The organism is uncultured Parolsenella sp. (assembly GCF_958346945.1).
GTDB lineage: Bacteria > Actinomycetota > Coriobacteriia > Coriobacteriales > Atopobiaceae > Parolsenella.
The window spans coordinates 1-57,164 of record NZ_CATVTL010000003.1 but is presented as its reverse complement, the minus strand read 5'-3'; the positions used below and the strand labels follow the sequence as shown (position 1 = coordinate 57,164).

Sequence of the window (57,164 nt, the reverse complement as noted above, 5' to 3'; positions counted from 1 at the left end):
CCGATGGCACCACCTTCGAGGTGCCCGCCGAGCAGCTGACGCCCGGCCACGCCGTTCACCCGGCCGACCCCGCCGCCGCGCTCGAGAAGCTCGAGGGCCGTCACTTCTACTACGAGTACCTCGAGCCCACCGATAAGCTCGGTGCCGACGTGCCCAACCCCAAGAGCCACATCTGCTATGGCTTTGCCACGCACCTGGTGGTCCTCGACGACGAGGGCAAGGTCTCCGAGGTCTACGCCGCCCACGACTCGGGCCGCGTCATCAACCCGATTGCCATCCAGGGCCAGATCGAGGGCGGCGTGCTTATGGGCATGGGCTACGCGCTCACCGAGCAGTGGCCGCTCAAGGACTGCGTGCCGCAGGTAAAGTACGGCACCCTCGGCCTTCTGCGCTCGACCGACATCCCGCAGATCCACGCGATCTACGTCGAGAAGGACGAGCAGTTGCCGGTGGCTTACGGCGGCAAGGGCATCGGCGAGATCGCCACGATTCCCGCCGCGCCCGCTGTGCAGAACGCCTACCACACGTTCGACGGCAAGCTGCGCCCCGACCTGCCCATGGCAGACACGTACTACAGCCACAGGCTCGGCCGCGACTAGCGGCCCCGTGCCCTAGACTGCTTCCCCGCCCGGGCGATCTCGCGTCGTCCGGGCTTTTTTGTTGCCGGGCCTGGATGGATCGAGATTCGCTCCCGGCCATCTCGGCAAGCTTATATATGTCAGATAGCCTAAGGTCCTTCGCGGCATTTCTCGGCCATGCAGGGGGCGTCCGGAGCCTAACAGATTGGCATGTAACAATACTTAATTATTGTCCGAGAGTAATTTAACCGTTTTGAAAGTGCGCGAGCTAGACGTTATTTCCAAAAATGATAGCGATAATTAGTCAACCGTCTGCCGGGCAAAACTGGCCGGTTAAGCGGCGAAAACTTAAAGAATGTAAGCCTACCTGCATTTTAGTAGTAACTTTTTCTCACCAGATAGTTAACCGCATCGACATGAGCTGCGGGTTACTCTGTTGCCAATCTATGGCGCCAGGAGGCTACTCGGGGCGCACGGGGGAGACCCCAGTCCGTAGGTTTTTGTCTGATCACGTCTGCAGAGGCAAGCCATCAAGCCCGCTTGCAGGCGTGTGAGTAGGGGAGGTCGCCGCACAGGCGGCGTAGGCGGGGAACATCGAAAGGTGGTATCTATGGCCGAATTGCTGAGGATGGAAAACGTCAGCAAGCGCTTTGGCTCGTTTTACGCCAACAAGAACGTGAACCTCGAAATCGAGCAGGGTGAGGTCCACACGCTCTTGGGCGAGAACGGCGCTGGCAAGTCCACGCTCATGAACGTCCTCATTGGCCTGTACACGCCAACAGAGGGCAAGATCTACATGCGAGGCCAGGAGGTGAACATCTCCAGCCCCGGCATCGCCGTCGAGCACGGCATCGGCATGGTCCACCAGCACTTCATGCTCATCGAAGACATGACAGGTCTCGAGAACATCATCTTGGGCGACAAGCGTCACAACAGCCCGCTGCTCCAGATCGCCGAGGACCGCAAGACGGTCGAGGAGCTCATGGACCGCTACGGCATGGAGATTGACCTCGACGAGAAGGTCGGCGACATGTCGATTGGCATGCAGCAGCGTGTCGAGATCATGAAGGTGCTGTTCCGCGGCGCCGACCTCGTCATTCTCGACGAGCCCACTGCAGTGCTGACCGACCTCGAGGTCGAGGGCCTGTTCGACATCATGCACTCGCTCACCTCCGAGGGTAAGTCCATCATCTTCATCTCTCACAAGATGCGCGAGGTCATGCGCATCTCCGACCGCGTCACGGTCCTGCGCCGCGGCGAGATGATCGAGACCCTGCGTGTGGCAGACACCACCGAGCAGGAGCTTGCCGACCTCATGATTGGCCAGAAGTTCCAGGAGAACACCTACAAGAAGGTCGAGGACGCGTCCGAGACGGCCTTCGAGCTCAAGGGCGTCTCCTATCACCCCGAGGTTAAGCACGGCGGCCTCAAGGACGTCTCGCTCGCCATCCACAAGGGCGAGGTCCTGGGCGTGGCAGGCATCGACGGCAACGGCCAGTCTGAGCTTGCGGCCCTCGTCACGGGCATGCTCAAGCCTGAGGGCGGTGAGGTCATCGGCCCCGACGGCGCCAAGATTGCCGTCTTCAGCCCGGCGGCCTTCATCGACACGGGCCTGGGCAACATCCCCGAGGACCGCAACAAGATGGGCCTCGTCGGCGACATGACCATCGCCGAGAACCTCGTGCTCAAGCAGACCACCTCCGACCGATTCTCCATCGGTCACGGCGCCTGGCTCAAGATGGACGCCATCGAGAAGTATGCCAACGAGCTCAAGGACGAGAACGACATCCGCTGCACCTCCGTGCATCAGACGGCCCGTTCCCTCTCTGGCGGCAACCAGCAGAAGGTCATTCTGGCCCGCGAGCTCGACTCGCACCCCAAGCTGCTCGTGGCCGTCTATCCCACCCGTGGTCTCGACATCGGCGCCACCGAGTTCATCCACAACCAGATCATCGCCCAGCGCGATGCGGGTTGCGCGGTGCTGCTCATCTCGGCCGACTTCGACGAGGTGCTGAAGCTCTCCGACAGGATCACCGTTCTGTTCGAGGGCCAGATCATGGGAACCTATTCCGGCGCGAACCCTCCCATCAAGGAGATTTCGCTCGCCATGGCAGGAAAGTAGGAGGGGAGGAACAGTGGCAGACAACACTAAGCAGGTCTCCGAGGGCAACAAGGAGTCTAAGGCCAAGGGGTGCGGAGGCATGTACTCCGAGCAGCAGCGCGAGAAGAGGCTCGCGGTCCTGACCCCGATCATCTCGGTGATTCTCGCGCTCCTCGTGGGCGCCATCATCATCGCGTGCCTGGGCAAGAACCCCATCCAGGGCTACGGCGCGATGCTCCAGGGTTCGCTGGGCGACGCCGGCAAGATTGGCAAGACGCTCGAGCGCGCGTGCCCGCTCATCTTCACCGGCCTCGCCGCCGTCTTCGCCTATAAGTGTGGCGTGTTCAACCTGGGCGGCGAGGGCCAGTTCATCATGGGCGGCTGCGCCACCGCGACCGTCGTGCTGGGCCTCAACCTCACCGGTCCCATGGGCCTTCTGCTCGGCATCATCGCCGGTATCGTCGTGGGCGGCATCTGGGCGCTCATCCCCGGCATCATGAAGATCACGCGTGGCCTCAACGAGCTGATCACCACGATCATGCTCAACTACGTCGCCATGTACTTCATGGAGTACATCTTCAAGAACGTCTTCTCCGACCAGGGCCTGCCCAAGACGCTCGCCATGCCCAAGTCGACGCACCTCATCGACGTCGGCAGCGCCCACGTGGGCGTCATCATCGCCATTCTGCTCGGCATCTTCCTGTGGTACGTGATCTTCCGCACGTCCTTCGGCTTCAAGATCCGCGCCGTGGGTATGAGCCCGACCGCCTCCAAGGTCAACGGCTTCCCCGTGCGCGCCCTCGTGCTGCTCGCCTTCGTCATCTCCGGTGCCATTGCCGGCATGGGCGGTGCCGTCGAGCTGCTCGGCAAGACCCCGTTCCGCCTGGCCGACGGCTTTGGCTCCGGCTTTGGCTTCGACGGCGTCGCCATTGCACTGATCGCCCAGCTCAACCCGATTGCGGCCATCGTCGTGGCCCTGCTGTTCGGCATCCTGTCTACCGGCGGCACGATGATGCAGTCCGTCATCGGCGTCCCGACGGCCATCGTCGACATCGTCCGCGGTCTCATCATCATCTTCGCCATCGCCGGCATGGCCATGGTGAAGCTGCCCAAGGTCAAGACGTTCCTCTCCAACCTGGGCTCCAAGAACAAGAAAGCTGAGGTGAACGCGTAATGGACTTCATGGTTGCGCTTCCTACCATCGTCAAGGCAATGGCGATGGGCGCCGTGCCCATCCTGTTCGCCGCGCTCGGCGAGGTCTTCTCCGAGCGAGCCGGTCTGGTCAACATCGGCCTCGAGGGCATCATGGCCGTGGGCGCGTTCGTCGCCTTCGCCGTGGGCAAGGTTACCGGCAACCTCTGGCTCGGCCTGCTCGTTGGCATGCTCGCCGGCGTCGTGGTCAACCTGATCTATGCCTTCTGCACGATCACGCTCTGCTCCGACCAGACGGTCACGAGCATGGCCATCAACATCCTGGCGCCGGCCGTTGCCCTCTTTGGCTACAACCTCTTCGTGGGCGCCAACTCGGCCAACGCCACCGGCTCCCAGATGGCGAGCCTGGCCATCCCGGGCCTGTCCGACATCCCGGTGGTCGGCAACGGCCTCTTTAACCAGACGGCCCTCGCGTACCTCGCGTTCCTGCTCGTCCCGGTTGTCTCGTTCTTCTTCAAGCGCTGCCGCTCCGGCCTCTCGTTCCGCTCCGTGGGCGAGAACCCCCAGGCCGCCGAGACCCTCGGCATCAACGTCGTGCGCGTCAAGTACATCGCCTGCATCCTCTGCGGTGCGCTGGCCGCCGCCGGCGGCGCCTTCCTGACGCTGTGCTACACCCCGATCTACACCGATGGCATCGTGATGGGCCGTGGCTTCATCGCCCTGGCAACCGTCATCTTCGGCCGCTGGAGCGCCGTGGGCGTCATGCTCGCCAGCCTGCTCTTTGGCTTCTTTGATGGCCTCAACGTTGCCCTGCAGGCCCAGTTCCAGGCCGCGCCGGTCATGTTCTTCAAGATGATCCCGTACATCTTCACGATCATCGCCCTGCTGTTCTTTGGCTCCAAGCACGCTGGCCCCAAGGCTAACGGCCAGCCGTACTTCCGCGAGTCTCGCTAGTCTTATTCAGGCGTTCGCTGGCGGCCCAAAACGGACCGCCAGCGTAACGTGTGGACGAAATGGGTTCCAGCTGCCCTTCAGCTGGGTATAAGAGTAGGTATGGTGTTTGTAAGGCAAGAGGGGGCGCAACCCCTGAGCGCCCCCGCACAGAGTGGGAAGGGTTGATTGTAATGAGCAATACCAAGTCCCGTTTCATGCTGAACAGGCGTCAGGCTCTTGGTCTGGGTGCTGCCTCTGCCATGACCGTTGCCCTCGCCGGCTGCGGTGGCTCGGGCTCCTCTGACTCCGCGTCTACCTCAGACTCCGGCGAGAAGAAGAGCAGCTACAAGGTCGCCATGATTATGAGCGGCACCATCACCGACGGTGGCTGGGACCAGGGCCACTACGAGTCCCTGAAGCGCGCCATCGAGGGCCACTCCAAGTGGGAGATGCTCGAGCCCAAGGAGAACACGGCCGACGCCGACGCCGCCACCGCCGCGCAGTCCTACATCGACCAGGACGTCGACCTCATCGTCGGCAACGGCAACCAGTTCGCCTCCGACTGGGCCGAGGTCATCGCTGACGCCGCCGACGCTCACCCCGGCGTCAACTTCCTCATCACCAACACGGACCCCGAGGCCGAGATGGGCGACTACGAGAACCTCGCCCACGTCCAGACGGTGCTTCCTGACTTCAAGCAGACCGGCGCCCTCGCCGGTGTCGTCGCCGGTCTCATGACCCAGACGAAGAGCATCGGCTTCATCGGTGGCATGAAGCTCCCGTCCACCACCACCAAGTATTCCGCGTTCCTCGCTGCCGCCCAGAAGATTGACTCCTCGATCACGGGCCAGTACAACTTCGAGGCCGGCTTCACCGACGCTTCCCTCGGCACCAAGCTCGCCGAGCAGTGGATCAACGCCAACAACGTCGACGTCATGTGGGGCGACGCCTCCGCGGTCGACAATGGCGTGCGCCAGGCCCTGCAGAACGCCGGTGCCGACACGCACTTCGACATCGCCCAGCCCATCGACACCGTGGGCGATGACCAGCCCACCGTCATCACCTCCACGATCACCGACTGGATGATTGGCGAGGCCATGGACCTCATCGAGGCCGGTAACTTCGGTGGCGGCAAGGCCATCACGGGCAACATGGACAACGGCGGTGTTTCCCTCGGCAAGTTCTCCGACAAGGTCTCGCAGGACGTCCAGGACAAGATCGCCGAGTACTCCGACCAGATCAAGGCCGGTACGTTCATCTCCGATGACGACGTCGAGGCCATCGAGAAGGGGCTCTAGTCCCTCCAAGCTCTAGCGAGCCGGCCTCACGCATCTGGGTCGGCCAACGCGCATAACCGGTGCGGGTATCAGGGAGCCGAGATGTCTCTGGACGTCTCGGCTCTTTTGTTCAGTAGGTAGTTCGAAATTTTATGTAAGGCACTAGAGAAGGGGAATGCTATGTCCAAGAATTACACCAGGCGTGACGCCATCAAGCTCGGCGCCGGCTCCCTGAGCGCTGCCGCCGCGCTGTCGCTCGTGGGCTGCGGTGGCGGCTCCGGCGACTCCGCGTCTTCCGACTCCTCGGCCGAGGCCAAGGACAGCTACAAGGTCGCCATCGTCATCTCCGGCCCCGCCCTCGACGGCGGCTGGGGCCAGGGCCACTACGAGTCCCTGCAGAAGGCCTGCGAGGAGAATTCCAAGTGGGAGATGCTCGAGCCCAAGGAGAACACCGCCGCAGCAGACGCCGCCACGGCCGCCCAGTCCTACGTTGACCAGGACGTCGACCTCATCATCGCCGCTGGCAACGAGTTCTGCTCCGACTGGGCCGAGGTCGTCGCCGAGGCAGCCGACGCTCACCCCAACGTGCACTTCCTCATGACCAACACCGATCCCACGACCGACCTCGCCGACTACGAGACGCTCGACAACCTCGAGACGGTCCAGGTCAACCTCAAGCAGTCCGGTTCCCTCGCTGGCGTCGTCGCCGGTCTCATGACCTCCTCCAACTGCATCGGCTTCGTTGGCGGCATGCGCATCCCGACGACCCTCTCCAAGTACTCCTCCTACCTCGCGGCCGCCCAGAAGGTCAACCCGTCCGTCAAGGGCGTCTACAACTTCGAGGCCGGCTTCACCGACGCCTCCGCCGGCGTGAAGCTCACCGAGTCCTGGATTGGCACCGACAACGTCGACGTCATGTGGTGTGACGCTTCCGCCGTCGACGGCGGCGTGCGCCAGGCCCTCGAGACCGCTGGTGCCGACACGCACTTCAACATCGCCCAGCCGATCGACCTCGTGGGCGACGACCACCCCTGCGTCGTCACCTCCACCGTCACCAACTGGATGATGGGCGAGGCCATGAAGGCCATCGAGGACGGCACCTTCGGCGGCGGCAAGGTCATTGAGGCCAACATCGACAACGGCGGCGTCTATCTCGGCTCCTACTCCGACAAGGTCTCGGCTGACGTCCAGTCGAAGATCGAGGAGTACACTGAGCAGATTAAGGCCGACACCCTGATCTCTGACGACGAGGTCGAGGCCATCCGCAACGGCCTGTAAGGTCATACGCGCAAGGCCATAGCTTGCCTAGTCTGGGGGCGTTCCGCACGTGCGGCGCGCCCCTTCTCTTTGTCGAGCGGCCGCCCTGCCTCAGGGCGTTCCTTGCACTCTTGATTGCGGTTGCGTTGCATTCGCGTAACAATAACGGCAGGTCAGAGCCGTTGTTCTTAAATTAGTACAATCCGTCTGCCCCCAGAAATGCCCCACTCGCCGCGTGGGTGCCTAACTATTTGAATTGCGTAATAAACTTTTGTTTGCACGTAAGCATTCGTATGAGAGTGAGGCGTCATGGAACAGCTCAAGGAGGTCGGAAGGCCGATCGTCCGCGTCGACGCGTTTGACAAGGTGACGGGTCGTGCCAAGTTCACCGACGACCTGTGCCCCAAGCCGTGCCTCGAGGCAAAGATTCTCCACGCGACCATCGGCAACGGCCGCGTCATCTCCATCGACACATCCGAGGCCGAGAAGGTCCCCGGCGTGGTCGGAGTCTTCACCTGCTTCGATGTGCCCGACATCGCCTATCCCGTGGGCGGCCACCCCTGGTATGCCGACCGCGACGCCTCGCACCGAGACATCGCCGATCGCAAGCTGCTCGATGACCGCGTGCGCATCTACGGCGACAACATCGCCGTCGTGGTGGGCGAGGACACTGTCGTGTGCGACCGCGCCCTCAAGCTCATCAAGGTCGAGTACGAGGAGTGGCCGGTTATCTACGACCCCGCCGAGTCGCTGGCCGCCGGTGCCCAGGAGGGCGGCGCCGAGCACCCCGTGCAGACGCGCAAGCCCGACAACCTCGTGGGCCACTCGTTGGCCGTCACCCCCGACGACAAGCTCGCCGAGATGGGCTACAAGACGGTCGATGACGCCATCATGGACCCCAAGTACCACCACGTGAAGCTCCACATCGAGAGCCGTGAGCAGTCGCAGGTCCACATCGAGAGCTGCATCTCGTACTGCTACATGGAGAACAACAAGATCGTCTGCGTCTCCTCGACCCAGATTCCCCACGTTGTGCGCCGCGTCATCGGCCAGGCGCTGGGCATCCCCTGGGGCGACGTCCGCGTCATCAAGCCCTACATCGGCGGTGGCTTTGGCACCAAGCAGGACGTCCACTACGAGCCCCTCAACGCCTGGGTCTGCAAGATGGTGGGCGGCCGCTGCGTGCGCATGGAGATCAGCCGCGAGGAGCTGTTCTGGGACACCTCGGGCCGTCAGCCCAAGAGCTTCGACGTCGAGGCCTCGTGGGACGACGACATGAACCTCCACGCCCGCAAGATCACCGCGCTCTCCAACACGGGCGGCTACGGCCACCATGGCCACGCCCTCGTGCTGAACTCTGTGAACTCCTTCCGCTGGCTCTACCACACCCAGGAGAAGGCCGTGCGCTGCGAGGCATCGACCGTCTACACCAACGGCCCGCACACGGGCGCCATGCGCGCCTACGGCGTGCCCGAGGGCAACTGGGCTGCCGAGTGCCTCATGGGCGACATCGCCTATGACATGGGCTGGGACGGCGTCGAGTTCCGCCTCAAGAACGTCTACACCGACAAGTTCGTCGACGAGTTCACGCCCAACGGCGTCATCGCCGCGCACACCTGCGCCATTCCCGAGTGCGTCGAGAAGGGCAAGGCCTACATCGAGTGGGACAAGAAGAAGAAGGAATACGCCAACGAGACGGGTCCCATCCGCCACGGCGTGGGCGTCGCGTTCTTCGTCTACAAGACCGCCGTTGCCCCCTTCGCCCTCGAGACGGCCACCGCTGCCGTGACGCTCAACCAGGACGGCTCTATCCAGCTCCAGATGGGTGCCACCGAGATCGGCCAGGGCGCCGACACGGTCTTCTCGCAGATGGCCGCCGAGGCCATTGGCGTGCGCACCGAGGACGTTCACATCGTCTCGTTCCAGGACACCGACGTCACCCCGTATGACCCGGGCGCGTACGCTTCGCGCCAGACCTACGTCTCGGGCACGGCCGTCCGCAAGGCCGGCGAGAGCCTGCGCAAGAAGATTCTCGACTACGCGAGGTTCACCTATCCCAGGGCCCAGGGCCAGCTCACCATCGACCAGGGCGTCATCTACGACTCCGTGGGCAACAAGGTCTGCGACCTCGCCACGCTGGGCATCGAGTCCTACTACAACATGGACCAGGCGCAGCAGCTCCACGCCCACGAGACCGTCAACGTTCACACCAACGCCATCGCCGGCGGCTGCACCTTCGCCGACGTCACGGTCGACATGCCGCTGGGCAAGGTCACGGTCAACAAGATCATCAACGTCCAGGACTCCGGCCGCCTCATCAACCCCAAGCTCGTGGAGCAGCAGATTCACGGCGGCATGGCCCAGGGCATCGGCTATGGCCTGTTCGAGGAGCTGCAGGTCAACGAGAAGACCGGCCGCGTCCTCAACCCGACGCTGCTCGATTACAAGATCCCGACGATGATGGACGTGCCCGACCTCAAGGCCGACTTCGTCGAGGCGCCTGATCCCACTGGCCCCTACGGCAACAAGGCCGTGGGCGAGACCCCGGTCATCTCGCCGGCGGCCGCCATCCGTGACGCCATCCTCGACGCCACGGGCTGCAAGTTTTACGTCGAGCCCATGACGCCCCAGCGTCTGTTCGAGGGCTTCAAGGAAGCGGGGCTGATCTAGATGTACGACATCGAATCGCTGTACGAGGCCACGAGCGTGGCCGACGCCTGCCAGGCGCTCGCCGCCGACCCCGAGGCCGAGGTCATCGCCGGCGGCACCGACGTGCTGGTCAAGCTGCGCGAGGGCAAGGGCACGCCCGCCCACCTCGTCTCGATCCACGAGCTGCACGACGAGCTCGACGGCGTGCAACTTGCCGGCGACGGTACCGTCGAGATCGGCCCCATCACCTGGTTCCACCACGTGACGACGAGCCCCGTCATCCAGGCCACCGTGCCCACGTTGGGCGACGCCTGCGACACCCCCGGCGGCCCGCAGCTGCGCGTCTCGGGTACCATCGGCGGCAACGTCTGCACGGCTGCCACCTCGGGTGACTCCGCCTCGACGCTGTTCGCCTACGGCGCGCTGCTCGACGTCGAGAGCGTGCGCGGCAAGCGCACCATCCCCATCGAGGAGTGGTACGCGGGTCCGGGCCGCTCCCACAAGGAGCGCGACGAGGTCCTCACCAAGATTCGCATCCCCAAGAGCCACTACGAGGGCTTCACGGGCTACTACTTCAAGTACGGCAAGCGTCGCGCCCTCGAGATCACCACGATGGGCTGTTGCTGCTTGGTCAAGCTTGCCGACGACAAGCGCACGATCGACGACATCCGCCTCGCGTTTGGCGTCGCCGGCCCCACGCCCATGAGGGCGCTTGCCGCCGAGGACTCGGTGCGCGGCACCGACGTGGTCGAGGCTGCCGAGCGCATCGGCGAGCTCGCCGCCGCCTGCACCAACCCGCGCGACTCCTGGCGTGCCTCCAAGGAGTTCCGCCTGCAGCTCATCAAGGAAATGTCGAAGCGCTCCCTCATCTATGCGGCGCGCAGGGGAGGGGCTGATATCTAATGGACATGAAGATCCTCAAGTGCACGGTCAACGGCAAACCCGTCCAGGTGGGCTACGACCCGCGCGAGTCGCTGCTCGACACGCTGCGCAACCGCCTGGGCCTCACGAGCGTCAAGCGCGGCTGCGAGGTGGGCGAGTGCGGTGCCTGCACCGTCCTCATCGACGGTGTTGCCACCGACACGTGCCTCTACCTCACCGACTGGGCGCAGGGCAAGGAGATCATCACGGTCGAGGGCCTGCAGGAGCCGGACGGCACGCTCAACCCCGTTCAGCAGGCGTTCGTTGACCAGTTTGCCGTCCAGTGCGGCTTCTGCATCCCGGGCATCATCATGAGCGCCATGGAGATGATCAACACGGGCAAGACCTACACCCGTGACGAGATTCGCAAGAACCTCTCCGGCCACCTCTGCCGCTGCACGGGTTACCAGAACGTCATCGACGGCGTCGAGAAGGCCATCGAGATCGTTCACGGCGAGTGCGGAGCTACCGAGGACGTCCAGGAGTAACAACTACCCTGACCTCGGCTTTATTGGAAAAGGAACGACCCCGGACGCGATGAGTCCGGGGTCGTTCTTGTTAGTGAGGCCACCATGTTGCGCCATGCGGGCCGCAAGCCGTCCGTGACGCTCTCGGCGGCATTTCCTTGTGGCCGTAAGGCTTGCGCTAGGCCCACTTCACGACGATCGTGTTGTTGTCGATCTTGCCGTTGCCCTTGTCGAGGCCGTTGCCCACCTCGACCTCGTAGCCAAGACGCTGCAGGTCGTTCACGAACTTGGCGAGCTGGGCACTGTAGGTGTTGAGAAGGCGCGCAGTCTGGATGGGGGAGATGAGCTCCTGGTCGCGGCCGTAGATGATGTCGCAGATGGCGTCGGCGACATTGGTGTTGCTGTTGGCCACGAGGTCGTTGTAGAAGGAGTTGCCCTCGCCCTCGCGGTCCTCGTCGCTCGGGGCAAACTTCACGGAGAGCTTCGTGTGGCCAAACTTGGCATACATGCGGATGCGGGTATCCGTGCGGTGGACGGCATTGCGAATGGCCCAGTTCATCGCGTTGTTGGAGAGGGTGTCGGCCGCGGCTGTTTCGCGCGTGGGGTCGGCGGCCTGGGAAATCTCTCGGGCCTCCTCGGCCTTGATCATATCGAGCATGGTCGTACCTTTCTTGTCGAGATGTCTGAGTTAAGTATACGTTGCAGCCTTGAAGCTTTTGGTTGAGACGAGTTCGCCCTGCGCTTCTTTTGCCACGAGGTGCATTCAGCCTGTCCCTGGGTTTATCGTATCGATGGCAAACTCGACCGTTCGCCCACGAATATCGACCGCTTACGCCTCGAAAGCGGGTTCCAAACTATTTGTAAGCGCATCTGAATATTCTTTTGGTTGATTCTTTCCGCTCACCAGGGCGAAGGAGGCGGGGCCGCTCGGGGCACAAGGCGGCGCCGCATACACGCGCGCATCAGAGCGCATCTTGAGAGGAATAGCTCATGGAAAACCCCCAGCAGGCCGAGTCGGGTCTCGACAAGTCGCTGTTCAAGCGCGACGGCTTCCCGCCCCTGGGATCGCTCATCCCAACGTCTCTGCAGCACGTCCTGGCTTCGTTTGCCGGTGTCATCACGCCGGCCATGATGATTGCCACCACCTGCGGATTCACGCCCGAGCAGGAGACGGCGATCATTCAGGTTGCCCTCATCCTCTCGGCCATCGACACGCTGCTGCAGCAGTTCCCGCTGTTCGGGCGCATCGGTTCCGGCCTGCCCATCCTCACGGGCGCCTCGTTTGCCTTCCTACCCGCGCTTCAGGCCGTGGGCGGCGAGTTTGGCTTCTCGGTCATCCTGGGCGCCGAGATGATTGGCGGCATCGTCGCGATCATCTTCAGCATCTTCTATGACAAGATCCGCTGGATCTTCCCGCCGCTCGTCACCGGTACCGTCATCTTCACCATTGGCGTGAGCCTGTATCCCACCGCCATTCGCTACATCGCGGGCGGCGCGGGCTCCGAGAACTTTGGCAGCGCCATGAACTGGATCGTGGGTCTTGTGACCTTTGCCATCACCTTTGGCCTCACGAACTTCACGAAGGGCATCACCAAGATCGGCTCGATCTTCTTTGCCATGATCATCGGCTGCCTCGTGTCGATTCCCTTTGGCATGATCGACCCCTCGGGCCTCGCCGACGCGGCGTGGTTCTCGCTGCCCAAGTTCATGCCATACGAGCTGTCGTTCGACCCGGCGGTCTGCATCACCATCGCCATCATCTACGTCATGGTGAACATCCAGCTCATCGGCGACCTCTCCGCGGCCACGGCGGGCTCGATGGACCGCATGCCCAAGGGCAAGGAAATCGGTGGCGGCATCGCGGCGCAGGGTCTCGTCTCGATCATCTCGTCGCTCTTTGGCGGCGTTCCCACCTCGGCCTTTGGCCAGAACGTGGGCATCATCGTGAGCACCAAGGTCATCAACCGCTGGGTCTTTGGCGGCGCTGCCTTCGTGTTCCTCGCGTCCGGCCTGTGCCCCAAGCTCTCGGCCCTGCTGCTCATGATCCCACAGCCGGTCATCGGCGGCGCCACGATCAGCGTCTTTGGCACGATCACCCTGAACGGTATCCGAATCCTCGTTAAGGACGGCCTTACGCCGCGCACCTGCACCATCTTTGGCGTCTCGGTGGCCTTTGGCCTGGGCATCGCGCAGGTCTCTGGTTCGCTCACCGGCACGGGCATGCCTGGCTGGATCAACACCATCTTTGGCACCTCGGCCATCACGCCGTGCGCCATCATGGCCATTATCCTCAACCTCCTCATGCCGCCCGAGCCGGTGGAGGAGGAGTCCAAGCTCCGCGTCGAGGACGACGACCACGAGTCCGAGGGTGAGCGCGCCTAGCCTCTTTGCGCGCCGCCCGCGTGCTCGCACGTGACAAGCGCCGCGTTGCGCGCGGACTCGCCTAACAATTTGTTTGGACACGATCGGAAGTGCTTCTTCCCCGAGTGACTTCCGTATGTGTTCGAGGGCCATCTGCCTTGCGGCGGGTGGCCCTCTTCTCGTGTGCGAGTCAGTCCGTCTCGTGCAATGTGTTGGAGCTGTGACGGAGCGCGCTCGGGTCGCGTCCGTTGAAGTTTTCGAGCATCAACGAAGCACCCGATGTTATGTCATTTCCGCGGGTGGGAGGGGCAGACCCCGAAGCACCTCCGGAGGCCGCAACATAACGCTTGCGGCGATTTTCGCAACGCTCGCCAATCGGCACAAAACCAGCCTTGAATCTCAAGGGAAGTGTGGTTTCATATGGAGTAACAAACTATTTGTTTGGTAATCAAACAAATAGTTGAATGAACACAATCAAGGAGGTACCCGATCGTGAGCGAGAAGATTCAGTGGTCTATCAACCACATGCCCAAGAGTGATGATGCCCACCTCGGCATCATGTCGCTCGACCACGTCGCCAAGGCGCGTGCGTTCCACAAGAGCTTCCCGCAGTACTCGGTGACCCCGCTCGCGCGCCTCGACGGCCAGGCTGCTCGCCTGGGCCTGGGCAATCTCTGCGTCAAGGACGAGAGCTACCGCTTCGGCCTCAACGCCTTCAAGGTGCTTGGCGGCTCCTTCGCCATGGCCAACTACATTGCCGACGAGACGGGTAAGGACGTTGCCGAGTGCACGTATGACTACCTGACCTCCGACGAGCTGGCCGAGGACTTTGGCCAGGCCACGTTCTTCACTGCCACCGACGGCAACCACGGCCGCGGCGTCGCCTGGGCTGCCAACAAGCTCGGCCAGAAGGCCGTCGTGCACATGCCCAAGGGCTCCACCAAGCCCCGCTTCGACAACATCGCCGCCGAGGGCGCCACGGTGACCATCGAGGAGGTCAACTACGACGAGTGCGTCCGCATGGCCGCGGCCGAGGCCGACGCCTGCGAGCGTGGCGTGATCGTCCAGGACACCGCCTGGGAGGGCTACGAGAAGATCCCGTCCTGGATCATGGAGGGCTACGGCACCATGGCCTCCGAGGCTGCCGAGCAGCTGCGCGAGATGGCCATCAACCGCCCGACGCACGTCTTCGTTCAGGCTGGCGTGGGCTCGCTCGCCGGCGCCGTCGTTGGCTACTTCACCAACCTCTACCCGGACAATCCGCCCACCTTCGTCGTGGCCGAGTGCGCTCCGGCCGCCTGCCTCTACAAGGGCGCCGCTGCCGGTGACGGCGAGCCCCGCATCGTCGACGGCGACATGCCCTCCATCATGGCCGGCCTGTGCTGCGGCGAGCCTAACATCCTGGGCTGGGACATCCTGCGCAACCACGTCACCGCGTTCGTCTCCTGCCCCGACTGGGTCACCGCTCGCGGCATGCGCACCCTGGGCGCCCCCGAGAAGGGCGACCCGCGCGTCATCTCCGGCGAGTCCGGCGCCGTCACCACGGGTCTCGTCGAGACGCTCATGATGGACCCGGAGTACGCTGAGCTCAAGGAGGCCATCGGCCTGGACAAGACGAGCTCCGTGCTGTGCTTCTCCACCGAGGGCGACACCGACCCCGAGCAGTACCGTCGCATCGTCTGGGAGGGCGAGTACCCCACCTGCTAGGCACCACGCCGCACCCGCGGCTCACTAGTTTTCTGTAACGAAGGCCATCGAACGGAAAGGGTTCAGCAAATGGCTAAGCAGCTCGATTACGATCTCATCAAGAAGACCGCCCAGGGCTATCAGGAGGACATGACCGCGTTCCTGCGCGCCATGATCTCTCACCCCTCCGAGTCCTGCGAGGAGGGCGAGGTCGTCGCCTGCATCAAGGCCGAGATGGAGAAGCTCGACTTTGATGAGGTCAAGGTCGACGGCCTGGGCAACGTCATGGGCTTCATGGGCGAGGGCGATAAGATCATCGCCATCGACGGCCACATCGACACCGTGGGCATCGGCAACCGCGACAACTGGGACTTTGACCCCTACGAGGGCTTCGAGGACGACCAGCTCATCGGTGGCCGCGGCGGCTCCGACCAGGAGGGTGGCGTCTGCGCCGCGACCTACGCTGCCAAGATGATGAAGGACATGAACCTCATCCCCGAGGGCTACAAGATCATGGTTGTCGGCACGGTCCAGGAGGAGGACTGCGACGGCATGTGCTGGCAGTACATCTACAACGTCGACGGCATCAAGCCTGAGTTCGTCATCTCCACCGAGCCCACCGACGGCGGCATCTACCGTGGTCACCGCGGCCGCATGGAGATCCGCGTCGACGTTCACGGCACCTCCTGCCACGGCTCCGCTCCCGATCGCGGCGACAACGCCATCTACAAGATGGCCGACATCATCGCCGACGTCCGCGCGCTGAACAACAACGGCGCCGCTGAGTCGACCGACATCAAGGGCCTCGTCAAGATGCTCGACCCCAAGTACAACCCCGATCACTACGAGGATGCCCGCTTCCTCGGCCGCGGCACCTGCACCGTCTCGCAGATCTTCTACACGAGCCCCAGCCGCTGCGCCGTCGCCGACTCCTGCGCCATCTCCATCGACCGCCGCATGACCGCCGGCGAGACCTATGAGTCCTGCCTCGAGGAGGTCCGCAACCTCCCGGCCGTCAAGAAGTACGGCGACGACGTCAAGGTCTCCATGTACATGTACGACCGTCCGTCCTGGACCGGCGAGGTCTACGAGACCGAGGCTTACTTCCCCACGTGGATCAACAAGGAGACCGCTCCGCACGTCAAGGCCCTCGTCGACGCCCACAAGGCCATGTTTGGTGACGAGCGCATCGGCTGCGAGCCCAGCATGGACAAGCGCACCGGTCGCCCGCTGTGCGACAAGTGGACCTTCTCCACGAACTGCGTCTCCATCCAGGGCCGCTACGGCATCCCCTGCGTTGGCTTTGGCCCCGGCGCCGAGTCCCAGGCCCACGCGCCCAACGAGGTCACCTACAAGCAGGACCTTCCCACCTGCGCCGCCCTCTACGTCGCCGCTCTGAACCTCTACGAGCCCTCTGACGAGATGAACGACGCCACTTCGTTCCGCGCGAGCCTCACCGACAACGACATCAAGTAGCCGTTAGCCTCCGCACCTCGCACATTACAGTTAGACCCGCCGCCCGCTCGGGGAGCTGGGCGGCGGGCTTGCCGGCGGGACATCCCGCGTATCCATTCACTAGGGGAGAGGAAACCCAATGAGCGACTTCCAGAGCTACCTTGACGAGCTTTCCGGCCTCGACTTCAAGGGCATGTACAACAACGACTTCCTGCACACCTGGGACAAGACCACCGACGAGCTGAAGGCCCTCTACGCCACCGCCGCCGCCCTTCGCGACCTGCGCGAGCGCAACATCTCGTCCAAGATCTTCGACTCGGGCCTGGCCGTTTCGCTGTTCCGCGACAACTCCACCCGCACCCGCTTCTCCTTCTCCAAGGCCTCCAACCTGCTCGGCCTCGAGCTGCAGGACCTCGACGAGAAGAAGTCCCAGATCGCCCACGGCGAGACCGTCCGCGAGACCGCCACGATGATCTCCTTCATGGCTGACGTCATCGGCATCCGCGACGACATGTACATCGGCAAGGGCGACGCCTACATGGCCGAGGTCTCCGAGTCCGTACAGCAGGCCTACGAGGACGGCGTTCTGGATCACCGTCCCACGCTCATCTCCCTGCAGTCCGACTCCGACCACCCCACGCAGTCTTCTGCCGACATGCTCTACCTCATCAACGAGTTTGGCGGCCTTGAGAACCTCAAGGGCAAGAAGGTTGCCGTTACCTGGGCCTATTCGCCCTCTTACGGCAAGCCGCTGTCCTGCCCGCAGTCGCTGATCAGCCTGCTGCCCCGTTTTGGCATGGACGTCACCCTGGCTCACCCCGAGGGCTACGACCTCATGCCCGAGGTCGTCGAGCGCGCCAAGGGCTACGCCGCCGAGAACGGCACCACGTTCAAGCAGGTCAACACGATGGCCGAGGCCTTCGAGGGCGCCGACATCGTGATCCCGAAGTCCTGGGCTCCCTACGCCGCCATGGAGAAGCGCACCAACCTCTACGCCGAGGGTGACGATGCCGGCATCGCCGCGCTCGAGAAGGAGCTTCTCGCCCAGAACGCCACGCACCAGGATTGGTGCTCCACGACCGACCTCATGGCCAAGACGGCCAACGGCCAGGACACCATCTTCATGCATCCGCTGCCCGCCGACATCTCCGGTGTCTCCTGCGAGCACGGTGAGGTCATGGCCGACGTCTTCGATATGCACCGCGACGGCATGTACAAGGAGGCTTCCTACAAGCCCTACGCCATCGCTGCCATGATGTTCCTCCAGAAGGTTGCCGACCCCGTCGCCACGCTTAAGGCGCTCGAGGCCGCCGGCACCCCCCGCTGGTATCAGGCCTAATGCCCCCGCGTCGGCTTAGCCGACTCGAGGCCTGATACACCCCCCTAAGCCGGCCCCGCCTTGGGGCCGGCGTCAGTTGGAACCCAGACGGACGCCCCGGACATCCCCCTAAGAAGGGGCGTCCGTCTGGGAACCATGGTGCTTACCGTTTTTGTATGAATGGAGCCCCCTATGTCCAAGCGCATCGTCGTTGCCCTCGGCGGCAACGCCCTTGGCAAGAACCTTCCCGAGCAGATGCAGGCCGTTCAGGTGACCAGCAAGGCCATCGTCGACCTCATCGAGCAGGGCAACGAGGTCGTCGTCGTGCACGGCAACGGCCCGCAGGTTGGCATGATTGCCAACGCGATGACCGAGCTTACGCGTTCCGACCCCGAGAAGTACATCCCCTGCCCGCTGTCCGTCTGCGGCGCCATGAGCCAGGGCTACATTGGCTATGACCTGCAGAACGCCCTGCGCGAGGAGATGGAGCGTCGCGGCATCGAGAAGGGTGTCGCTACCGTCCTCACCCAGGTCGAGGTCGACCCCGCCGACCCCGCCTTCCAGAACCCCACGAAGCCCATCGGCTCCTTCATGTCGAAGGAGGAGGCCGAGCAGCTCAAGGAGAGCCGCAACTACGACTTCGTCGAGGACTCCGGCCGCGGCTACCGCCGTGTCGTCGCCAGCCCCAAGCCCAAGCGCATCGTCGAGCTCGACACGATCTCCTCGCTCGTCGCTGCTGACCACGTGGTCATCGCCTGCGGTGGCGGCGGCATCCCCGTCGAGCCCACGGGTAACCACCACCTCAAGGGCGCCGCTGCGGTCATCGACAAGGACTTCGCCGCCGAGCTGCTCGCCGAGTCGCTCGACGCCGACTACCTCGTGATCCTCACGGCCGTCGAGAAGGTTGCCGTTCGCTTTGGCAAGCCCGACGAGGAGTGGCTCGACGCCCTCACGCCCGAGCGTGCCCGCGAGCTCGCCGACGCCGGCGAGTTTGGCAAGGGCTCCATGGAGCCGAAGGTGCTCGCGTGCGCCAAGTTCGCCGAGAGCAAGCCTGGCCGCTCCGCCCTCATCACGCTGCTCGAGAAGGCGCGTGACGGCATCGACGGCAAGACCGGCACCACGGTTCGCGCCAACTAGTAGATCTTCCTGCCCCACCCGCGCGATGAAGGGAAGCACGCGGGTGGGGTGGCTTCTTTGGACGACGGGGCAATGGGACAATACCTGCCTGAGCAGCTGTCCCAGCCATTGGCTCGTCGTACGAAGAAGTGTGATTTTGGGCGGGCGCCTCGCGCCCGCGGGGACGTGTTCTTGGGGATAATGGACGCATGAGGCCAAGCGTAAAGACATACCTGGTAGACGATGAGGGCGAGCGAGTCTTTGGACCCGGCCCCGCTGAGCTCCTGCGTCGCATTCGCGAGTACGGGAGCCTGCGCGCCGCCGCCATCTCGATGGGGATGGCCTACACGAAGGCGCTCGCGCTCGTCCACAAGGCCGAGAGCGGCCTGGGCTCGCCCCTCACCACCCGCGTGATTGGCGGCTCGGGCGGTGGCGGATCCACGCCCACGCCCGAGGCCGACGAGCTGCTTGCCTGCTACGAGCGCTGGACCGCCGCCTGCGAGATGGCGACAGACGCCCAGTACGCCTCCGCCTTTGCGCCGGGCGTCGCCGCGAGCACGCATGCCGCCCAGGACGCCAGTGCCCGCCTCGTGGGCGTCGCCGTGCTGGGGGCGGGCCACGCACGTCGCTTTGGCGCCAACAAGCTCGTAGAGCCCCTCATGGGCGAGCCCGTCATCGAGCGCACCCTGGGCTGCGTGCCGCCCGGCCTTCCCATGGTCGTGGCGAGCGGCACCCCCGAGGTCGACGCCATCTGCGACAAGCGCGGCATCGAGCATGTGCGCCCCTCGGGCGAGCTCGAGCAGAGCGACTCCATGCGCGCCGCCGTGGCCTATGCCAAGAGCCAGGGCTGGGAGGCCTGCGTTTTCGTGCCAGGCGACCAGCCGCTCATCGAGCAGGGGAGCCTGCGCACGATGCTCACCGTGAGCGCCGCCAACCCCGACGCCTGCGTGCGCCTTGGCTGGCGCGGCCGTCCCTGCTCACCGGTGCTGTTCCCCGCGAGCCTGTTCGAGGCGCTTCTCGGCGTGGAGGGCGACACGGGTGGCTCGAGCGTGCTTGGCGCCGATGACGTGCGCGTGCTGAGCGTCGAGGCCTCCTGGCCGTGGGAGCTTTGGGATATCGACACGCCCGACGAGCTTGGGCGCTGCCGCGAGATTATCGAGAGTGGTCTTGCTCGTGGAGGGAGTAACTAGCATGGTCATCATCCAGGGTGGAACACTTGTGTGCCCCGACGGCCTGCGCCGTGGTGACGTGGCGCTCGAGGGCGACAAGATCGCCCGCATCGCGGCCCACATCGAGCCCGCCGACGGCGACGAGGTGCACGACGCGACGGGTTGCTGGGTCTTCCCCGGCTTCATCGACGGGCACACCCACATGCAGTGCTGGACCGGCATCGACTGGACGGCCGACAGCTTCGAGACGGGCACGCGCGCCGCTGCCTGCGGCGGAACCACGACGATCGTGGACTACGCCACGGCCGACCGTGGCGTCACCATGCCCGATGCCCTTGACGAGTGGCACAAGCGCGCCGACGGCACCTGCACGGCCAACTACGCCTTCCACATGGCCCTGGCCGAGTGGAACGACGAGAACCGCGCTGACCTCGCCGTGATGCGCGAGCGTGGCGTCTGCTCGTTCAAGACCTACTTCGCCTACGACCACCTGCGCCTCGACGATGCCGAGACGCTCGAGGTGCTCGAGGCCCTGAAGCCGCTCGGCGGCACCTTGTGCGTGCACTGCGAGAACGGCACGCTCGTAGACGCCCTTCAGAAGCGCGTCTACGAGAGCGGCATCCACGGCCCCGAGGGGCACCCCCTGAGCCGCCCGGACGTCTGCGAGGCCGAGGCCATCAGCCGCCTGCTCTACCTCGCCCACCTCGCCGGCGACGCCCGCGTGAACGTCGTACACCTCTCGACCAAGCTGGGCCTCGAGGCCATCCGCGCTGCCAAGGCCCGCGGTCAGAAGAACATCTTCGTCGAGACCTGCCCGCAGTACCTGCTGCTCGACGACACCTGCTTCCTCAAGGACGGCGAGGACGGCCTGGAGGGCCTCGAGTTCGTCATGAGCCCGCCGCCCCGCAAGCCGGCCGACCGCAGCGCCCTGCGCGAGGCGCTCGTGAACGGCGAGATCGACACCATTGCCACCGACCACTGCAGCTTCAATCTGCATGGCCAGAAGGACCGCGGCGCCGACGACTTCCGCGCCGTACCCAACGGCGGCGCCGGCGTGGAGCACCGCCCCGCGCTCATCGCCACCACGTTCGCCGGCGAGCTTGGCCCCACCGACCTGTGCCGGCTCATGAGCGAGAACCCTGCCAGGGTCTTTGGCATGTTCCCGCGCAAGGGCTGCCTCGCCGAGGGCTCCGACGCCGACATCTGCGTCTGGGACCCGAGCGTCGAGTGGACGATCAGCGCCGCCACACAGCACCAGAACGTCGACCACACGCCGTTCGAGGGCTTCGAGTGCCGTGGCCGCGCCCGTCTCACGTTCGTGAACGGTGTCCTCGCCGCGCGCGATGGCGAGCCCACGGGCGTCAAGCCCGGCCGCTACGTGAGCCGCTAGGGTCAACACCGCGTTGCGCATCCCGCACGTGCGTGAGCGGCCTGGCCGCGTGCACGCCCGCTATCATTCGGTACCATGCCCCGCGAGGGGCAAGACATATGCCGCCACCAGCGGCATCGACTAGAAGGAGATTTTCATGGCTATCGAGGCTATCGTCACCGACAAGGCTCCCGCCGCCGTTGGTCCCTACTCCGCCGCCACCAAGGCCGGCAACTGCATCCACGTCTCCGGCCAGCTGCCAGTCGACCCCGCCACCGGCGAGTTCGCCGGCGAGGACATCGCCTCCCAGACCCGTCAGAGCCTGACCAACGTCAAGAACGTCCTCGAGGCCGCCGGCGCCACCATGGCCGACGTTGCCGAGACGACCGTCCTGCTCGACTCCATCGCCGACTTCGGTGCCATGAACGAGGTCTACGCCGAGTTCTTCGCCGCCCCGTACCCGGCCCGTGCCGCCTTCGAGGTCGCCGCGCTGCCCAAGGGCGCCAAGGTCGAGATCAAGGCCGTGGCCTACCTGTAAGCTCGTCTCATGAGCCTTGTGCGGGCGTAGCTGCCCGCTCGCAAGCCCCTCGCGACCGCCTGCGGCTCCGCGAGGGGCTTTTCTTGTCCGCCGGTACCGCTCGCGGCTAATTTGCGTTTCTCGTGGGTAAGGAGCGTGGGCTGGGGTAGACTATTCCTCGTGACTTTAGGGTCACTTTTTGTTCAGCGCGCAAGCGCATTTGTTGCCCCCGGAGGGGCAAACGAAAGAAAGGCACGTCATGGCTCAGGGTACTGTTAAGTGGTTCAATCCGGACAAGGGCTACGGCTTCATCTCTCGCGAGGACGGCGACGACCTGTTCGTCCACTACTCCGAGATTCAGATGGACGGCTTCAAGACTCTTGACGAGGGCCAGGCTGTCGAGTTTGACATCACCACCGGTCAGAACGGCAAGCTCCAGGCTTCCAACGTCCGTAAGCTCGCCTAAGTTCGACTTACATACGCTTGGGAAGGGGTGCCTCTTTGAGGCGCCCCTTTTTTATTATTGCCGCCACGCAGCAGCGGGTGTCCAGCGGCTGGGCATGCTTGCATCGATCGAGACGCCCGCAGGGGCATGCGTTTCATCAAGTAGGGCGCCCGCAACTGGTTGGTCACGGGCGCCCTGCGCTGCGTTGCGTGTTGTTCTTGCCTTTCCCTGTTCATCCAAAATACGCATCTACAGAGCTCAGGCGCGTAATATGGAAGAACCGATGACTTGGCCTGTGCTCTCTTGCACCGTCTGAATGTGAAGGAGCTACTGCACCGTCTTGGCAAACTCGAGGTATTGCACGTGGGCGAGCTGTCGCCATGCCTCGAGAGCGCGCTCGGCGGCGTACTCGGCTTCGGCGTTCTGGGCCGGCTCGTCGGTGGAGTTGCCGCTCGTGGTGTGCCAGAAGCCCTCGCCGTCCTGATAGGCAAAGAGGTTGATGCCCGGCATGGACAGGCGCGCGCCCAGCGCGGCCTTCTGGTAGCTCGTGAGCGGCGCCCCGATGGCATCGAGCGCAAGCGCGCCCAGGGTGCTCGTCGAGGTCTGCTCACAGCGCATCTTGCCCGTGGCGGCAACGTCGTAGTTGGCCCAGACGAGGTAGTTGGTCTGGTAGGCACGCGCCGAGTGCGCGGTCTGGCCCGCGTCGCCATAGAGCGCGTCGTCGAGCGCCATGCCAAAGTTGGGCTAGTGGTCGCCAAAGAAGACGAGCATGACGGGGCGGTCGAGGCCGCGCAGCTGCTCGATGAACCACTGCAGGTCCTGGTCGGAGGCCTGGATGCACGAGAGGTATTCGTTGAGCTGGTCGTTGCCGGCCTGGTCCCAGTAGGGCGCGTTGTAGGTCGTGAGGCGGTCCTCGGGGATGTTGTACTGGTTGTACGAGCTGTGGTTCTGCATCGTCACGTCGAGGACGAACTGCGGCGTGTCGCTGCTCGCGAGCTGGTCGAGGACCTTCTGGTAGGTGGCGGCGTCGGTCACGCCGCTGTGGAAGACGGGGGCGTCCTCGAAGGCCGAGATGTCGTAGAAACGGTTGAAACCCATCTGCTCGTAGACGCTCTCGCGGTTCCAGTTGGTTGAGAGGTTGGGGTGGATCGCCGTGGTGTCGTAGCCCATCTCGGCAAACTGGCGGGCGAGGTTGGGTGTGTCGTCAAAATCGTAGAGCGTGTAGGGGTAGAGGCCCATGCCAATGTAGGAGAGGCTGCTGCCCGTGAGCGTCTCGAACTCGGAGTTGCAGGTGCCGCCGCCGTAGGCAGACACCGTGAGGTTGCCGCGCACGAGGGCGTCGTCGATGCTCTTGAAGTAGGTGGGGCCTTCGTAGTCCACGCCCAGGTCGCCGTAGATTGAGGAGAGGTCGGCGAACGTCTCGTTCATGACGAAGACGATGCTGGGGTGGATGGCGCCGAACTGGTCGGCGCGTGCCTGGGCCGCGTTGTGATCGGTTGCGCTGTCGTAGTCCTGGGCCAGCGCGGCCTCGGTGCCCGCGGCCTCCTCATCGGTGTAGCCCTCGGGCACGGAGATCTCCATGTCCTTGGCCATCGTCATGAAGGCGGGCAGCATGCCGTACTGGTAGTAGCTGTTCGAGGGCCACCAGTAGTCGATCTGTATCTCGTAGTCGTTGTGCAGATCGAGCGCGTTGTAGCCGTTGGCGGCGCAGGCGCAGGCCACGAGTGCCACCAAGGCGGTTACTGCGGCGCGGCCCCAGGCGCGGCCGATGGGACGCCCGGCCGGGCGCATGAGCACGCAGGCGTCGAGCGAGGCCACGAGCAGCAGGATGCCCTGCGCGATGAGGGGCGTCACCTCGTAGGTGAAGCCGTCGGCCACCGCGGCGGCCGTTCCCAGGGCGAGAAGGTCCGAGGGCAGGATGGCCGTGCCCTTGAGGGTGAGCAGGAACCCCTGGGCGATGCCGAGGGCGGAGAGGCCCGCCGCGCAGACGGCTACGAGCCAGCCGCGGCGCTGGCCCACGAGCCACGCGCAGACCACGACGGCGGTGACGCAGCCGCGCTCGAGGGCGAGCAGGCCCGCGTCGACGTCGGCGAGGCTCGTGTTCCACGGCACCTCGAGTGCCGTGCAGGTGGCCGCTACCACGAAGGCGAGCAGCGCCCAGTCGCGCAGCAGCGGCAGCACGCGGCCGGCCACCATCTTGATGTGGCTCTCGGAGTCCGCGAGGCGGTCGAGCGGGCGCAGCAGCGGCTCGCGCAGCAGGGAGAGGGCGACGCCGAGCACGCAGAGCAGCTGGATGAGGGCAAACGTGTCCTCGCCCATGACCACGGTGCCCGCGCCCACCAGGTTGGCGAGCGCGATGGCGAGGACGACGAACGGCACGCACCAGACGATGCTTGCCGGCCGCAGGTTGCGACGGATGAAGGTTGCGATGTCTTGCGTGTTCACGGTACCTCTTGCGATAGCTTGGATAACAAAACTCTAATTATACAGCACCTTATAACTGGGTTGTTGCCCTAGAGCTCCGTGACCGCGCCCGCGCCATAGCCGGCGTTGCGCACGACGCGCTGCAGCTCCTCGGCCGGGGCGGCCTCCTTGGTGCGCACGTGGGCGACGCCCGCCGCGAGGTCGACGGTGGCCATCGTGCCCGTGCGCTCGTTGAAGGCGTTGGCGATGCGCTTGGCGCAGTTCTCGCAGCTCATGCCCGTGACGACGACGTCGTAGGCGTGGGCGTAGTGCGAGGCGTCGCGGTCCTTGGGCCCGTGGCTGCGCACGACGTCGGCGCCGCCGCAGCAGTCTCCCTTGCCGCCTCGGGCAACGTAGCCGCGAACAATGACGACGCAGGCCACGACGATGACTGAGATGATGATAACGTTGATGAGCATGGCTCCTCCTCTGGGCGCTTGTCGCGCGCCACTGCGAATGTTTAATTTGGCTTACTTATTGTAGCCGCAACCGCGTGACAGGGGCTTGGACGCGGGTTTGGGCGGGCCTTCTGAGGGGGCTAGATGCCTGGCATGGCGTGAGGCTGGCCGGACTGTCGGGATGACGCAAGCGCGTCGGTCTGCGCGTGCCCGTCTCGTCGTTGGGCGCCGCTCGCATAGGTAAAGCCCCTTCTGGCAGAACGGCTACTTTCAGGTTTGATTCAATCTGCTACCGTGGAGTCTCAAGGGGAGGGCGGAAGGGCCTTCCCGCTCATGTTCAAAGGAGCAGCATGAACACCAACGCCCTCATTCGCCGCGCCGGCGCGCTTGTCGCAACGCTCGCCCTGGCTCTCACGAGCACGCTGGGCCTTTCGGCCTGCGGTGGCCCCAAGCCCGAGGAAGTCATCAAGCAGCAGGTCAAGCTTGAGCTCGACACGATCAAGCAGGCCGATGCCGACACGATCAAGTCCGTCCTGGGCGAGGACGAGTGGAACAGCCTCTCCAGCAGCGGCATGGACGTCGAACAGTTCTACAACGGCTGCGTGAAGCACTTCTCCTACGAGGACCCCACGGTCGAGGTCGACGGTGACAACGCCACCGTCACGATTCCGGTCACCAACGTCGACATCGCCCAGGTCTTCGAGACCTGGACCGCCGACGCCCTCAACTACGCCAGCTCCGAGGAGGCCCAGGCCGACTACGCCGAGCTGGGCGAGGATGGCATTGCCGCCAAGCTTTTCGAGAAGCTCTACACCGCCCTTGGCGCCGACGACGCGCCCATCAAGACGGCCGACGTCCAGATTGACTTCACCAAGGACAGCGACGGTTCCTGGAACCCGACCGACAGCGACCAGCTGGGCTCGCTGCTCTTTGCGGGCGTCGACCCCTCGACGATTGGCTAGCTAGGCGCGAGCCCTCTCGTACGTGCAGAATTCGAAGGCGATTCCCTCCGGCGTCTGGAGGGGGTCGCCTTCTTCGTTTGTGTTGACGGTCTTGGCGAGGCGCCACGTGGGGTCGTCGTCGAGGTTGGGGAAGAACGTGTCTGCCGGGCGCACGCAGTGGTTCCTGGTGACCTCGGCGCTGGCGCAGGCGCCAATGAGTGCCTGGTAGACTTGGCCGCCACCGATGACCCAGCACTGCTCGTCCGGTGCGAGGAGGTCAAGCGCCTCCTCGAGGGAGTGGGTCACCTCGGCACCTTCGCGCTCAAAGCTCGCGTCGCGCGTCACCACGATGTTGCGACGATTCTTGAGGGGGCGGCCGCTCGGGAAGCTCTCGAGGGTGCGCCTGCCCATGAGCACGGTGTGTCCCGAGGTTTTTGCCACGAAGTGGCGCATGTCGGCGCGGTTCTCGACCACCATGTCGCCGTCCGCGCCGATGCCCCAGCCGTCGCAGACGGCGACGATGGCGTGGAGGTTGGGCAGGGGAGTGGCGGGGATGCTCATGGTGGCTCCTGGGTTGCTGTGGCGTGTCGCGGGGTGCTCGCGTGCGGCTAGACGGCGATGGGAATGTTCGTGACCTGCGGGCCGTGCTCGTAGTTCTCGACGATGAGGTCGCTCGTCGTGAAGTCGTAGAAGTTCGTGATCTCGTGGTTGAGCGTCACCGTGGGCGCCGGGTGCTGCGGGCGCGCGATGAGCTCACGGATGATGTCGACGTGGCGGTCGTAGATGTGTGCGTCGGCGATGACGTGGACGAGCTGGCCGGCTTGCATGCCCACGCTCTGGGCCACCATCATGAGCAGGATGGCGTACTGGCAGACGTTCCAGTTGTTGGCCGCGAGCACGTCCTGGCTGCGCTGGTTGAGGATCATGTTGAGGGTGGGTGCGGCATCGCCGGGGTGCATCGTGACGTTGTAGGTGCAGCTGTAGGCGCACGGGTAGAGGTTCATCTCAGAGAGGTCCGTGAAGACGTAGGTGTTGGTCATGATGCGGCGTGAGAAGGGCGTGAGCGTAAGGTCGCGCAGCACGCGGTCCATCTGGTCGAAGTCACCGTCGGCGTAGTGGCTCTTCTGGCCAATCTGGTAGCCGTAGGCCTTGCCGATCGATCCCGTCTCGTCTGCCCACTCGTCCCAAATGTGGCTCTTGAGGTCGTGGATGTTGTTGGACTTCTTCTGGTAGATCCACAGCACCTCGTCCATGGCGCTCTTGAGCGCGGTGCGGCGCAGGGTGAGCGCGGGGAACTCCTCGCGCAGGTCGTAGCGGTTGACCACGCCAAACTGCTTGATGGTGTAGGCGGGCGTGCCGTCCTCCCAGTGGGGGCGCACCTTCTGGCCCTCGGTGGTGGTGCCGTTGTCGAGGATGTCGGTGCACATGGCACAGAAGAGCTCGTCTGCCTTGCTCATGGTTCTCCTTGGGTTGCGGTGGCGCGGGTGCCGGTGCGGGCTTGGGACAAGGGACTGCGGGGGCATCGTCCCAGGTTACTTGCAGCTGGCCGAGTTGCCCAGGGCATGGGTGAGCTCGAGGGCTATGTCGGTGACCTCGGAGGCCTCGTCATCGAGGTCGGAGAGCTCGCGGGTCGTGTGGCCGCTGGGGTTCGTAACCATGTCGATGACCTGGGCAATCTTGTTCCAGCGGGTGAGGGCGTCGTCGCGGGCGTCGGTGAGGTTTTCGATGATGTCTGCGGCCTTGGTACCGGTGACGCTGCTCTCTGCGGGCAGCTCCAGGGCCTCGATGGCTTCGCTGGCAGACGCGGCGGCGTCTGCCGCGGCCTGGAGCTCGGAGGCGCGCGTGGCGTCGTCGCCTGTCGCGGCCGCGGCGCGCAGGTGGCTCTTGACCTCGGCGGCCGAACTGGCGTCCCGGCTCGCGAGGGCCTTCACGTAGGTGGCCACCGCCTGCTGGGAGCCGGAGTAGTCAGAGGCAAAGACGTAGTCGGACACGGTGTACTCGATGCATCCCAGGTACTGGTCGAGGGCGTTGTCTGCCGTGAGGCTCTGGCCAGACGAGATGTCGTGCTCGTCGTCGATGCCAAGGTCGTCGAGCAGGTCGTCGTAGTCATCGTCATCGAAGGAGTAGGTGTTGGGGTCTTCCCAATCGATGCTCGTGCCCACGACCTCGAGAACGTTGCACAGCGTAAGGGCGAGGGCCACGAGCACCATGAGCACGACGGCCACGATGACGTAGGCGGCAACGCCGCTCCTGTTGTCTTGCGAGGTGGTTGCACTGGCGCTCTCGAGGACAGGCTGCTTGTCCTCGTCCTTCTCGTGCTTATGGCTGTTGACGTCGGGCTGCGATGTGGGCTGCTGGGTGCTCATGTCTTCCTCCCGATGCTTGGGCGCGTGAGATGTGGCCTAGTCGAGGTCCTCGAGCCTGCCGTGGCGCTCGTAGCGCGTGACGCGCGCAATTCTGTTGTCGTCGTCGACGAAGACGACGTGGGGCTTGGAGGTCTGGGCCTCCTCGGGGGTCATCTGGGCGTAGCACATGATGATGACCTTGTCGCCAGGCGTTACGAGGTGGGCGGCGGCGCCGTTGAGGCAGATGACGCCGCTGCCGGGTTCGCCTGCGATGACGTAGGTCTCGAGGCGGCTGCCGGAGTTGACGTCTGCCACCTGGACCTTCTCGTACTCGAGAATGCCAGCGGCGTCCATGAGCTGCTGGTCGATCGTGATCGAGCCGATGTAGTCGACCTCGGCCTGGGTGACCGTGGCGCGGTGAATCTTGCCCTTGAGCATGTTGAGGACCATGTGTCGCTGCTCCGTGTCTATGATGTGCCCGCGGCCGTGAGCTGCGGGTGAGGCGTCTTTTGCAACTTCCTAGGGTACAACGCATAGCGCGGGGCGGAGGCGAACCAACGTGGATTTCACAAGGTTCGCCTCCGTCCCGGAGGTTTCGTTCGGATATGCGAATGGGCGGGCGTCGCTGGCGGCGGGAGCGCGCACGTTGCGGTCGGTTGATGATCCGCGGCGGTAACAACCGACCGTGCCGTGCGCACTTCCGGGTGGGCGAGGCGCGTCGTGTCTAGGGCGATGCCGTCCCGTTCAAGGGCGAGCGGCTGGGCCTAGAGCGAGAGGAACAGCTCGTGGACGCGTGGGTCTGCGTCGAGCTCGGGGTGGAAGGCGAGCCCGATCTGGCCTCCCTGCCTCACGGCCACGATGCGCCCCTCGTGGGCGGCGAGCACGTCAACGTTCGCGCCGGCCTCCATCACGAAGGGGGCGCGGATGAAGGTCGCGGGCACCTCTCCCAGGCCTTTGAACTGCAGGTTCGTGTGAAAACTGCCCAGCTGGCGACCGTAGGCGTTGCGTTGCACGAGAACGCCGAGCGTCGCCAGTCGCGGCGTGCCCTTGTCGTCGTGGGCGTCGAGGCGCCTGGCGAGCAGGATGAGGCCCGCGCAGGTGGCGAGCGTGGGCATCCCGGCCGCGATGCGCTCGCGCAGCGCCTCGAGCATGCCCAGCTCGGCCAGGAGCTTGCCCTGGGTGGTCGACTCTCCGCCGGGCAGCACCAGGCGGTCGAACGGCTGGTCGAGGTCCGCTGCCTGGCGCAGCTCGACAACCTTCTCGCCCAGCTCGGCAAGCTTGGCCTCGTGCTCGGCAAACGCGCCCTGGACGGCGAGGACGGCGGTAGCCACTAGCGACCACGCTCCTCCATGATGATGCCGATCTCGTCGGCGTTGATGCCCACCATGGCCTCGCCGAGATTCTTGGAGAGCTCGGCGATGAGCTTGGCGTCGGTGTAGTTGGCGACGGCCTTGACGATGGCGGCGGCGCGCTTGGCCGGGTCGCCGCTCTTGAAGATGCCCGAGCCCACGAAGACGCCCTCGGCGCCGAGCTGCATCATGAGCGCGGCGTCGGCGGGGGTCGCCACGCCACCCGCGGCGAAGTTCACGACCGGGAGCTTGCCGTTCTCGTGGACGTAGCGCACGAGCTCGACGGGCACGGCGAGCTGCTTGGCGGCCTCGAAGAGCTCGTCGTCGCGGAGGGCCACGACGTCGCGAATCTGCTTCTGGATCTTGCGCATGTGGCGCACGGCCTGAACGACGTCGCCCGTGCCCGGCTCACCCTTGGTGCGAATCATCGTGGCGCCCTCGGCCACGCGGCGCAGGGCCTCGCCCAGGTCGCGCGCGCCGCAGACGAAGGGCACGTCGAACTGGGTTTTGTCGATGTGGTAGGTGTCGTCGGCGGGGGTGAGGACCTCGGACTCGTCGATGTAGTCGATCTCGATGGCTTGCAGGATTTGGGCCTCGACGATGTGGCCGATGCGGCACTTGGCCATGACGGGAATCGAGACGGCCTGCTGGATGCCGGCGATCATGGCGGGGTCGCTCATGCGGCTGACGCCGCCGGCCGCGCGGATGTCGGCGGGGATGCGCTCGAGGGCCATGACGGCGCAGGCGCCCGCCTCCTCGGCGATGCGCGCCTGCTCGGGGGTGGTGACGTCCATGATGACGCCGCCCTTGAGCATCTGCGCGAGCTGGCGGTTGAGCTTGGTGCGGTCTTGGCTGGTTGCCATGCGTGCCTCCCGGTCTGGGTTGATTGGTAGCTCGATACCCTACGCCGAATCTGGCATTGGCAACATCTTCAGTAGGTGAGAAACTTAGCAGGTCAGGATAGGGTCAGGTGCGAGGAGCTGATAGGGTCAGATGCTCGATTACGACATGGCGGCGCATGGCAGCGAGAGCCTCTATGGCTATCTCTACCAGCGCATTCGTGACGATATTGTCGAAGGCGAGATTGCGGCGGGGTCGCGCCTGCCCTCGAAGCGCTCGCTGGCCGAGCACCTGGGCGTGAGTGTCGCTACGGTCGAGGGGGCCTATGGCCAGCTGGTGGCGGAGGGGTACGTGAGCGCCCGCGCCCGCAGTGGCTACTACGCGTGCGACCTGCCGGGCATGGTGGCGTATGTGGCGTCGCCGCAGGTAGATGCTGCCGTGCATGCCTCGGGCGATAGCCAGACGGACTTGTCGCGGCCGGCCGGCGCCTCGCTCGACGCGGCGCGGCTCTGGAGCCGCGCCCTGCGCCAGACGCTCACATGCGAGCCCGAGGAGGAGGTGTTCTGCCCGGCCCCTGCCCAGGGAACGCTGCGGCTGAGGCGCGCCATCGCGGCTCATCTGCGCCAGACGCGCGGACTTGTCGTGGACCCCGCGCGCATCGTGGTGGGCGCGGGTGCTCAGATGCTCGACGTGATGATTGCCCAGCTCATGGGCCAGGCCGGCGTGTTTGCGCTCGAGGACCCGGGGTACGTGAGGCTCACGAGGATCTACGAGGCGTGCGGGTGCGGCGTGCGCCATGTTCCGCTCGATGGGCGGGGCGTGCAGATGGCGGGACTTGAGGCGTCGGGTGCAAACGTGCTCCACCTCATGCCGTCCCACCAGTTCCCCACGGGGCTCGTGACGTCAATAAGCCGCAGGTACGAGCTTATGGGCTGGGCCTCCGCCCAGGAGGGGCGCTGGCTTGTCGAGGACGACTACGACTGCGAGTTTCGCCTGGCGGGGCGTCCTGTGCCGGCACTTGCGAGCATCGACGCTGACGGGCGCGTCATCTACACCAATACGTTCTCCAAGAGCATGGGCGCGGCCCTGCGCCTCGCCTATATGGTGCTTCCCGAGGAGATGATGGAGCGCTATAGCCGTGAGCTGGGCTTTTACTCGAGCACCGTGAGCTCGGTGCAACAGGTTGCGCTGGCTCGCATTCTCGAGGGCGGCGACTACGAGCGCCACGTGGCGCGCGTCCGCAAGCGCTGCCGCGACCTGCGCGACGAGCTCGTGGGTGCCCTGCGCGCGCGACCCGATGCTGGCAGGATTGGCATAGAGCAGGCAGACGCCGGCCTTCACCTGGTGCTTCGCGTGGACACCAAGGCCAGCGAGGAAGAGATCGCCGTCCGTGCCGTTGCGGCGGGTCTGCCCGAAGCGTGCCTCGTGCCCCTGTCGCGCTACGCCTTTGAGCGCGCGGGCGGCGACCGAAGCGGCGCTGCGCGCCGCTTCGTCGTACCCTACGACGCCCTCGACCCCACCCGCGTCGCGATTCTGGCCTCTTTGGCCTTCGACGGGCCATCCCTTAAATAGGCTAATCAACTTTTTCTTGCTTAGATCTTTGACTCTGGAGTAGACGGCCGATTGTATCTTGCAAAAACCCAGTTGAGTGAAGTCACAATGGCCTTTCTACTTTGATGGCTGCGGCACAAGCACGAAATAGTTGATTTGGATTCGCCGCCGCAGCGCGTTTGCCGAAATCCCCTTCGTCTCGCTGCTCACCGAAGCGTTGTCTGTTAGTTTCTTTCTACCGAGGAAGGGGGCATCATGGATGGCGTACTTTGTGGCCCAAGTGCTTTCAAATACTGGCGGATACCCCCGCAAGTACTTTCCCTGTGTCCGCCTCTGCCAATTGGCGATTTTGCTCGTCATAGGTCAGACTATCTTGAGCACCCGCTGGTTAACGAAATCCTAGGTTTGCCGTTGAGTCGTTTGCTCGTGGGCGGCCGCCATCCTAACTCAACTTCGAATCTCACCAACCATGCTTGGTCTGGCCCACTGCCGGCTGGGGCGGTTGTACAGAGCGAACTTGGCATTGAGGTTGCCTCGCCTGCGTTTACCCTGCTCACGCTGGCCAATCAGGTCTCCTACATCACGCTTGTGATGTGCGCCTACGAGTTGTGCGGGTCCTTTGCCGTGTTCAAGCCATCGCCCCGAATCGAGGAGGCGCTGGCAAGCCCAAGGAATCATGCGGCGCTCAACATGTCTGGCGCCTGGGAGCGGGTATGCTCTGCGAGCGGGAAGGCCTCTAACCTTTGGAGCCGCGAGCCACTCATTGACATCGATGAACTGCGTAACTTCGCCGCGAACACGGATGGCATGCGAGGCCACCGTGCGCTGGTTCGCGCCGCCAATGATGTAAGGGGAGTTGCTGCCTCGCCCTTCGAGGTGCAGGCGGCGATGCTGCTCAGCCTCGATACGCGGCTGGGTGGCTGCGGCTTCAAGGACCTGCAGCTCAATCGCCGTATTTGGCTGAGCGCGTCAGCTCGGGCTATATCGGGTCGCAGCTCCGCCATTGCCGATCTTTACTTTGAGGGCGAGGAGGGTGTTAAGCTCGACATCGAATGCCAGAGCCGCATGATCCACAACAGCGCCCCGGCGGCAATCGAAGACTCGAATCGCTCGCTTTCGCTGCAGATGATGGGCGTAACCGTTCTCCCCATCACGTTCGAGCAGGTCCATGACGAGAAACGCTTCGACAGACTTGCTGATCACATCGCAAAGGTGCTGGGTAGGCGCCGTGCAAGGCGCTCCGAGCGTTATCGCGTTGTAGAGGTTGAGTTGCGCGCGCAAATCTTCTGCGACTGGAGTCGCCTCGTGGCCTAACCCCGGCGCTTCGCAATCTCGCGGCAGCGCTGCGTGAGCAGCTCGTAGACCGCGCGCGTGTCACCGCCGAGGCAGCCAAGATGGCGCTCTATCGTAGCCTCGTCGCCGCGGGCGGCGGGGCCGGTAAGGGCGTCGGCGGGGCCGTCCTCGGCCACGTGGCGGGCGTTGCCCAGAAAGAGGGGAGCCAAGGCCCGCTCGGCGCCCGCGTGATCGAAGCCGCAGGTCACAAGCTCAGAAACCGCCATGTCGTAGAGGCCCACCACAAGGTTCGAGGCCATGACGGCGGCGGCGTGGTAGCGCGCCTTTTGGGTGCCGTCGATCTTCACAACGGCGGCGCCAAGCTCGCGAACAATGCTGCCGAGAAGGTCGCAGGCACACTCGTCGCCCTCAACGGCAAAGGTGCAGCTCGCAAGCTCGCGCCACGAGTCGAACCTGCTGCTCACGGCATAGAGGGGGTGCAGCGACGCCACGCAAGCCCCCACCCCGCGGCACGCGTCCAGCGCGCTCGACGGCGTGGCGCCCGAGCAGTGCGCCACGATCTTGCCGGCCAGGTCGAGCCCGGCGAGCTCGCGACCCACCTCGGCGATGGCCGCGTCGGGGGTCGTTACGAAGATGACGCTCGCGCTGCCCGTGCACTCCTCGATCGAGCCACACGCCCGGCCGCCGGCAAACGCCGCTGCCTCGCGGGCGCTCGATTCGCTGCGAGAGAAAAAGCCGGCAAGGCGGACACGCTCGCTGTCCGCTAAAAAGCGGGCGAGCGAGCAGCCAACCTTGCCGGCTCCAATAAAGGCGATGTCAACGACGTTGTTCACGCGAACCTAGTCGTTGCACCCACAGCCGCAAGAGTCGCAGCCGCAACCGCAGCCGTGCCCTTCCGGCTCGTAGATGAAGTTGTCGATGAGGCGGGTCTTGCCAATGTAGACGGCCATGGCGCACAGCACCGGCGCGTCCTCGATTCGCTCGATCTGCACGATGTTCTCGAAGTCGACCATCTTGACGTAGTCGATCTTGGCGAGCGGCTCGGCCTCGATGATGGCGCGCATGGCGTCAAGCACGGTCTTGGCGTCGCGCTCGCCGGCCTCGACCATGCGCTGGCCGGCAAAGACGGCGCGCGACAGGCACAGGGCCGCGGTGCGCTCCTCGGGCGAGAGGTAGGTGTTGCGCGAGCTCTTGGCCAGGCCGTCCTCCTCGCGGACGATGGGGCAGCCCACGATCTTGATACCAAAGTTGAGGTCGCGCACCATGCGGCGGATGACGGCGAGCTGCTGGGCGTCCTTTTGGCCAAAGTAGGCGCGGTCGGGCGTCACGATGTTGAACAGCTTGGAGACGACGGTGCACACGCCGCGGAAGTGAATCGGGCGGGTGAGGCCGCACAGCTCGTGCGTGAGCTCGTCCATGTTGACGTAGGTGCAGGCGTTGGGCGCGTACATCTCGCTGGGCTCGGGGTGGAAGACCAGCGCGGCGCCGGCCTCCTCGCACAGCTTGCAGTCGCGCTCAAAGTCGCGCGGGTAGCTCTCGAGGTCCTCGTTGGGGCCAAACTGCGTGGGGTTCACGAAGTCGGAGACAACGACGCGGTCGTTCTCGGCGGCGGCGCGCACAATCAGGCTCTTGTGGCCCTCGTGCAGAAAGCCCATGGTGGGAACGAGGCCCACGGTGAGACCCGCGCGCTTCCACTCCCTGACCTGCTCGCGAACCTCGGCGACGGTGGTGACTGCCTGCATTAGTTGTTCCTCCTGATCTGGTCCATGACCTCGGGGTCGATCTTGAATCCGTTCTCGATGGCGGGGAAGCTGCCGTCCTGCACGGCGGCGGCGTAGGCCTCGTAGCCCTCGCGCATGGCATCTCCCACCTGGGCAAACTGGCGCACGAACTTGGGCTTGAACCCGCCGGGCGTCATGCCGAGAAGGTCCTGCGCCACCAGCACCTGGCCGTCGCAGCCCGCGCCCGCGCCAATGCCAATCGTGAAGCAGTGGGTGAGCTTGGACGTGATGAACTCGGCGAGGTCGCGCGGGACGCACTCGAGCACCACGGCAAACGCGCCGGCGCGCTCGACGGCCAGGGCGTCATCGACGATGCGCTGGGCGTTCTCGGCGCTCTTGCCCTGCACCTTGAAGCCGCCAAAGGAGTTGGCGCTCTGCGGGGTCATGCCCACGTGGCCCACCACGGGGATGCCGCTCTCGACGATGGCGTGGATGGTCTCCTCGCAACGCACACCGCCTTCGAGCTTGACGGCCTGGCAGCGGCCCTCCTTCATGAGGCGGCCGGCGTTGCGCAGGCCCTCCTCGACGCTGGCCTGGTACGACATGAACGGCATGTCGCCCACGACGAACGTGTCGCTCGTGGCGCGCGTGACGGCGCGGGTGTGGTGGATCATGTCGTCCATGGTCACGGGGATGGTGTCCTCGTAGCCAAGCATGGTCATGCCAAGCGAGTCGCCCACCAAGATCATGTTGATGCCTGCGGCCTCGACGATGCTGGCCATCGTGTAGTCGTAGCTGGTGACCATCGTCACCTTTTGGCCCTCGGCAACCTGCTTGGCGAGGGTGAGAACCGTGTTCTTTGCCATGTGCTTCCTTTCGCGCCCGGGTTGCGGGGGAGGGCGCCTTGCGGCCGGCATGGTGCCGGTCCAAATGTCTATTGTAGGCTGTTCAAGCGCCTAGAGGTGCATATCTTCGAAGACGTCGCTCCAGGAGAGGCCCAGCGAGCGCACGACCTCGAGGTCTGCCGCGAGCCAGTCGACGCTAAGCAGGCTGTCGCGGTCGAGCCAGCGCAGGGCCTCGTGGTCGAGCATCTGGAGCTCAGTTACCGCGGGGACGGGAGCGCAGAAGACGTCCATGGTGATGGAGAGCTCGGGGTAGTCGTGGCGCACGGTCGAGAAGGGCCAGAGTACTCCGAGCTCGATGCCCAGCTCCTCGCGGATCTCGCGGCGGCAGGCCTGCTCGGCAGACTCGCCGGGCTCGAGCTTGCCGCCGGGCAGCTCCCAGCCGTCCTTCATGCCGTGGCTGCGCTGGGCTGCCAGGATGCGGCCGTCGCGAACGATGATCGCGGCTGCCACGTGCAGGTTGTCGTTGGGCATGGTGCCTCGCTTTCTGGGCCGCCTCGCGGCCGCGTGGGTGTCGCGTGGATTGTACCCATGTTGGGCCCGTGGCCGTGAATATAGCTGCCGAGAAGAACACGGCCGATAAACGCGCTGCCGAGAAGGACGTGGCCGAGAAGAACTTTGCCGAGAAGAGCGCTGCCGAGAAAAGCGCCCGAAAGCGCGCCACCAACAAGGCCTACCGCGCGTCCAGGCCCATCTGCAGCAGGTAGACCTCCTCGCGCAGCTCGCGGGCGCCGACGCGGGAAAGCTCGCCGGCCTCGTGCAACTCGCGGATCTGCTCGAGCTCAAAGGCGAGCGCCTCGGCCTCGATCTCGCGGCACTGGGCCTGAACGCGGGCGTGCCACTCCGCGCGGGACGACCCACTGCGCACGTTGGCCGTGGCGGCTAGCTGGGCGCGGTGCTCGCCCGCGATGATACGGGCCGCGAGCTGCTGCTCGTCAGAGAGCTCGGGTGCCCAGGCGCGCAGCTGGTCGATGGCGTGGCGCTCGGTTGCGGCGTGAAGGCTTGCGAGCTGCTCGCGCTCGGCGTCGTCGGCACGGCTGGCCATAGCGCGCACCAGGCGCGCCGCGTGCGCCCGCCGCCTGCCGCGTCCTCCGCTCACGCCGCGGTGCAGCTCGTAGGTGCTCTGCAGGCCCTCTAGGGCCTCCAGGTAGCGCTCGGCCACGTTGCGGTCCGCGCTACCTGCGTCGATTTGCTCGTGCACAAAGGCAATCTGTGCCTCGATGACGCGCAGGCGCAGCTCGATCATCGTTGCGGCCGAGGCCTCGCGCTCGAGGGTGGCGTCGAGCCGCTCGCGGAAGGAGCGGGCCGCCAGGCGCGTGGCCGCGGCGGCCTCGCGCGAGGTGCCGTGACTGGCCTCGCCCTGCTCAATGTGGGCGATGGTGCGGCGCAGGACCTCGGCGCGGGCGCGCGTGAGGGCTGCCTCGGCCTGGGTCGTGTCGGGGGCGGGGGCAAGCAGGGGTACGAGGAAGTTTGCCAGCACCAGGGTGAGGACGATGACCCCCGAGGCTACGAAGATGAGCAGGCTGCGCTGGGGAAACGCGGTGCCCTCGGCCGTGAGGTAGGGCAGGGTGAGCATGATCGAGAGAGTCACGGCGCCCTTGGGCCCGCTGAGGGTCGTGACGAGGGCGCTGCGCAGCAGACGCTGCCAGTTGTGGGCCTGGCCGTCGTTGGCGTGGCGGACGCGGTGGATGCGCTCGAGTGCGAGCACCCAGAGGAGGCGCACACCCACCACAAGCACGCAAACCAGCAGCATAAGGCCGCAGAGCCGGACAAAGTCCGTGCCCTGGGCCGTGCGCAGGGTGGGGGCGATGGTACTTGGGAGCTTCATGCCCAGAAGCACGAAGACCGTGCCATTGATGATGAAGGTGAGGAGCTCCCAGACGCTCTCGGAGGCCAGGGCGTGGCGCGAAGACTCGGCCGTGAGGCGGCCCGGATTGAAGCGCATGAGCAGGCCCGCGGCAACGACGGCCAGGATGCCGCTCGTGTGCAGGGCCTCAGCGGCGAGGAAGGTCACGAAGGGCGTGCAGACCTCGAAGAGCACGTGCTCGGTGGGGGTCTCGAGGCCGAGGGCGCGGATGCGGCCCACGAGCAGGGTGATGACGAGGGCGCAGGCGAGGCCCACGGCGATTCCGCCAAAGAAGTCGGCGAGGAAGGTTGCGCTTGCCCGAGCGAGCGAGAAGGACCCGGTTGCCGCTGCGGCCACGGCAAACTCGAAGCAGACGACGCCCGAGGCGTCGTTGAAGAGGGCCTCGCCCGAGAGCAGCGACTTCTGGCGCTTGGTGAGGGTGACGTCTGCTCCCAGGGCGGCGACGGCCGCGGCGTCGGTGGGGCCAAGGGCAGCGCCCAGGGCAAAGGCCGCGGCGAGGGGAATCGCGGGGTCGGCGAGGTGGAGGGTGGCGCCCACGACGAGGGTGGTCCCGATCACAAGGCCAATCGCGAGGGAGGCAACGGGCGCCCAAGCGCGTAGGAGCTCGGCCTTGTCCGCGTGACGCGACTCCTCAAAGAGCAAGGGAGCGATGAACAGGACGAGGAAGAGCTCGGGGTCGCGAAAGATTTGCGTGGGGTCGGTCGTGATGAGGCAGCCCACGGCGGCACCCAGGGCAATCTGCACGAGCGGCAGCGAGACGCGGGGCAGTACCTGGGCAAATGCGCTTGAGGCAAGAAGGCAGCCTAGCAGCAGGAGAATGATCTCGAACGACGACATGCGATTCCTTTGGGGCGGGTTGGCATCGGGGGCGATTGCGCCCGATGGCTAGTATCTCATGCGAAAGAAGGGCGGCCCGTCCCAACGCGTGGGGCGAGCCGCCAACGGGCACGTTTGATTTTAGTTTTGGGCGAGAAGGGCCTTAGCGTCTTCTAGCTGATCCGCGAGCTCTTCGGCGGCGGAGTAGGCGCCATCCGTGTCGTCAGATTCTGCAAGCTCCATAATCTGCCGGGCCTTCTCGATGGCTTCGTTGAGTTGGGCGATAAGGTCGTGACTGGCCATGTATGCTCCAATCCGAGAAACCAATAAGTTGCTGGTAGATACCTATTCCTTGCCTCTAAGCTCGCAAATGGCTTTGCCAATGCGGTGCGGGACGCCCACGACAAGTGCGTTGCCCATGCAGAAGGCGCGGTTGCCATCGGTCATCCCCGTGTTGGTCCAACCTCGAGGGAAGCCCTGAAGCTGGTCGAGCTCGTCGGGCACGAGTCTGCGATAGCGACCGTCTATGCACTGGATTACGTGCTTAAAGCGGCTTGCCCCGCGCCCGCCCTCACCGGTGAGAATCGTGCGAGAAGGCTTGTCGGTGGCGTCGGGAAAGGCCATCTGTCCCTCAGAGTAGGTGTAGGTGAAGCCGGTCTTCTTGTTTGTACGCTCCTCGCGTTTGGAGCCCTTGAGGTACTCCCACCTGGGAAGCTGAGAATCGTCGATGAAGAACTCGGCGGGAACCTCGTCGTCGGGAATGAGCACGTCGCCAAGCGTGCGTCGCGCTCCGGTGTAGTTCTCGACAACCTTGCAGGTGAGGACCCTATTTCCAACCATGCAACCCGCATCGAGGAAAGGAGAGGCCTTGCCGACAAGGTTGAAGCTCCTGGATGCGTCATAGGGGTCGGCCGGAATTCTGATGGTGCGAATTTCCTCCTCGGCCGGAGCGACCATGGGAAACGCGCGTGACATCACGCCGTCCGTGAGCCTCATCTCGAGGTCCCAGGATGCATTACGTTCGGCAAAGATGTAGATGCGCTTGCGGCGCTGCGAGAAGCCGTACTCGGCGCTGTTGACGACGCGCCACTCCGCGCTGTAGCCGCGCTCGGCGAGGCACGACAGGATAATGGCGAAGTCGCGGCCGCGCTGGGAAGCAGGACTCTTGAGCAAGCGGTCAACGTTTTCGAACAGACAATAGCGGCAGGCGTTTTCGTCGCGGTCATTCTGCAGCTTGAGGAAGCGGTAAATCTCCCACCACAGAACGCCCTTCTTGCCCTCGATGCCATGTGCCTGGGCAAGGGGGCGGGCAACGGAATAATCCTGACAAGGGAAGCCGCCCACGACCATGTCAACCGTGGGGATTTCTCGCTTGCCGGCTTCGGCCTCGTCAAGAACCGCGGCTATGTCCTGGTTTACAACGGAGTTCTCGCCAAAGCGCTCCGCATAGCAGCGGGCGGCAAACTGTCGCCCCTGCGTTCCGGGCGGCTCCCACTGGTTGGCCCAGATGGTTTTGAAGGGCCCTGCGGCAGGCAGGGAAAACTCGGGGTGAGAGGGGTCGCTGTAGCCTTCAAGGCCAAGGCGAAACCCGCCGACCCCAGCAAAGAGCTCGGCAACTTTGATTTGGTCGGTCACGTTTCTCCAATCGCTGCTGTGACCTATTTCTTTCTATCTAGATTAACCGATCGAGCGAGCCAGATCAATATGCCGACTCGCTCGATTTCAATCAATCCATGTGGTTACTGTAGCCTCGATACCTGACACAAATCAGGCAATCAAGGACTAGCAACGCTCCAGCGTCTGGGCGATTTGCTCCTTCAGATACCCCTGATTGAGCCAGAAGCATTTCTTCGTTACCGGCTCGCCATGGGGCTGCGGGCGCGTGTCTGCAGCATTGCGGCCGTGCGGGCGAACGTGGCAACAACGATTCTCCGAGGACTTGACTGAGATGTCGGCGCGACCGATGCGAACGTTGCGCTGCATGGCTTCGTAGCAGCGGCGCCCCTCTTCGACGTCCTTGTCGGGCATCTGCCAGAAGCAGACGTCTGAGAGGGCGTAGGTGCCGTCATCCTGTTCGCGGTAGATGACGAATAAGTACAGCTGCTCGAGCTGTGCCTTGAAGTCCGAATCCTCGAAGGGAGTCTTCTCGAGCTCAAAGTAGTCAAAGGCCGGGAAGGAGATTGCCTGGTCGGGCCTACCATCCTTGTGAAGCCTGATGGTCTTGGGCTTGGCGCCTGCCTTTTCGAGTTCCTTGACCTTGTCCTTCTCTCCAACGCCCAGGATGAGGTTCGTGATTCTTGCGCAGGCGTTCTTTGACGCGGAGACGTTGAACAGGGACATCAGTCGTTCGTGGCTCATGCCAAAGTAGGGCTCGAAACGCTTGCGGATAAGCTCGATGATCGGCAGCTCCTCCTCGCCCTTCTTGCGCTTGATGCGCTTGCTCTTTTCGAGCTCCTGCTGCTCGATGCCCGTCATGTACGAGGCCTTAAGGGCCCAGGCACGCGGCTTGGCGGGAACATCCGAGAAGGGCTGTGCCCTACGCACGCTGCTGTTTGCCGCCTTGGTACATGCCTCGAGGTAGAGCGTGTCACTGCCGGAGATATCTTCGGCGTGGCCTGAGCGCACCTTTTCCACGACCGTCTCCCAGTCCTTCTTGATCTGGGGAAGGTCCTCCTCGGGAATGCTCCAGGAACCGGCAAACTCGATGGCGTAGTCCACGGGGTTCTTCTCGGGCTCGTACTGATACAGAACGAGCAACATCCTGCGCACCTTATTGAGTAAGTGCGAGGTCTCGAAGGTCTCGTCTGGAACGCTCATGTAGTCGATCATCGAAAGAACGAGGCGCTCCTTGGCCACGAACTCGCCCTTCTTAGTCTTCTTGAGCGGCGTGGACTTGAGTTCGAGGTCGGCTTCGGCGAAGTCGGGGGCAGAGTCGCTGTTGATGGCGTAGCCGAAGTAGTACTTCTCGAGGGCGTTGCCAAAGGCGCCGCGCCTTACGGTCGGGTCGGGGAGCTCGGGCGCATTGCTCATCTCGCGAAGGGTGTGGCCTTCGAGACGCTTTGCGTACTCGATGATCGAGTTGGGGTCCGTGGGGTCATAGGCAAAGTTAAGGCACGCCATAGCTGGTCCAATCGTTGAGGGTGGCCTCATGCTAATCCGTATCGCGACGGCTCGCTGTCGCCTGCGTGTCTAATTAGACTGGTGGCGGATAGTCACAAACTCTTGGCGGCCTACACCGAATTATGAACTGCTCGGCCAGTTGGTCTAGACTTGTCGGACACAAACACGCGCGCGGCGAGGGGAGGGCCATGGTTTCTGAGGCGACGCGCCATGTGATGCAGGCGAACAAGTCAAAGAACACCAAGCCCGAGCTCAGGGTGCGCGCGGCCCTGCGCGAGGCTGGCCTGCCTGGGTATCGCCTGCACTGGAAGGCCGCTCCCGGCAAGCCAGACATTTGCTATCCCGGCCGCAAGGTCGCAATCTTTGTCAACGGCTGCTTCTGGCACCGCTGCCCCTACTGCGCCCTCTCCACACCAAAGTCTAACGTCGAGTTCTGGACCGCCAAGTTTGCCCGTAACCGCGCCCGAGACGAGCGCGACCGCGAGCAGCTTGCCCGAGACGGCTGGAAGGTCATCACTGTTTGGGAGTGTCGCCTCAAGAAGAACCGCTTTGACGCCACCGTTGCCCGCGTGGCAGACGAGGTGCGCCGCGCGGGTTCCTCAGCCAATAAAGCCGAGGTCGCACCCCGTGGGGACAAGGGACCCGTCCCCCTGTCCCCGGCGGCCACGCTTGCCTGGCCAGACGGCCCCGGCTGCGTCATCGAGGTGGGCACCGCGCCCGCCTGGCGCCATCGCCAGCGTGCCAAGAAGCTCCGTTCGCGTCATAATAAGACAATTACGTCTCACGGAGCCGGCGCCCGCGCGCGCCATCGCCGCAGGTAGCAACAGGAGGTGCAGCATGGCAGTCTACGTCACGTCTGATGCGCACGGCCACGTCCGGGCGCTCGACGAGGTGTTGGATCAAATCTCGCTCGCAAGCGACGACGTGCTGTACGTCCTGGGAGACCTCATCGACCGCGGCCCGGACCCCCTGGGTGTCATCTTGCTGGTGCGCTCGCTGCCCCAGGCCCGCGTGCTCATGGGCAACCACGAGCAGCTCATGCTGCATGCCACGGCCCACACGGGCGCTCCCAGGGACGGCGAGTTTGATCTCTCGGGGCTCGACAACATCACCTTCACCGACTGGTTCGACTGGATGAACAACGGCGGCAACGCCACGGCCACCCAGCTGTGCCAGCTTAGGGAAGACGAATACGACGAGGTCATCTCCTGGGCCTCTGGCCTGCCGCTCTATGACGTCGCCGTGGCTGGTGGCCACACGTTTGCGCTCGTGCACGCGGGTATTGACGCGGGCTTCGTCTCCGAGTGGCGCGAGGCCCATCCCGAGGCAGACCCGTGCGAGCCTGCCGCCCTTCTCGACCTTTTGGGCTGCCAGCCGGCAGACGTCCTGCTGTGGATGCGCGACGGCCTGGCGTTTCCCACGAGGCTCGTGGACGAGGGCGGCCGCGGTCCCGTCGTGGTGGCCGGCCACACACCGTCGCCGCTGCTCGCGGGCCTTGCCGGCTTGTCCGAGGAGCAGTGCATGTCATCCGAGCGCAAGGGCAAGGTCGTTGTCTATGGCGCGTGCGAGGCCACGGGCAACAGGGTCGACCGCATCGACATCGACTGCGCCGCGGCGAGCGGCCACGGCATGGGCTGCGTGGGAGTGCTGCGCCTCGACGACCTCGCGTGCTTCTACGCAGACATCCGAGAGGGCGAGTAGCCATGGACTGGGACGTGCGCTCGGGTGCCTCCGCCCCTGCCCGCGATCTTCTGCACGGGTACGTTGAGCTTGAGGAATGCCCTGGCGGATGGGTCCGCCCGCAGCGCTTCTCGACCATGCAACGGCGTGCCCTCTCAAGCTGCCTTGCGTGGTATCCTGGCATCTTTCGCCAGATGGCGGCCTGCACCGCGGGCGTGCGCCTTGAGTTCGAGACCGATGCTACGCAGGTGCTTGTCGAGTTTGCGGCAGACACCGAGCCGCGTGCCACGAGAAACGTGCTCAAGGGCATGAAGCCCGAGGTAGGGGACGCCACCGCGCCCCATGACGGGCTGTCGGCCGACGTCGACGGCAAGCACCTGTCGCGCGTGGTGCTGGTGCCTGATGTTGCGGCCGCGCCCGGCGAGGCGGGTCCGGGCGTCCTGCTTGACCTGGGCGGATTCAAGAGCCGCGGCAACCTGGTGCAGCTGCCCGGCTTTGGCGACATGCACCGCGTGCGCGTGTGGCTGCCGAGCCTGAGGGGCTGCGAGCTGCGGCGCGTTTACGGCAACGGCTCGTTCGTGCGGCCCGTCTCGGGCGAGGCACCGCGCGGCACGCTGCTGGTGCTGGGAGATTCGGTGGCCCAGGGCTTCACCGTGGGCGACCCGGCGCTTGCCTGGCCAAGCCTTGTGGCCGACGAGCTGCAGTACGGCCTCGTGAACCAGAGCGTGGGTGCGCAGGTGTTCCAGGAGAGCTCGCTGGGCGCGCTGCCCGTGGGCATGGACCCGTCGCTTGTGATCGTGGCGCTGGGGGCCAACTACCGCTATGGCCGCTGCAACGAGCGCGTAACGGGCCGCGAGATCGCGAGCTACCTCGCCCGCGCAGACGAGCTGTGGCCCAGCGTGCCTCTCGTGGTCATGGTGCCCGCCAAGCAGCCCGGGCGCGAGGCCGTGAGGGGCTCGTGCTACGAGCGCGTGGCCGACCTCATCGACGAAGCCGCGGCCCGCGTGAGGCGCCGCAGGCTCGCCGCGAGCGCCCCCGTCGTCATGGTGCTGCGCGCCCCCACCCTGCCCGAGGACCTGCTGAGCGACGAGGACGGCCACCCCACGGCGGCCGGCGCCGCGCTGCTGGCGCGCTTCGTGTGCTCCGAGCTGCCCAAGCTCTCGTGCCAGTGCCTGCGCGAGACGGGCCGCTTTGGCCGCTGCGGCGCCTGCGCTGGAACTGGGACACTTCCGCCCGTAGCCTTTCTGTCCCAATCTGGTGGAGGGACCAAGAAGCGGGGCGGTCGCAAGGCCAAGGCCGCGGTTGCCGCCGCGATTGAGCCCAAGCCAGAGGTCGCGCCCGTCTTGGCCAACGCGGCAGATACCGAGGCAGAAGCCACGTCCGTTTCAGCTAAGGTCGAGGCCGCCAAGCCCACTAAGCCTGCGTCCGTCTCGGCCAACAAGCTAACCCGCAGGGCCGCGGCCGTCGAGGACACGCCGGTGGGCCAGACCATCTCGATGTTCACGCTGCTTGACGAGTAGGGGAGAAGATTGCCATGGCAAACCTCGCGAACCGCCTCGTTCCCAACCTGCCGCAGGAGCTGTCGCCGCGTCTCGCGGGTGCCGTTCTCGACCAGCGCGCCCGCGGCCACCTGAGCGCCTACGCCACGCAGAACACAGCCGCCATCCGCCGCGAGAACACCGAGCGCGACCGCGCCACCGCGAGCCGCCCCGCCTTCGTGCGCGATGCCGAGAAGGTTATCCACCTGCCCGCCTACAACCGCCTCGCGGGCAAGACCCAGGTGTTCTCCCTGCGCGCCAACGATGACATCACCCGCCGCGGCCTGCACGTGCAGCTCGTGAGCCGCGTGGCGCGCGACATCGGCCTGTCGCTGGGGCTCAACCTCGACCTCATCGAGGCCATTGCCCTTGGCCACGACATTGGCCACACGCCGTTTGGCCACGCCGGCGAGCGCTTCCTGAACGACGTCTACCACGGCCGCACCGGCCGTTGGTTCTTTCACAACGTGCAGAGCGTGCGCGTGCTCGACGTGCTCTACGGCCGCAACCTCACCCTCCAGACGCTTGACGGCGTTATCTGCCACAACGGCGAGTGCGAGCGTCAGGTGTTCGAGGCGAGCGGCCTTGCGAGCTTCTCCGAGTTCGACAAGATCGTGCAGGGCTGCTGGGACAACGGCGAGCACGCGATTGGGCACCTGCGCCCCATGACGCTCGAGGGGTGCGTCGTGCGCGTCTCCGACATCATCGCCTACGTGGGCAAGGACCGACAGGACGCCATCGCCGCGGGCGTGGCACGCGAGGACACCTTTGACGACGGCCTGGGCAGCGCCTACAACACGTGGGCCCTGGGCGCCTTCATCACCGACGTGGTGGAGCACAGCTTTGGCAAGCCCCGCATCGAGATGAGCGAGGCGGCGTTTGCCGAGATGCGCCGCGCCAAGCGCGAGAACTACGAGAAGATCTACAACGCCAGCGAGCTCTCGGGAGACCTCTCGGCAGACTTTGCCGAGCTCTTTGCCATGGTCTACGAGCGCATGCGCGAAGACCTTGCCGCCGGGCGCACCGACAGCCCCGTGTTTCGCCACCACATCGCTGACGTCGAGCGCACGCTTGCCCACTATGGCCGCAGCTACGACTGGCAGGCGGACCTCGACCTCACGGTGGTGGACTACATCTCCTCGATGACCGACGACTACTTCGTGGCCCTTTGCCAGGACCTCGACCCCAGCTGCGCCCCCGTCTTTCGCCGCCGCGGCTACTTCTGCTAGGGGCGTGACAGGGGCGTCCATGACGGAGGGACGTGCCTTCTGCCATATGACAAAAGACACGTCCCCGCTGTCATGCTCTTTGTGGCGATGCGGGCTCAAAAGTGTCGTACAATTGTTCCCATGGATACTCTGTTTACACAAGCCGAGCGCTACAAACGCAACGAGAACGCGCCACTGGCCGTGCGCATGCGCCCGCAGACCCTTGCCGAGTACGTGGGCCAGGCCCAGGCGGTGGGCGAGGGCTCGTGGCTGCGCCGCGCCATCGAGCACGACGTTTTGTCGAGCGTGATTCTCTACGGGCCCGCGGGCACTGGCAAGACCACCCTGGCGCGCATCATCGCCAACACCACCCATGCGGAGTTCGTCGAGGTCTCGGCCGTCACGGGCACCGTCAAGGACCTACGCCGCGAGATTGACGCCGCCGAGAGCCGCCTCATGACGCGTGGGGTACGCACCATCCTGTTCGTCGACGAGATCCACCGCTTCTCGCGCACGCAGCAAGACGCGCTGCTCCACGCCGTCGAAGACCGCATCGTGGTGCTCATCGGCGCCACCACCGAGAACCCCTACTTCGAGGTCAACTCGGCGCTCATCTCGCGCAGCCGCGTGGTCGAGCTGCAGCCGCTGGGAAACGAGGACATCGCCGAGTTGCTGCGCCGCGCCTGCACCTCCGAGCATGGCCTGCGCGGCGCCTTCTCACTCAATGACGACGCACTTGAGCAGATTGTGCAGCTTGCCGGGGGAGACGCCCGCGCCGCGCTCACCTCGCTCGAGCTCGCGAGCCAGATGGCGCTGCCACCCGCGGCCAAGGTGGGGCCCGACGGCACGGTGACGCTCGCGGACGGCTCGCGCCTGGGTGCGGACGGCGAGGCGCTGCCCATCACGGTCGAGCACGTGCTCGAGGCCAACCCGCGCCGAGGACTTCCATACGACAAGTCCGGCGACATGCACTACGACATCATCTCGGCGTTCATCAAGTCGATGCGCGGCAGCGACCCCGACGCCGTGCTCTACTGGCTCGCCCGCATGATCGACGCGGGCGAGGACCCCAAGTTCATCGCCCGGCGCATCATGATTCACGCGAGCGAGGACGTGGGCAATGCAGACCCGCAGGCCCTGCTCATTGCCCACGCCGCCTTTAAGTCTGCCGAGGTCATTGGCTATCCCGAGTGCCGCATCAACCTGGCGCAGGCCGCGCTCTACGTGTGCCTGGCGCCCAAGAGCAACGCCGCCGAGGCGGGTATCGACGCCGCACTGAACGAGGTGCGCCACGGGCCGCGCCGCGAGGTGCCCAACCACCTGAGGGACCGCCACCGTCCGGGGTCAGACGCCTACGGGCCCTACCTCTACCCGCATGACTACCCGGAGGGCTGGGTGCCCCAGCAGTACCTGCCCGATGGCCTGGAGCACGGGGCGTTCTTCCACCCCAGCGGCCGCGGCTGGGAGGCCTGGCGCCTCGACGCGACGCGCCGCGACCGGCCGCAGCAGTAGGGCAGGTCGGGTGCGTGTCGCTTCTCTCGGTCATGCCCCCGGTGCTGGCGGGCGGACCGTACGAGTGGGCGTGCTCCATCCTTCTTGGCTTCGCCCGCGATTCAGGCGGAGCCTCGCGGCCGCGCACGTGCTTCTCGGCCACACCCGTGGCGCTGCCCGCCCACACGGATGGGTAGAATGAAGCCCATGGAGCGCGCCCGCCTCCTGCGGGCGCCACGCTTATCGCTTAGAAACTTGGAGGAATCCCGATGGATCCAATGACGATTGCCCTCATCGTCCTCGTGATTGCCGGCGTCTGGGCCGTGGTCGAGCTTGCCCTCACCCTGCGCCAGACCCGCAAGAGCGTCAGCGAGCTCTCGGACTCCGTGAACGATACGATCGGTGAGGTCCGTCCCGCCATCGCCAAGCTCGACGGCGCAATCGACGAGCTTGGTCCCGCGGCCAAGGAGGTCGCCCCGATTCTCGAGAAGGCCTCGACCACCGTTGACCTCATCAACGTCGACCTCGTGCGCGTCGAGGGCATCCTCTCCGATGTCAACGCCGTGACCGGCGCGGGCGCCCACGTGACCGATGCCGTGACCGGCGCGGCCGAGTCCGTCTCGCGCGGCGTCGCAGGGGTTGCCGCCAAGGTCGCCGGCAAGGTGACTGGCGCCGGCAAGGCCGCCAAGATCGCCGCCCCCGAGACCGCAGCGAACCTCGAGGCCCCCAAGGACGAGGCCGGCGAGCCTACGCCCGAGGCAGACGTCGAGGTCGAACGGGTCAAGGGCGACACGGGCTACTTCACCTACCCCGGCGCCTCCGCCCAGGCCGAGGGCGATGCCGCCACGACCGATGGCTCTGCCGAGTAGGGGGTGGCGAAGATGGACAAGCAGATCGTCAACCTCAGCATCCCCGCTCAGCCCGACTTTGCGCGCACCGTCCGCATGATGGCCGCGAACCTCGCCGTCATCTCCGGCCAGTCGGTCGAGGACGTCGAGGATGCCCGCATGGCCGCCGAGGAGGCCTTCGTGTGGTGTTGCGCCTCCGGCCCCGCCGCGTGTGACATCGAGTTCCAGGTGGCCGAGGGCTACCTGGGTGCCAAGTTCGCGTTTGGCCCCAACGACCTTCCCGAGGACGACCCGGCCTCGACCTACGCCGAGCTCATCCTCAACGCCGTGTGCGACGAGTGCGTCTTCGACCGCTCGACGCGCACGCTTCACCTCTCCAAGTCCGTGGATGTTGCCGATGCCTAGCGAATCGACAGAGCTAACCAGCGAGCAGCGCGCCGAGGCCCGGCGTGCCGCTGCCGCCTCCACCCACGAGCTGCCCGGCACGCCCAAGGGCAAGCTCGCGTGGGACAAGCAGCGTACGCGCGAGCTGTTTGCACTCTACAAGGAGCAGGGCGACGAGGACGCCCGCAACGAGCTGGTGATGAGCCACCTCAACCTGGTGCGCTTCCTCGCGAGCAAGTTCAAGAACCGCGGCGAGCCGCTCGATGACCTCGTGCAGGTGGGCACGATTGGCCTCATCAAGGCCATCGACCGCTTTGACCCCGAGCGCGGCCTCGAGTTCACAACGTATGCCACGCCCACCATCCTGGGCGAGATCAAGCGCCACTTCCGCGACAAGGGCTGGAGCGTGCGCGTGCCGCGCCGCCTGCAGGAGCTGTCGAGCAAGGTCAACCAGGCCACCGACGAGCTCACCAAGGAGCTGCAGCGCACCCCCTCCACCGAGGAGGTCGCTAGCAAGCTTGGCGTCACGGTCGAGGAGGTGCTCGAGGCCATGGAGTCCTCGAGCGCCTACAGCTCCGTGCCGCTCGAGTCCGGCGGCTCCGACGACGATGACGCGCCCGCGGTCATCGACCACTACGCGAGCGTCGACCAGGACCTGGCCGCCTCCGACGACCGTATGGTCATCGAGGACACCATCAAGGAGTTCTCGCCGCGCGAGCAGGAGGTCATCCGCATGCGCTTCAACGACAACCTCACGCAGGTCGAGATCGCCAAGCGCCTGGGCGTGTCCCAGGTGCAGGTGAGCCGCCTTTTGCGCCGAACGCTCAAGAAGCTGCAGGAGAAGGTCGACCCCGAGGGGCTGATGCGGTGACGGCTGGCCGAAAGACCCCCGACGAGCAGCAGCGGGCCTACGTGTCCGCGCGGCTCGTCGCCGTGCGCGCGTGGGCCTTCGTGGGCTGCGCCGTGGCGTTCGTCATCGCGCTTGCGGCGCTTGGCTCCGTGGGCGACGCCGTCAAGTGCCTGCTCGTGGGTGCCGTTGTGGGGTTCATTTGCAGCTCGCTCACCAACTGGCTCGAGCGCCACGGCGTGGGCCGCGGCCTGGGAGCGCTCGTCTCGCTTGTGGCGTTTCTGGCCATCGTCGCGGGGCTCCTGTGCTGGCTGGGGCCCATGTTCCTCGACCAGTTGAGGCAGCTGCTCGAGCGCATGCCCGCCTTCTTCTCGCAGCTCCAGGACGCGGCGCGCAACCTCACCCTGCCGTTCACGCAGGGCAAGAACTCTGTGCTCTGGGATAGCGTGCAGGGTGCCATCGGAACCCTGGGAGACGTGGGCAAGGCCCTCGTGACCAGGCTTGCCAACTGGCTGTCTGCCGCCCTCGTGCCCAACATGATGGCGCTCGCAAACGACTTCGTGATGTTCTTCCTGGGCCTTGTGCTGGCCTACTGGTTTGCGAAGGACTACCCGGCCATCATGCGCGAGCTGGGCGTCATCGCAGGTCCGCGCCATGACGAGGACCTGGCGCTGCTCGTGGCGGTCCTGGGCCGCTCGGTGGGCGGCTACATGCGCGGCATCGTGATTACGAGCGTGCTCAACGGCACGCTGGTGTTTCTCGCGCTGTGGATCTGTGGGCACCCGTATGCCGGGCTCATGGGCGTCGTCGTGGGCATCATGCACTTCGTGCCCGTCGTGGGCCCCGCGGTGTCTGCCCTGCTGGCCACGCTGACCGGCCTCTTTGCGAGCCCGGCCGTTGCGGTGTGGACGCTCGTCTGGGCCATCGTTGCGCAGAACGTCACCGACAACCTGGTGAGCCCGCTCGTGATGCAGAGCGCGGTGAAGATCCACCCCGCCATGAGCCTCATTGGCATCACGGTGGGCGCGAGCCTGGGCGGCGCCGTGGGCATGGCGCTGGCCGTGCCGCTCACGGCTGCGGTCAAGGGCGCGTTCATCTACTACTTCGAGAGCAAGACCGGCCGACAGCTCGTGGGCTTCAACGGCGCGCTCTTCAAGGGGACCCCCTTCCACCACGCCGACGGCTCGCCGGTGCCCTCGTATGACGCCCTCGACGACGACTCGCTGGCTGCCACCTCGCTCATCGTGGCCAACCGCAACGCCGACGACGTCCAGGCCGACGAGGCCCCCGCGCCCGAACCCGGCCTTCTCGATCACCTCCGCGCGCGCCTTCACAAGGGGGAGTAGCCGCTTGTCCCATGCGCTGGAGCATTCGTGCGGGGGCGCGGCCTCGCGGCTCCAAGCGGCCGGCACGCTGTATACTTCCAAGGTTGTATGACCGTCGACAAGACCCGAACGCAGGGGAGACATATGAGCACCGCTGACTTTCCGACCATGACTACCGCCGAGATTCGCTCGACGTTCCTCAAGTTCTTCGAGGACCGAGGCCTCAAGCTGTACCCCAGCTCCTCGCTCGTTCCCGAGGACCCGTCGCTGCTTCTCGCCAACGCTGGCATGAACCAGTTCAAGGAGTACTACCAGGGCAAGAAGACGATGAAGGAGATCGGCGCCTGCTCCTGCCAGAAGTGCGTGCGCACCAATGACATCGACTGCATCGGCGAGGACGGCCGTCACCTGTCGTTCTTCGAGATGCTTGGCGACTTCTCCTTTGGCGGCGTCTCCAAGCAGCAGGCCTGCACCTGGGCCTTCGAACTGATCACTGAGAAGTTCCAGCTGCCGCTCGACCGCCTCTACTTCACCGTCTTCACCGACGACGATGAGACCCACGACATCTGGCGCTCGCTGGGCGTCGCCGAGGACCACATCTCCCGCCTGGGCGAGGACGACAACTTCTGGGCCGCCGGCCCCACCGGCCCCTGCGGACCCTGCTCCGAGATCTACTACGACCAGGGCGAGGAGGTCGGCTGCGGCAAGCCCGACTGCAAGCCAGGCTGTGACTGCGACCGCTTCCTCGAGTTCTGGAACCTCGTCTTCACCCAGTTCGACCGCCAGGAGGACGGTTCGATGCCCGAGCTGCCCCACCGCAACCTCGACACGGGCATGGGCCTCGAGCGCATGGCCGGCATCATGCAGCACAAGAGCTCCAACTATGACGGTGACCTCATGCAGAGCCTCATCGCCCTGGGCGAGAAGGTCTCTGGCAAGACCTACGTCGCCGACGAGTACTCCGGCGCCTCCCGCTCGCTGCGCATCATCGCCGACCACGCCCGCGCGGTCGACTTCATGATCTCCGACGGCATCCTGCCGGGCAACGAGGGCCGCGAGTACGTCCTGCGCCGCCTGCTGCGCCGCGCCGTCTTCCACGGCCGCCTGCTGGGCATCGAGGGCGCCTTCCTCACCACGTTCATCGACGAGGTCAACCGCCTGATGGGCGAGGCCTACCCCGACCTGCTCAAGAACGTCGCGCTGGTCAAGGGCATCGTCAGCGCCGAGGAGGAGCGCTTCTCCAACACGCTCGACACGGGCCGCACCTACCTCGATGAGGCCCTCGAGGGTCTCGAGGCCGGCGCCACGCTGCCGGGCGAGGACGCCTTCAAGCTGCACGACACCTATGGCTTCCCCATCGACCTGACCGTCGAGATCGCCGCCGGCGCCGGCCACGACGTCGACATGGAGGGCTTCGACGCCGCCATGGCCGAGCAGAAGAGCCGCGCCCGCGCCGCCGCCAACCGCGACGCCTGGGGCGACTTCAACAACGTCTGGACCGCGCTGTCCGACCAGCTGGCCCCCACGCAGTTCGAGGGCTACGACAGCAACGACCTCGAGGGCGCCAAGGTCGTCGCCATCGTCGCGGGCGGCGCCTCCGTCGAGTCTGCCGAGGCCGGCTCCGAGGTCGAGGTCGTGCTCGACCGCACCCCGTTCTACGCCGAGATGGGCGGCCAGGTGGGCGACACCGGCACCCTCGCGAGCGACTCCGCCAAGCTCGAGGTCAGCGACACCAAGGGCCACAGCGGCCTGCACGCGCACGTCGCCAAGGTCGCCGAGGGCACGCTCCACGTGGGCGACACCGTGTGCGCCACAATCGACGCTCACCGCCGCGAGCTCATCCGTCGCAACCACACGGCCACGCACCTGCTCGACGCCGCGCTCAAGTCCGTGCTTGGCGAGCACGTCAACCAGGCGGGGTCTCTCGTGGACGAAGGCCGCCTGCGCTTTGACTTCACGCACTTCGAGGCCCTCACGGCCGAGCAGCTGCACGAGGTCGAAGACCTCGTGAACGTCGAGATCTTCTCGGCCAAGCCGGTCGTTACGAAGGTCTGCGACATTGAGGAGGCCAAGGCCGCCGGTGCCGTGGCCCTCTTTGGCGAGAAGTACGGCGACGTGGTGCGCATGGTCTCCTGCGGCACCGAGGACGTGCCGTTCAGCCGCGAGCTGTGCGGCGGCACCCACGTCCGCAACACCTCCGAGCTCGGCCTGTTCAAGATTGTCTCCGAGTCCTCCACGGGCTCCAACGTCCGCCGCATCGAGGCCGTGACGAGCCTGGGCGCCCTTGCCTGGCTCGACGAGCGCAACGAGGCCCTCGACGCCGTGGCCGCCGAGCTTAAGTGCCGCCCCGAGGACGCCGCCGGCCGCATCGCCGACATCAAGGCGGGCGCCCGCGAGGCCGAGGCCAAGCTCAAGCAGGCCCTTCTCGGCGGTTCTTCCGACAAGATCCAGGCCGCCATGGGCGCCGCCATCGACTGCGGCTCCTACAAGGCCGTCATCGCCCGCATGGACGGCCTCGAGGCCGGCGAGCTGCGCGAGGCCTGGGACGCCATCCGCGACAAGGCCAACGGCGGCGACGTCGCCTGCTTCCTGACCACCGTTACCCCCGAGGGCAAGGTTGCCATGCTCTCCGCCGCCACCGACGGCGCCGTTGCCGCAGGCTTTGGCGCCGGCGACGTGATCCGCAAGGTCGCCGGTCTCGTTGGCGGCCGTGGCGGTGGCCGCCCCAACATGGCCCAGGCCGGCGGCAAGGACGCCGCGGGCATCGAGGCAGCGCTTGCCGCCGCCCGCGAGATGCTGGCCTAAGGCGGCTCTCGTGAGGGCGCTTGCGCTGGACATCGGCGAGGTTCGCATCGGGATCGCCGCGAGCGACGCCTCCGGGCGCATCGCGAGCCCCGTGAAGGTCCTGCCTGCGGCGGAGGTGCTGGGAATCTCCCGCACCTTCCGCCGCATCCTCGAGGACTACGAGCCCGAGGTGCTCGTCTGCGGCCGTCCCCAGACCATGGGTGGCGAGGACGGCCCGCAGGCCGAGCGCATCATGGCCCAGGCGCGGCAGGTCGCAGACGCGTGCGACCTGCCCCTCGTGTTTGCCGACGAGCGTCTCTCCTCCGCGGAGGCCAAGCGCATCCTTCGTGCGCAGGGCCTCAAGGAGAAGCAGATGCGTGGCAAGATTGATATGATTGCTGCGTCGCTTTTTCTCCAGGCCTGGCTAGACTCCCATGGGGCCGGCGCCGCAAGCGATGCTTCGGACCCCTTCTCGGGTGCCCGCTAGCGACACCTCTCGAGAAGGGCCCCACATGGCAGACTCTCCCAGGCGTAGGTCTACGCCCCGCTTCTCAACCGGCGACGCGCCCTCGCGCGCGGGCGCCGGTCGTCACGCGCGTCCCGCGACGCCGTCCCAGTCCGGTCGCGCGGTCGCGCGCCAGGCGGGTGTGTCCCCGCGCCCCTCTCGCATGAGGGCCAGCGCGCCCCAGGCCGCATCGGTTCGCACGCGTGCCCAGCGCCAGGCCGCCAACCCCTACGCCCAGGTGCCCCGCAGCGGCAACACCGCCGGTATGCAGAGCCTCGCCGCGCCCCGCACGCGCGCCCAGCGGCAGGCCGCCTCCCGCGGCGGCCACTCGCACAAGGGTCCCATCATCGCGGGCGTCGTCGTTGCCGTCGTGGTCATCGCTGCCCTCGTGGTGCTCGTCCCACGTCTGCTCATGCGCGACTCCGCAAGCCAGGACACGCTGCCCAACCGGGGCGCCACGGTCGAGGTCGTCATCGACGACGGCTCGGGCGCCCAGGCGGTCGCCGCCAAGCTCAAGGAGGCGGGCGTCATCGCGAGCTCGGACGACTTCATCTCCGAGCTGCAGCGCCAGAAGGCCGACGGCTCGCTCAAGAGTGGCGCCTACGTCTTCACGGTGGGGCAGGACCTCGACAGCATCATCCACCAGCTCACGACCGGTCCCAACTCCACGAGCGGACGCCTCTCGGTGCCCGAGGGCCTCACGGTGAGCCAGACCGCGGCGCTCGTGAACCAGACGCTGCCCTCCATCTCGGCCGACGACTTCGTAGCGCAGGCCAAGGCCTCGAACTACGCCGCTGACTACCCGTTCCTCGCCGCGGCCGCCAACGACTCGCTCGAGGGCTTCCTCTGTCCCAAGACCTATGACTTCTCGGGTCGCTCCGACGTCACGGCAGACACCGTGATCCGCGCGATGCTCGCCCAGTACCAGGCAGACGTCGCCTCGCTCGACTTTTCGGCGGGCGAGCAGCTCATCTCGGAGCGCTATGGCATCCAGATGAGCGACTACGACATCCTCACCCTGGCCTCGATCGTCGAGCGTGAGGCCGTCACGACCGACCAGCGCCCCAAGGTCTCCTCGGTGTTCTTCAACCGCCTCAAGCAGGGCATGGCGCTGCAGAGCGACGCCACGATGATGTACGTCACGGGCGGAGAGGTCACCGCCGACGACCTCAAGGCCGAGAGCCCCTACAACACCTACCTCAACACGGGACTCACGCCCACGCCCATCTGCGCGCCCTCGGTCGAGTCGATCAAGGCCACGCTCAACCCCGACGACACGAACTACCTGTACTTCTACATCACCCAGACCGACGAATGGTTCTCGGCGACCTATGACGAGCACCTTCAGGCCATTGAGGAGAACCGCTAGATGAGCGTTGTGCGACCCACCCACTGCGTGCCCGCGATCACCGACGTCGACGTCGATGATCTCGCGGCCTCCGGTGTCCGCTGCGTGCTGTTCGACCGTGACAACACCGTGGTGCCGCGCGACACCGGCGTGGCGCCCGCGCCCGTCATGGACTGGATGGCGCGCGTGCGCGAGGCGGGCATGAGCCTGTGCATGGTCTCGAACAACTTCCACTCCGGACAGGTCGAGGCGAGCGCCGCCGAGCTTGGCTGCCCCGTCGTGCACCACGCGATGAAGCCCGCGCCCTTTGCCGTGAGGCGCGCCCTTGACCTCATGGGCGCCACACCCGACGAGGCCGTGCTCGTTGGCGACCAGGTCTTCACTGACGTCATGGCGGGCAACCTCGCGGGGGTGCGCACGATCCTCGTGGAGCCCCAGAGCACGACCGACCTGTGGTACACGCACATCTTTCGCATCTTCGAGCGCGCGATCGGCGCCCGCAGGTGAGCCTGCACGCCGTGACGCATGTGCTTTGCCTCCTTCTCGCCTGTGGCCTTGGTGCCGCGGGCGTCTTTGCAAGCGTGAGGGACGCTCGCACGAGAACCATCCCCAATGCATGCTGCGGGGCCATCTGCCTGCTGGGACTTGCCCTGTGCTGCCTGCGTGCCCTCACGGGCGCGCTGCCGGCGCTTCCCGCGCCGGTCTCGTGCGCGACCGTGGCCGTGGCCACGCTGCTGCTTGGCGTTGCCGCCGAGGGCGCCTACCGCGCGGTCTCGGGGTGGGTGGGCCTGGGGCTTGGCGACGTCAAGTACATGGCCGCCTGGGCGTG

At 65.5% G+C, this 57,164-nt stretch carries 54 protein-coding genes (1 of these 54 running past the window's edge); 36 read left to right on the top strand and 18 right to left on the bottom strand.

From position 1 onward, the window contains the following. The 9 genes from xdh to xdhC form a co-directional block, all read left to right on the top strand. Positions 1–599 carry the final stretch of a selenium-dependent xanthine dehydrogenase gene (gene xdh / locus Q3866_RS03200; protein ID WP_293673256.1) on the top strand. Its footprint begins 2,179 nt before the window's first position, so the window shows 599 of its 2,778 coding nt (coding positions 2,180–2,778); the start codon falls outside the window, past its left edge; its stop codon occupies positions 597–599. 607 nt (positions 600–1,206) lie between these two features. Further along, positions 1,207–2,700: an ABC transporter ATP-binding protein gene (locus Q3866_RS03195; protein ID WP_301829551.1), complete on the top strand. Its 1,494-nt coding sequence runs from the start codon at positions 1,207–1,209 to the stop codon at positions 2,698–2,700. Positions 2,701–2,713: 13 nt separating this feature from the next. Then, a complete protein-coding gene (locus Q3866_RS03190) occupies positions 2,714–3,853 on the top strand; it encodes an ABC transporter permease (RefSeq protein ID WP_293826825.1) in 1,140 nt (379 codons plus the stop codon). After that, the gene (locus Q3866_RS03185; RefSeq protein ID WP_293826827.1) at positions 3,853–4,785 is read left to right on the top strand and encodes an ABC transporter permease; all 933 of its coding nucleotides are present in this window, start codon (positions 3,853–3,855) and stop codon (positions 4,783–4,785) included. Before Q3866_RS03190 ends, Q3866_RS03185 begins: the two co-directional genes overlap by 1 nt. Before the next feature lie 194 nt (positions 4,786–4,979). Continuing rightward, positions 4,980–6,062 carry a BMP family protein gene (locus Q3866_RS03180; RefSeq protein ID WP_301829547.1) on the top strand — a complete coding sequence of 361 codons (1,083 nt, stop codon included), beginning with the start codon at positions 4,980–4,982 and terminating at the stop codon, positions 6,060–6,062. A 159-nt stretch (positions 6,063–6,221) separates the two neighbouring features. Then, a complete protein-coding gene (locus Q3866_RS03175) occupies positions 6,222–7,319 on the top strand; it encodes a BMP family protein (protein WP_301829545.1) in 1,098 nt (365 codons plus the stop codon). Between the two features lie 288 nt (positions 7,320–7,607). Next, positions 7,608–9,968: a xanthine dehydrogenase subunit XdhA gene (gene xdhA, locus Q3866_RS03170; protein ID WP_293673250.1), complete on the top strand. Its 2,361-nt coding sequence runs from the start codon at positions 7,608–7,610 to the stop codon at positions 9,966–9,968. Then, positions 9,969–10,850, top strand: a complete 882-nt coding sequence (gene xdhB / locus Q3866_RS03165; protein WP_301829544.1) for a xanthine dehydrogenase subunit XdhB — start codon at positions 9,969–9,971, stop codon at positions 10,848–10,850. Continuing rightward, a complete protein-coding gene (gene xdhC, locus Q3866_RS03160) occupies positions 10,850–11,356 on the top strand; it encodes a xanthine dehydrogenase subunit XdhC (RefSeq protein WP_293673248.1) in 507 nt (168 codons plus the stop codon). The genes xdhB and xdhC overlap by 1 nt, the downstream gene beginning before the upstream one ends. Positions 11,357–11,513: 157 nt before the next feature. Here the strand turns inward: xdhC and Q3866_RS03155 are convergent, their stop codons facing one another. Next, positions 11,514–11,993, bottom strand: a complete 480-nt coding sequence (locus Q3866_RS03155) for a hypothetical protein (protein WP_301829541.1) — start codon at positions 11,991–11,993, stop codon at positions 11,514–11,516. A 332-nt stretch (positions 11,994–12,325) separates the two neighbouring features. Between Q3866_RS03155 and Q3866_RS03150 the strand changes: the two genes are divergently transcribed. The 9 genes from Q3866_RS03150 (at position 12,326) to Q3866_RS03110 (ending at position 22,792) form a co-directional block, all read left to right on the top strand. Continuing rightward, positions 12,326–13,717, top strand: coding sequence for a uracil-xanthine permease family protein (locus tag Q3866_RS03150; protein WP_301829540.1), 1,392 nt, complete (start codon positions 12,326–12,328; stop codon positions 13,715–13,717). 471 nt (positions 13,718–14,188) lie between these two features. Beyond that, on the top strand, positions 14,189–15,403 hold the full coding sequence (gene dpaL / locus Q3866_RS03145) for a diaminopropionate ammonia-lyase (RefSeq protein ID WP_293826840.1): 1,215 nt from the start codon (positions 14,189–14,191) through the stop codon (positions 15,401–15,403). A 69-nt stretch (positions 15,404–15,472) separates the two neighbouring features. Then, positions 15,473–16,858, top strand: a complete 1,386-nt coding sequence (locus tag Q3866_RS03140) for a YgeY family selenium metabolism-linked hydrolase (protein ID WP_301829537.1) — start codon at positions 15,473–15,475, stop codon at positions 16,856–16,858. 118 nt (positions 16,859–16,976) lie between these two features. Beyond that, positions 16,977–18,176 (top strand): knotted carbamoyltransferase YgeW, encoded by a 1,200-nt coding sequence (gene ygeW / locus Q3866_RS03135; protein ID WP_301829536.1) that lies wholly within the window; start codon positions 16,977–16,979, stop codon positions 18,174–18,176. 171 nt (positions 18,177–18,347) lie between these two features. Next, on the top strand, positions 18,348–19,292 hold the full coding sequence (gene arcC / locus Q3866_RS03130; RefSeq protein ID WP_293826564.1) for a carbamate kinase: 945 nt from the start codon (positions 18,348–18,350) through the stop codon (positions 19,290–19,292). 188 nt (positions 19,293–19,480) lie between these two features. After that, positions 19,481–20,461 carry an NTP transferase domain-containing protein gene (locus tag Q3866_RS03125; protein ID WP_301829535.1) on the top strand — a complete coding sequence of 327 codons (981 nt, stop codon included), beginning with the start codon at positions 19,481–19,483 and terminating at the stop codon, positions 20,459–20,461. Between the two features lies 1 nt (position 20,462). Further along, positions 20,463–21,830 (top strand): dihydropyrimidinase, encoded by a 1,368-nt coding sequence (gene hydA, locus Q3866_RS03120; protein ID WP_293674206.1) that lies wholly within the window; start codon positions 20,463–20,465, stop codon positions 21,828–21,830. Positions 21,831–21,966: 136 nt separating this feature from the next. Next, positions 21,967–22,347, top strand: coding sequence for a Rid family detoxifying hydrolase (locus Q3866_RS03115; RefSeq protein WP_293826568.1), 381 nt, complete (start codon positions 21,967–21,969; stop codon positions 22,345–22,347). 238 nt (positions 22,348–22,585) lie between these two features. After that, positions 22,586–22,792, top strand: coding sequence for a cold-shock protein (locus Q3866_RS03110; RefSeq protein ID WP_073294340.1), 207 nt, complete (start codon positions 22,586–22,588; stop codon positions 22,790–22,792). A gap of 306 nt (positions 22,793–23,098) precedes the next feature. Here Q3866_RS03110 and Q3866_RS03105 read toward each other — a convergent pair whose 3' ends face one another. From Q3866_RS03105 to Q3866_RS03095, 3 genes are all read right to left on the bottom strand, one after another. Next, positions 23,099–23,503: a hypothetical protein gene (locus tag Q3866_RS03105; protein ID WP_301829527.1), complete on the bottom strand. Its 405-nt coding sequence runs from the start codon at positions 23,501–23,503 to the stop codon at positions 23,099–23,101. A 12-nt stretch (positions 23,504–23,515) separates the two neighbouring features. After that, a complete protein-coding gene (locus Q3866_RS03100) occupies positions 23,516–25,216 on the bottom strand; it encodes an LTA synthase family protein (protein WP_301829525.1) in 1,701 nt (566 codons plus the stop codon). Between the two features lie 68 nt (positions 25,217–25,284). After that, positions 25,285–25,653, bottom strand: a complete 369-nt coding sequence (locus Q3866_RS03095) for a heavy-metal-associated domain-containing protein (protein ID WP_301829524.1) — start codon at positions 25,651–25,653, stop codon at positions 25,285–25,287. A 329-nt stretch (positions 25,654–25,982) separates the two neighbouring features. On the opposite strand from Q3866_RS03095, the gene Q3866_RS03090 reads away from it, so the two are divergent. After that, a complete protein-coding gene (locus tag Q3866_RS03090) occupies positions 25,983–26,594 on the top strand; it encodes a hypothetical protein (protein WP_293826575.1) in 612 nt (203 codons plus the stop codon). Here Q3866_RS03090 and Q3866_RS03085 read toward each other — a convergent pair whose 3' ends face one another. The 6 genes from Q3866_RS03085 to pdxS form a co-directional block, all read right to left on the bottom strand. Next, complete coding sequence (locus tag Q3866_RS03085) at positions 26,595–27,134, bottom strand: dihydrofolate reductase (RefSeq protein ID WP_301829519.1); 540 nt, start codon at positions 27,132–27,134, stop codon at positions 26,595–26,597. A gap of 47 nt (positions 27,135–27,181) precedes the next feature. After that, the gene (thyA, locus tag Q3866_RS03080) at positions 27,182–28,030 is read right to left on the bottom strand and encodes a thymidylate synthase (RefSeq protein ID WP_301829518.1); all 849 of its coding nucleotides are present in this window, start codon (positions 28,028–28,030) and stop codon (positions 27,182–27,184) included. Between the two features lie 75 nt (positions 28,031–28,105). After that, positions 28,106–28,939 carry a hypothetical protein gene (locus Q3866_RS03075; protein ID WP_301829516.1) on the bottom strand — a complete coding sequence of 278 codons (834 nt, stop codon included), beginning with the start codon at positions 28,937–28,939 and terminating at the stop codon, positions 28,106–28,108. A 36-nt stretch (positions 28,940–28,975) separates the two neighbouring features. Further along, on the bottom strand, positions 28,976–29,368 hold the full coding sequence (gene panD, locus Q3866_RS03070; RefSeq protein WP_301829515.1) for an aspartate 1-decarboxylase: 393 nt from the start codon (positions 29,366–29,368) through the stop codon (positions 28,976–28,978). Positions 29,369–29,682: 314 nt separating this feature from the next. Further along, positions 29,683–30,249 carry a pyridoxal 5'-phosphate synthase glutaminase subunit PdxT gene (gene pdxT, locus Q3866_RS03065; RefSeq protein ID WP_301829513.1) on the bottom strand — a complete coding sequence of 189 codons (567 nt, stop codon included), beginning with the start codon at positions 30,247–30,249 and terminating at the stop codon, positions 29,683–29,685. Next, on the bottom strand, positions 30,249–31,130 hold the full coding sequence (gene pdxS, locus Q3866_RS03060) for a pyridoxal 5'-phosphate synthase lyase subunit PdxS (protein WP_301829511.1): 882 nt from the start codon (positions 31,128–31,130) through the stop codon (positions 30,249–30,251). Before pdxS ends, pdxT begins: the two co-directional genes overlap by 1 nt. A gap of 130 nt (positions 31,131–31,260) precedes the next feature. Between pdxS and Q3866_RS03055 the strand changes: the two genes are divergently transcribed. Together Q3866_RS03055 and Q3866_RS03050 are read left to right on the top strand one after the other, a co-directional pair. Beyond that, positions 31,261–32,679 carry a PLP-dependent aminotransferase family protein gene (locus Q3866_RS03055; protein ID WP_301829509.1) on the top strand — a complete coding sequence of 473 codons (1,419 nt, stop codon included), beginning with the start codon at positions 31,261–31,263 and terminating at the stop codon, positions 32,677–32,679. 234 nt (positions 32,680–32,913) lie between these two features. Continuing rightward, positions 32,914–33,972, top strand: coding sequence for a hypothetical protein (locus Q3866_RS03050; protein ID WP_301829507.1), 1,059 nt, complete (start codon positions 32,914–32,916; stop codon positions 33,970–33,972). Here the strand turns inward: Q3866_RS03050 and Q3866_RS03045 are convergent. The 4 genes from Q3866_RS03045 to Q3866_RS03030 all read right to left on the bottom strand — a co-directional run bounded on the left by Q3866_RS03045 (position 33,969) and on the right by Q3866_RS03030 (position 37,048). Continuing rightward, complete coding sequence (locus Q3866_RS03045; protein WP_301829505.1) at positions 33,969–34,784, bottom strand: Rossmann-like and DUF2520 domain-containing protein; 816 nt, start codon at positions 34,782–34,784, stop codon at positions 33,969–33,971. The genes Q3866_RS03050 and Q3866_RS03045 overlap by 4 nt on opposite strands. A 6-nt stretch (positions 34,785–34,790) precedes the next feature. Continuing rightward, positions 34,791–35,693 carry a pantoate--beta-alanine ligase gene (gene panC / locus Q3866_RS03040; RefSeq protein WP_293673570.1) on the bottom strand — a complete coding sequence of 301 codons (903 nt, stop codon included), beginning with the start codon at positions 35,691–35,693 and terminating at the stop codon, positions 34,791–34,793. Continuing rightward, complete coding sequence (gene panB / locus Q3866_RS03035) at positions 35,693–36,538, bottom strand: 3-methyl-2-oxobutanoate hydroxymethyltransferase (protein WP_301829503.1); 846 nt, start codon at positions 36,536–36,538, stop codon at positions 35,693–35,695. Before panB ends, panC begins: the two co-directional genes overlap by 1 nt. A 90-nt stretch (positions 36,539–36,628) precedes the next feature. Continuing rightward, positions 36,629–37,048, bottom strand: a complete 420-nt coding sequence (locus Q3866_RS03030; RefSeq protein WP_301829501.1) for a (deoxy)nucleoside triphosphate pyrophosphohydrolase — start codon at positions 37,046–37,048, stop codon at positions 36,629–36,631. 44 nt (positions 37,049–37,092) lie between these two features. Here Q3866_RS03030 and Q3866_RS03025 point away from each other — a divergent pair, with 44 nt between their 5' ends. Beyond that, positions 37,093–37,281 carry a hypothetical protein gene (locus Q3866_RS03025; RefSeq protein WP_301829498.1) on the top strand — a complete coding sequence of 63 codons (189 nt, stop codon included), beginning with the start codon at positions 37,093–37,095 and terminating at the stop codon, positions 37,279–37,281. Here the strand turns inward: Q3866_RS03025 and Q3866_RS03020 are convergent. From Q3866_RS03020 to Q3866_RS03005, 4 genes are all read right to left on the bottom strand, one after another. Beyond that, positions 37,248–39,278 carry a cation:proton antiporter gene (locus Q3866_RS03020; protein WP_301829496.1) on the bottom strand — a complete coding sequence of 677 codons (2,031 nt, stop codon included), beginning with the start codon at positions 39,276–39,278 and terminating at the stop codon, positions 37,248–37,250. The two genes, Q3866_RS03025 and Q3866_RS03020, sit on opposite strands and share 34 nt — an antisense overlap. Positions 39,279–39,398: 120 nt before the next feature. After that, positions 39,399–39,560 (bottom strand): hypothetical protein, encoded by a 162-nt coding sequence (locus Q3866_RS03015; protein WP_293673565.1) that lies wholly within the window; start codon positions 39,558–39,560, stop codon positions 39,399–39,401. A gap of 42 nt (positions 39,561–39,602) precedes the next feature. After that, a complete protein-coding gene (dcm, locus tag Q3866_RS03010; RefSeq protein WP_301829494.1) occupies positions 39,603–40,892 on the bottom strand; it encodes a DNA (cytosine-5-)-methyltransferase in 1,290 nt (429 codons plus the stop codon). A gap of 147 nt (positions 40,893–41,039) precedes the next feature. Next, positions 41,040–42,377 (bottom strand): Sau3AI family type II restriction endonuclease, encoded by a 1,338-nt coding sequence (locus Q3866_RS03005; protein ID WP_301829492.1) that lies wholly within the window; start codon positions 42,375–42,377, stop codon positions 41,040–41,042. 188 nt (positions 42,378–42,565) lie between these two features. On the opposite strand from Q3866_RS03005, the gene Q3866_RS03000 reads away from it, so the two are divergent. From Q3866_RS03000 to Q3866_RS02935, 14 genes are all read left to right on the top strand, one after another. Continuing rightward, on the top strand, positions 42,566–43,198 hold the full coding sequence (locus Q3866_RS03000) for a very short patch repair endonuclease (RefSeq protein ID WP_301829491.1): 633 nt from the start codon (positions 42,566–42,568) through the stop codon (positions 43,196–43,198). A gap of 16 nt (positions 43,199–43,214) precedes the next feature. Continuing rightward, complete coding sequence (locus tag Q3866_RS02995; protein WP_301829489.1) at positions 43,215–44,078, top strand: metallophosphoesterase; 864 nt, start codon at positions 43,215–43,217, stop codon at positions 44,076–44,078. A gap of 173 nt (positions 44,079–44,251) precedes the next feature. Then, a complete protein-coding gene (locus Q3866_RS02990) occupies positions 44,252–45,577 on the top strand; it encodes an SGNH/GDSL hydrolase family protein (RefSeq protein ID WP_301829487.1) in 1,326 nt (441 codons plus the stop codon). Between the two features lie 14 nt (positions 45,578–45,591). Continuing rightward, positions 45,592–46,824 carry a deoxyguanosinetriphosphate triphosphohydrolase family protein gene (locus tag Q3866_RS02985; RefSeq protein ID WP_301829485.1) on the top strand — a complete coding sequence of 411 codons (1,233 nt, stop codon included), beginning with the start codon at positions 45,592–45,594 and terminating at the stop codon, positions 46,822–46,824. A 120-nt stretch (positions 46,825–46,944) separates the two neighbouring features. After that, a complete protein-coding gene (locus tag Q3866_RS02980) occupies positions 46,945–48,315 on the top strand; it encodes a replication-associated recombination protein A (RefSeq protein WP_301829484.1) in 1,371 nt (456 codons plus the stop codon). A gap of 248 nt (positions 48,316–48,563) precedes the next feature. After that, complete coding sequence (locus Q3866_RS02975) at positions 48,564–49,163, top strand: hypothetical protein (protein ID WP_301829483.1); 600 nt, start codon at positions 48,564–48,566, stop codon at positions 49,161–49,163. Between the two features lie 12 nt (positions 49,164–49,175). Beyond that, positions 49,176–49,547 (top strand): ATP-binding protein, encoded by a 372-nt coding sequence (locus Q3866_RS02970; RefSeq protein WP_293826622.1) that lies wholly within the window; start codon positions 49,176–49,178, stop codon positions 49,545–49,547. After that, complete coding sequence (locus Q3866_RS02965) at positions 49,540–50,397, top strand: RNA polymerase sigma factor SigF (RefSeq protein ID WP_301829480.1); 858 nt, start codon at positions 49,540–49,542, stop codon at positions 50,395–50,397. Before Q3866_RS02970 ends, Q3866_RS02965 begins: the two co-directional genes overlap by 8 nt. Beyond that, positions 50,394–51,719, top strand: a complete 1,326-nt coding sequence (locus tag Q3866_RS02960) for an AI-2E family transporter (RefSeq protein ID WP_301829479.1) — start codon at positions 50,394–50,396, stop codon at positions 51,717–51,719. Before Q3866_RS02965 ends, Q3866_RS02960 begins: the two co-directional genes overlap by 4 nt. A 147-nt stretch (positions 51,720–51,866) precedes the next feature. Next, positions 51,867–54,503 (top strand): alanine--tRNA ligase, encoded by a 2,637-nt coding sequence (gene alaS / locus Q3866_RS02955; protein WP_301829477.1) that lies wholly within the window; start codon positions 51,867–51,869, stop codon positions 54,501–54,503. A gap of 10 nt (positions 54,504–54,513) precedes the next feature. After that, positions 54,514–54,969 (top strand): Holliday junction resolvase RuvX, encoded by a 456-nt coding sequence (gene ruvX, locus Q3866_RS02950; protein ID WP_301829476.1) that lies wholly within the window; start codon positions 54,514–54,516, stop codon positions 54,967–54,969. 181 nt (positions 54,970–55,150) lie between these two features. Further along, complete coding sequence (gene mltG / locus Q3866_RS02945; protein WP_301829475.1) at positions 55,151–56,356, top strand: endolytic transglycosylase MltG; 1,206 nt, start codon at positions 55,151–55,153, stop codon at positions 56,354–56,356. Beyond that, positions 56,357–56,842: a YqeG family HAD IIIA-type phosphatase gene (locus Q3866_RS02940; RefSeq protein ID WP_301829474.1), complete on the top strand. Its 486-nt coding sequence runs from the start codon at positions 56,357–56,359 to the stop codon at positions 56,840–56,842. It begins immediately after the preceding gene. Positions 56,843–56,916: 74 nt separating this feature from the next. After that, on the top strand, positions 56,917–57,164 hold a 248-nt coding region (locus Q3866_RS02935), incomplete at its 3' end, for a prepilin peptidase (RefSeq protein WP_301829473.1).

Bases quoted from the DNA above. Each gene is read 5' to 3' on its own strand.
- panD (WP_301829515.1), bottom strand. From the start codon at position 29,368: ATGGTCCTCAACATGCTCAAGGGCAAGATTCACCGCGCCACGGTCACC.
- xdhB (WP_301829544.1), top strand. From the start codon at position 9,969: ATGTACGACATCGAATCGCTGTACGAGGCCACGAGCGTGGCCGACGCC.
- xdhC (WP_293673248.1), top strand. From the start codon at position 10,850: ATGGACATGAAGATCCTCAAGTGCACGGTCAACGGCAAACCCGTCCAG.
- alaS (WP_301829477.1), top strand. From the start codon at position 51,867: ATGACTACCGCCGAGATTCGCTCGACGTTCCTCAAGTTCTTCGAGGAC.
- Q3866_RS03150 (WP_301829540.1), top strand. From the start codon at position 12,326: ATGGAAAACCCCCAGCAGGCCGAGTCGGGTCTCGACAAGTCGCTGTTC.
- thyA (WP_301829518.1), bottom strand. From the start codon at position 28,030: ATGAGCAAGGCAGACGAGCTCTTCTGTGCCATGTGCACCGACATCCTC.
- Q3866_RS03180 (WP_301829547.1), top strand. From the start codon at position 4,980: ATGCTGAACAGGCGTCAGGCTCTTGGTCTGGGTGCTGCCTCTGCCATG.
- Q3866_RS03015 (WP_293673565.1), bottom strand. From the start codon at position 39,560: ATGGCCAGTCACGACCTTATCGCCCAACTCAACGAAGCCATCGAGAAG.
- Q3866_RS03020 (WP_301829496.1), bottom strand. From the start codon at position 39,278: ATGTCGTCGTTCGAGATCATTCTCCTGCTGCTAGGCTGCCTTCTTGCC.
- arcC (WP_293826564.1), top strand. From the start codon at position 18,348: ATGTCCAAGCGCATCGTCGTTGCCCTCGGCGGCAACGCCCTTGGCAAG.
- ygeW (WP_301829536.1), top strand. From the start codon at position 16,977: ATGAGCGACTTCCAGAGCTACCTTGACGAGCTTTCCGGCCTCGACTTC.
- pdxS (WP_301829511.1), bottom strand. From the start codon at position 31,130: ATGGCAACCAGCCAAGACCGCACCAAGCTCAACCGCCAGCTCGCGCAG.
- Q3866_RS03185 (WP_293826827.1), top strand. From the start codon at position 3,853: ATGGACTTCATGGTTGCGCTTCCTACCATCGTCAAGGCAATGGCGATG.
- Q3866_RS02975 (WP_301829483.1), top strand. From the start codon at position 48,564: ATGGATCCAATGACGATTGCCCTCATCGTCCTCGTGATTGCCGGCGTC.
- Q3866_RS03090 (WP_293826575.1), top strand. From the start codon at position 25,983: ATGAACACCAACGCCCTCATTCGCCGCGCCGGCGCGCTTGTCGCAACG.
- Q3866_RS02985 (WP_301829485.1), top strand. From the start codon at position 45,592: ATGGCAAACCTCGCGAACCGCCTCGTTCCCAACCTGCCGCAGGAGCTG.
- Q3866_RS02970 (WP_293826622.1), top strand. From the start codon at position 49,176: ATGGACAAGCAGATCGTCAACCTCAGCATCCCCGCTCAGCCCGACTTT.
- Q3866_RS03000 (WP_301829491.1), top strand. From the start codon at position 42,566: ATGGTTTCTGAGGCGACGCGCCATGTGATGCAGGCGAACAAGTCAAAG.
- Q3866_RS03005 (WP_301829492.1), bottom strand. From the start codon at position 42,377: ATGGCGTGCCTTAACTTTGCCTATGACCCCACGGACCCCAACTCGATC.
- Q3866_RS03105 (WP_301829527.1), bottom strand. From the start codon at position 23,503: ATGGCGCTCGACGACGCGCTCTATGGCGACGCGGGCCAGACCGCGCAC.
- Q3866_RS03140 (WP_301829537.1), top strand. From the start codon at position 15,473: ATGGCTAAGCAGCTCGATTACGATCTCATCAAGAAGACCGCCCAGGGC.
- panB (WP_301829503.1), bottom strand. From the start codon at position 36,538: ATGGCAAAGAACACGGTTCTCACCCTCGCCAAGCAGGTTGCCGAGGGC.
- hydA (WP_293674206.1), top strand. From the start codon at position 20,463: ATGGTCATCATCCAGGGTGGAACACTTGTGTGCCCCGACGGCCTGCGC.
- Q3866_RS03095 (WP_301829524.1), bottom strand. From the start codon at position 25,653: ATGCTCATCAACGTTATCATCATCTCAGTCATCGTCGTGGCCTGCGTC.
- Q3866_RS03115 (WP_293826568.1), top strand. From the start codon at position 21,967: ATGGCTATCGAGGCTATCGTCACCGACAAGGCTCCCGCCGCCGTTGGT.
- Q3866_RS02995 (WP_301829489.1), top strand. From the start codon at position 43,215: ATGGCAGTCTACGTCACGTCTGATGCGCACGGCCACGTCCGGGCGCTC.
- xdhA (WP_293673250.1), top strand. From the start codon at position 7,608: ATGGAACAGCTCAAGGAGGTCGGAAGGCCGATCGTCCGCGTCGACGCG.
- Q3866_RS03125 (WP_301829535.1), top strand. From the start codon at position 19,481: ATGAGGCCAAGCGTAAAGACATACCTGGTAGACGATGAGGGCGAGCGA.
- mltG (WP_301829475.1), top strand. From the start codon at position 55,151: ATGAGGGCCAGCGCGCCCCAGGCCGCATCGGTTCGCACGCGTGCCCAG.
- Q3866_RS03075 (WP_301829516.1), bottom strand. From the start codon at position 28,939: ATGAGCACCCAGCAGCCCACATCGCAGCCCGACGTCAACAGCCATAAG.
- Q3866_RS03195 (WP_301829551.1), top strand. From the start codon at position 1,207: ATGGAAAACGTCAGCAAGCGCTTTGGCTCGTTTTACGCCAACAAGAAC.
- Q3866_RS03055 (WP_301829509.1), top strand. From the start codon at position 31,261: ATGCTCGATTACGACATGGCGGCGCATGGCAGCGAGAGCCTCTATGGC.
- Q3866_RS03155 (WP_301829541.1), bottom strand. From the start codon at position 11,993: ATGCTCGATATGATCAAGGCCGAGGAGGCCCGAGAGATTTCCCAGGCC.
- Q3866_RS03175 (WP_301829545.1), top strand. From the start codon at position 6,222: ATGTCCAAGAATTACACCAGGCGTGACGCCATCAAGCTCGGCGCCGGC.
- Q3866_RS03030 (WP_301829501.1), bottom strand. From the start codon at position 37,048: ATGCCCAACGACAACCTGCACGTGGCAGCCGCGATCATCGTTCGCGAC.
- Q3866_RS03085 (WP_301829519.1), bottom strand. From the start codon at position 27,134: ATGAGCATCCCCGCCACTCCCCTGCCCAACCTCCACGCCATCGTCGCC.
- Q3866_RS02980 (WP_301829484.1), top strand. From the start codon at position 46,945: ATGGATACTCTGTTTACACAAGCCGAGCGCTACAAACGCAACGAGAAC.
- Q3866_RS03110 (WP_073294340.1), top strand. From the start codon at position 22,586: ATGGCTCAGGGTACTGTTAAGTGGTTCAATCCGGACAAGGGCTACGGC.
- panC (WP_293673570.1), bottom strand. From the start codon at position 35,693: ATGCAGGCAGTCACCACCGTCGCCGAGGTTCGCGAGCAGGTCAGGGAG.
- Q3866_RS02940 (WP_301829474.1), top strand. From the start codon at position 56,357: ATGAGCGTTGTGCGACCCACCCACTGCGTGCCCGCGATCACCGACGTC.
- Q3866_RS02990 (WP_301829487.1), top strand. From the start codon at position 44,252: ATGGCGGCCTGCACCGCGGGCGTGCGCCTTGAGTTCGAGACCGATGCT.
- Q3866_RS03050 (WP_301829507.1), top strand. From the start codon at position 32,914: ATGGATGGCGTACTTTGTGGCCCAAGTGCTTTCAAATACTGGCGGATA.
- Q3866_RS02965 (WP_301829480.1), top strand. From the start codon at position 49,540: ATGCCTAGCGAATCGACAGAGCTAACCAGCGAGCAGCGCGCCGAGGCC.